Below are 56,499 nucleotides of genomic sequence, written 5' to 3' on the forward strand. Positions count from 1 at the left end.
TGCGGTGGCCCAGGTACTTCGCAAAGCTATCCATCGGCTTCACCTTATGTGATCTCGGTGGGTGGTACCTTGCTCAATACTTCTGGCACAACCTGGGTATCTGAATCGGTATGGTCTTGCACCACGGCGGCAAATTGCCAGGCATCTGCCAGCGGCGGCGCTGGTGGCGGGCCATCCCTGACAGAATCAGCACCTAGCTGGCAAATCAGTTCTGGCGTTTTGGGTTCTGCAACCAAACGCGGCACGCCAGATATCTCGTTCAATGCTGACCCTGCCAGTGGCGCTTTGGTGATCGTCAATGGTTCCAACCAGCAGATCGGTGGTACCAGCCTGGCTGCACCTATCTTCACCGGCTTTTGGGCTCGTGTACAGTCGATGAACAATAACAGCCTGCCCTTCCCTGCTGCTGCGATCTATCAAAAAGCAGCCAGCACACCGGGCATGTTCCACGACGTCACCACCGGCAGCAATGGTGGTTATAGCGCCAAGGCAGGCTGGGATTATGCCAGTGGTTTTGGTAGCCTGAACATGGCTAACTTTGCCGCCGCCATGGGTTCTACACCGCCACCACCAAATGTACTGGTCAAGGATGTACCGATCACAGGCATCAACGTGGCAACAGGTGCCAACCTGGTATATACCTTTGCAGTGCCAGCCGGCGCGACTAACCTGAGCTTCAAAACCACAGGTGGCACAGGCGATGCTGATTTGTATGTACAAGTGGGTTCTGCTCCAACGACCACGACCTACCTGCAAAAATCTGATGGTTCTACCAGCACTGAAACCGTGACAATCGCATCACCAACAGCAGGCACTTACTATGTCCTGCTGAATGGTTATACGACATCCAACGGCGTCAACCTGGTGGCAACTTACCAGACCGGCACACCAGGTAATGTATTGAACAATGGCGTACCAGTCACAGGCATCAGCCTGGCCTCTGGCGCATCATCGGTCTATACCTTCGTGGTACCTGCTGGCCGCCCAACAGTGACATTCAAAACCAGCGGTGGCACTGGCGACGCTGACCTGTATGTCAAACTGGGCTCTGCACCAACGACCTCGTCTTACCTGCAAAAATCTGATGGCGCCAGCAACAATGAAAGCATCACCATCAATTCACCAGCAGGCGGCACTTACTATGTCATGGTCAAGGCCTATAGCGCGATCAGTGGCCTGAGCCTGGTCGCAACGGACTAAGAACCTGTACACAATCTGTAGCGAGTGGGCGTCAGCGAGGAGAAGAGCAACGCAAACAGCGGAATGTCTCGAGTACATGAGCATGTTGAGCAGCACATGAACCTCGATCACGCCCGCGCAGTAAGATCGTGAACAGGGTTAAGGCACGTCCTGATTTGATTGAAGAGTAACGGCATTAAGGCCCCGGGGTAACACCTGGGGCCTTATTTTTTGGTGTTTGGGTGTTTGGGTGTTTGGGTGTCTGGGTGTTTGCGGTGCTTCAAGACCTCGCACCAAATTGGAGAGAAAGCTGTATGCGAACAGACTACGTTACTTAGGCGTTTGGCATGCCACGCGCATTCACTGCATCACCACAGGCGCACAGAAGCACAGAGCAAGGTCGCGCATTAGCTCCTGCATCGCAGAAGATGGACGGGTGTAGGTGGATGGCAATGCGCCGTTCGTCCATTGAATATGCGGTCGCCTGACTCGTTTCTTATCATTCACTTAAAAATACATTATCAAAAACCTCACATGCCGGGCGTCAGTATTTTTTCGGCATCTACATTTCTCATTTGCAGTAACTTTGTCGAGGCGTGCATTTAATATCGCAACAGTTTCTTAAAAAGATGGCGATCTTGTTTACAGAAAGTAACAGAGAAATCGCGTGAATTGACATATTATGGAAACGTTATCAGGCGAATGTGTGTGCGGCTATGTTGGCTTTTAGAGTGCAAATTTGGCAAGAAGTTCTCCGTAATCATCCCAGAGGCCTGGTAGTGAATACGGCTGCAATTCTTGGCGTTGCAGCGATCGTCAACCCATCGGCATCAAATTGGTTTTGGTGGTGGCTGGTTTGGTCCCTTCTTTACTCTGGCTTCCGCGTCAGCTGGTATTTCTACTGCCGCAAGCATGTCAACCAGCACCCCGACTTGCCGGTGCCCGAGCACCAAATCAAAATTCATCATGTTCTCGTCGTGGGCTCGGCAATAGTATGGGTCATCGTCGCATGGATGGGCTTACCTGTTTTTGCAGCCAAGGATAAATTTGCCATTATCATCATCCTTTCGGCACTCTCAGGCGGTGCAACGGGCTCACTTGCCTCCCTGCGAAGAACCGGGAAAATCTACATCGGACTATTAATTATCCCCGCATGTATTCGAATGCTGATGCTGGACGACCCCAGTTTTATCACCATCGCTATTTTGGGTTTTATATTTGCCTGGGTAATGATAAGCAGCCACGAAAATAACTACAGGCTGCTTGAGCGTTCATTATTTTTATCCATGCGCAATGAGGATTTGATACAGCAGTTGTCGGGTAAAAATGCAGAAATTACAAAAATAAATACCGAACTGGAGCAGATCGTAGAAGAGCGGACAAAGAAACTCCAGTACCTTGCCAATTATGACCTATTGACCAACCTGCTAAATCGTCGCGGAATAGCAGAAGATTCGTCCGAATCAGATAGTGCCCTGCAACACCAGCTTGTTTTATTCATTGATCTTGATCGCTTTAAACAGATCAACGATGGATTAGGGCATGACTGGGGCGATCTCTTACTGCAAGCGGTATCCCAACGCCTGGCAGAATTGGTGGATGAATTGGCTTTGGAGTGGGGATCAAAGAGACATGCGGTTTGCCGATGGGGAGGTGACGAATTTGTAGTTACCCTGGTTGGACCAGAAGTCTCGGATGGACGCACATCGGCTGCATGCAAATATCTGCAAACCATGTTGTCCCAGCCCTTTCAGATAAATAGTCGCCAACTCCAGGTAGGGGCTAGCATCGGTGTATTTGAAAGATGCGCCTATTCGCTTGCAAAACTTTCTGAAGCAGTGAGTTACGCGGATATTGCAGCATCAGAGGCCAAGCGTTTGGGACGAGGCCGGGTTGTTTTCTATTCAGAGATACTGTCCGACATACAGCGACGAAAATTGGCACTGACCATCGCCCTGTCGCAAGCGCACATGGACGGCTCACTAAAGCTCGTGTTTCAACCTATCGTATCTGCTTCTTCAGGCGAAGTCGTCGCATTTGAAGCCTTGCTCAGATGGCATTCTTCAGAATTCGGCCCGGTTTCTCCCGTAGAGTTCATACCCTTGGCTGAAGAATCTGGTCACATCTTAAAAATAGGAAATTGGGTACTAACACAGGCCTGCAAAGAGGCGCAGCTATGGCGACAACAGCATCCGTCCGCAATAGCGCCAAAGGTAGCTGTCAATACCTCCATCAAGCAACTGATACAGGCAGATTATGTCAATGAAGTACGAACTGCCTTGAAAAACTCTGGCCTGCCAGAAAATCACCTCGTCATTGAAGTGACCGAGAGTGTATTTGACGAAAGCAATATGGATCAGACATTAACAACACTCTCGGCTTTACATAATCTGGGCGTAGAAATTCATCTGGACGATTTTGGCACTGGCTATTCGTCATTGTCGCGCTTACGTAAGTTCCCTCTGGATGCTATCAAAATAGATAAAAGCTTTGTGATGTTTTCAGACGAAAAATCGATGGCCGTCATTGAAGGCGCACTTTTGATTTCACATAAATTTGGCTTGCGGGTTATCGCCGAAGGAGTAGAAACGCACACGCAATTAGATAAATTGCGCGATTTGGGCGTTGACGAACTTCAAGGCTATTTATTAGGTAAGCCTTCAGAGATGACCCTAACGCATTTCATCAAAGAGGATGAGGTGCGTTCGCCTCATAACATGGGCAGGTAAAGGTAAGACAGAGGCATCGTGCGCTTGCATACAGTGGCGCGGCGTCAAAGCCACTTCTTCGTTTGTTGATGGATTTCCATTCCCGCTTCCTGTGCCAAGGTCATCCCGGTGCAGGCCCGTACCCATCTTAGCAAAAGCCCTAAAGATGAAGTAACAAGCGGTTTGTGGGGTGCGTTATAACGTTCCCTGCAAATATGCAGCACAGCTACACAATACCAAGGTCGTGAATGAGCAACATGAATTTTGCAATCGAGACGAAGTATGAACACGGTGGCGGCTATGGCATCAATGAAGGTGAATTGCTGTACGCGCTCAGGAAAAAGAGCAAATTAACGATGCTCAAGATCGTCATCCACGATGTCTCGCTGTGGTCTGTGCTGGTCAGCTTGTTCTTCTGGGGGCCGCTGCTGTGGAGTCTGATGCTGTATCCAGCTTTTGTGATCCTGGCTCTGGTGCTGCGCAATTTCATCGACATGCCAAATTCAGACATTAATATGTACGCTGTCTCACTGGCCTATGCGACTGGCGTCTGGCTGTCGCTGCGCAAGCAAACCCCGGTGCGTGATTACATGACCAGGAAGCAGCATGCCGCCACCAAGACCCTGCATCTCGATTGCAGCCAGAAGCTGCTGGTGGCAGAAGAAGCCTATCGGTTTTTCCCCGCAAAAAACCGCACAGTGAAAGTGCCGTTTGAGCACATGCACACCTGGGTGACCTGGCAGCAGGCTGATAAAGAACGGGCAGATGATGATAGCTATCTGGATTCCGTCAGCATCTATCTCAGAATCAGACGCAACAGCCGCCTCGACATGGACTGGGCCAACAAAAAAATCGGCGACCCGGTTTTTTATCATCAGTACGATAGCAGTGATGCCACGCAGAGTGCGCAGGCAAAAGCGAAGTTTGATGAAGTCATGGCTTTGTTTGCGGATTGTGGCATAGAGCAGAAATGAAATTGCCAGATTTTTTTGGGTCAGGCCAAATTTATTGTGCCAAAAAAGCACAGAGAACATCCGTTGCCATCAAATGATCCCTGGCTTGTAGGGTAATGAAATGGACGCCCCCCTCCCAAACGGCATCGTGATGTGCCAAAGTAGAGTTTCGACAAACTACTTAACAGAAGGGAAGCGTCATGGAAAAGATTACCGTAATTGGGTTGGATTTGGCAAAGAGTATTTTTCAAGTTCATGGTGCCAATGCCCGAGGCAAGAAGCTCCTGTCGAAGAAACTCAAGCGTAGCGAAGTCATGGGATTCTTTGCATCACAGCCACCGTGCCTGGTAGGGATGGAAGCCTGCGGAGGAGCTCACGAATGGGCGCGGCAGATCCAGTCACTTGGGCATGATGTCAAACTGATGGCACCCCAGTACGTCAAAGGCTTTGTACAAGGAAACAAGACCGATGCCAGAGATGCCGCAGGTATCGCAGAAGCAGCAGTAAGAGAAAGTATCCAGAGAGTGACGATACGCAGCCGTGAAGAACAACAGATACAAGCCCTGCACAGAGTAAGAGAAGCCTGGGTCAAACACCGTACTGCGACCGCCAACCAGATACGGGGCCTGCTCGCTGAGTTTGGTCAGATACTCACTCCCGGCCTGCGCCACCTGCGCCGTGAAGTCGCCCTCTGGCAAGAGCAAAGCCGCGGCATGCTCGGCATACTCAACGGCCTGGTCGATGAGTTACTGCAGTATCTCAGTGAGTTAGAAGAAAGAATTGGTCAAGTAGAGAAACAGATCAAACAAGTACTGCAAAGCAATCCCGCCTGCAAACTGATAGAAACCATCCCCGGCGTAGGCGTCCTCACCGCCACCGCCATCATCGGCAGCTTTGGACGGGCAGAGAACTTTACAGAAGGACGCAAGTTTGCCAATGCCCTGGGGCTGACACCGAGGGAACACAGCAGTGGTGGCAAACAAGTTCTGCTGGGGCTCAGCAAGCGAGGCAATGGTTATGTACGCAAACTCCTCGTCCATGGGGCCAGGTCCGTCTTGCAGGCCAGGATCAACAAACCGGCCTATGCCGAAGACTGGGTCGTAAAACTGGCCAAAAGGCGGGGACACAACATCGCCGTGTGCGCTCTGGCAGCCAAGAATGCCAGGAGGATCTGGGCGATGCTGCAGAGCGGAGAAGTATTCCGTGCTGATCATGCGCAGACCAACGACGTCTGCACATGATCAGCACGGTTTGAAAGAACAGTAGCAACCACAAAGCAGGGGCGAGGCAGGAAGCCAGGTGAAGTAAAAACGTCATGCAGTAGCAGGAAAAATAGCAGCAAAGACAAAGAAACGGAGCACACCACCGATTGTTTGGGCAAACTCAAATGAAGACAGGACAGGTCAGACCGGGATGGTCAATAGCTCGTTCGGCGCACTGTGCGATCAGCACGATAGGGTGATTGAGCGACCATCAGCGTATTTCATCATGCGTCAGCAGTCATCAAGCGGCTGCAATAAAGACCGAATGTATGGCTGCAATCGACTATGTCAGGTTTAATTTGAAAATGCTCTTGCAAATGGGGGGCGTCCATGTATGCGTTTCAACGCACCATCTCGTTAACCATCACGGATGCGATGAATAACGGTGAGTCAAGATGCACTCTACTTTCCGACACCAGAAATCCACCGGGCTCCGTCGATTTCGATAAAAACATCATTTTGTAAAACTTTATTCTCCAAATCGCTTAAAGCAACAATGTAAGCAAGACCAGGACAATGAAAAGTCAACAAATCAATATTCTGTTTGGCGAATTGAAGTGTGCATATCAAGCCTGGCTGTGATCCACTGAATATCACAGCTACATAAGTAAACACCCCCAAACGGGTGCTACTGACAAACAACTCTGTTTCTTCATCACTGACTTCATTCCAAGCTAATTTTTTGGCATTTGGTATATTTTTCCAATCAAGCCTGACTCCAGAAATATGCCAAGGATAATTTGCTTCCACATGAGCGGCAAACTGAGCGCACAAATCTTGCTCAAGTATGCTTGCGGTGCCATTTTCCAGCAGCTCTCGATTTTTGGGTAAATCAACGATTAAAGCGGCCATGACATTTTTTCTCAATCAAGTTTTCAAAGGTATGTTTAATCATTGCCGGCTAGTTCCCGAAAGTGCGATGTTTAACACTACAGCATATTATTGTAGTGCGCGGTAATGAATTTTACCCGGCATGCGACGTTACCATACGGTGCATTACAACGCACCATCTCGTCGATCATCAGTAGCGCGAAGAACGATGGCGCGTCAAGACGCACCCTACTGGCTTGAGTCCTGGTCATACATCGCGACAGGCATGCAAGCACCTCATGCGGCGCATTACAATGCGCCCTGCGTCACGGTCATGCCGTGATGTGCTTATAATTCCCCATCGGGGAAACAAGATACTTACACGCCGCAATCCCTGCTTTAGCCCCTGAAACCCCGGCAAAATCACAATAAACCGCTGCCACCGCCGTTATTCTATGATTAATCTTCAAAATTGATTACACTCATATACTGTCGTTTTTGCCCTATTTCCTTGATTTCCACCTGACCCTGCACCATAACGTGAAGCCCGCCATCAAGCCTGCCCATCAATTTATTGTCTGCCATGAATGCGACCTGGTCTGTGCGGATGTGCCGGTCGCCACGGGTGAGGCGGCGAGTTGTCCGCGTTGCCGGGCTATCTTGTACCGCAATGGCACTGCCAGCATTGACGTGGCGCTGGCGCTGGCGATCACTTCGGTGATCCTGTTATTACTGCTCAACAGCTTCCCGCTGCTGTCGCTGAAGGTACAGCAGGTCACGCGGGATACTACGCTTTTTCATGCGGCGCTGGCGATGTGGGATGATGGCATGCACATTCTCTCGCTGCTGGTGATCATCACCACCATGCTGGCACCGGCCCTGCAAATTTCGGTGGCGGTCTATCTCTTGTATGTGATTCGTTTTGGTGATGCCAGGCTGGCGCTGGGTGCGCCCCTGCGTGCGCTGCAGACCCTGCGGCCCTGGAGCATGGTCGAGATTTTCATGCTGGGCTTGCTGGTGTCGCTGGTCAAGCTGCAGCACATGGCCGACATCGTCATTGGCCCGGCCCTGTGGTCTTGCGCCTCGCTGATCTTTTTTACGGCAGCGCTGACCTCGGTGCTGACGCCGCGCAATATCTGGCTGTGGGCACACGCCGCCAAAGCCAGCAAGGCAGCCACCGGGGTGAGCCATGTCTGAGCAAGAATACCGCCACATCCCCGCTACCGGGCTGGCAGGCCAGACCGGTGCCTCTGCCGGGCTGATCACCTGCGACATTTGCGAAGCCCTGTGCTGCACTCATGACGAGGCCGCTACCCACTGCCCCGTCTGCGGTGCCTCCCTGCATTTGCGCCATAAAGACAGCCTGACCAAATCCCTGGCTTACCTGGTTGCTGCGGCGATACTCTACATCCCCGCCAATCTCTTGCCCGTTATGCAAACCAATACCATCTTTGGTACGCAGGACGACACCATCATGAGCGGCGTGCTGGTCTTGTTATACACCGGCTCATGGCCGCTGGCCTTGCTGGTATTCTTTGCCAGCATCGTCGTGCCTTTGCTCAAGCTGTTTTCCATCAGTCTATTGCTCTACACCTGCTGGAAAAAATCTGCCTGGAACCCCTTGCAGCGCACCCAGCTGTTCCGCATGGTAGAAGCGGTGGGCCGCTGGTCCATGCTGGATGTGTATGTCGTCACAGTGCTGGTGGCGCTGGTGCAGTTTAAATCCCTGGCAGCGGTACACCCCGGCGGCGGTGCGCTGGCCTTTGGTGCGGTGGTGGTGCTGACGATGCTGTCGGCACAAAGCTTTGATTCACGTTTAATCTGGGTAGCAAAGACGCATGAGTGATCCAACTTCAGAACATCCTGGCCCCGGGGCAGGCAAACCCGCCAACGCTGACAGCAGTGATGCCGCTGCCAGCACAGGCAATGCAACAGCAAGCACTATAGAAACCGTCGATGCAGTAGATGCCATCATCCCCGTCGTCAAGGTCAGGCCACGGCGGCGTTTGCCCTCGTTTGTGTGGGCCGTGCCTGTCATTGCCGCCCTCATCGGTATCTGGCTGGTGGTGCAAAGCGTGACCAGCCAGGGGCCGGTCATCACCATCACCTTTAAATCGGCTGAAGGGCTGGAAGCTGGCAAAACCAAATTGCGCTATAAAGATGTAGATGTCGGCCACGTCAAGGCAATTGCCCTCTCGCCTGACCGCAAGCGTGTGCTGATCACGGCGCAACTGATCAAGAGTGCCGCAGACATCCTCGCTACCGATACCCGCTTCTTCATCGTCAAGCCGCGCATCTCTGGCGGCTCGGTGTCTGGCCTCTCTACCCTGCTGTCCGGCAATTACATCAGCGTCGATGTCGGCACCTCATCAGAGACCACCAATGAATTCACCGGCCTTGAAGAACCACCACTGGTCAACCGCGATTCACCAGGCCGTGAATTTGTCTTGCATGGTGCACAGACCGGCTCGGTCAATTATGGCTCACCTATCTTCTTCCGCCACATCAATGCCGGGCACGTCACCAAGTTCCAGCTTGACCGCGACGGCAAGGGCGTGACCATCCGCGTCTTCATCGATGCACCGTATGATCAATACGTGACTGAAGACACCCGCTTCTGGCATGCCAGTGGCGTCGATATGCAGCTCGATGCCAATGGCCTGCGCGTGACCACAGAATCACTGACCTCACTGATAGAAGGCGGCCTCGCCTTCCAGGAACATGATGATGCCCTGCCCGGTGGCAAACCCGCGTTTGAAGGCAGCGTCTTCCCCTTGTTTGAAGACCGCGAACATGCTATGCGCGCGCCGGATACCAAGGTGCGCAGCTTCCTCATGTATTTCCCAGAAAGCCTGCGCGGTTTGTCCAAAGGTGCCCCTGTCGATTTGCGCGGCATCGTCATCGGCGAAGTCAAATCCCTGAATGTGGAATTTGCCGAGAATGGCCGCCTGCCGCGCTTCCCGGTAGAAATCAGCCTCTACCCAGACCGCCTCAAGGCCAGGGTCAGGACAGGCACGCGCCTGCCTGATGACGATACCGAAGCCAAAGAAAGATCGCTGCTCGACCACCTCATCACCCGAGGCCTGCGCGGCCAGCTACGCAGTGGCAACCTGCTGACCGGCCAGTTGTATATCGCCCTTGATTTCTTCCCCGATGCACCGCAGGCAAAAATGGACTGGCGCACCGACTACCCCGTGCTGCCCACCGTCGGTGGCGGCCTGGCCGAAATCCAGGAAACCGTAGGCCGCATCGCCAAGAAAATCGACAAGCTGCCTTTCGATAAAATCTCTGGCGAGCTCGTACAGGCGCTCACCAAACTCAACACCACCCTCGCCAGCACAGAAAAACTCGTCCATCGTCTTGATGTAGAAGTCACGCCCGAGCTGACCTCCACTCTCAAAGAAGCGCGCAGCACCCTGAACAGCGCCAACGCCCTGCTGGCAGAAGACGCACCGCTGCAACAAGACATGCGCGAATCACTGAAGCAAGTCGCCAAGTCCGCCCGCGCCGTCGCCAACCTGGCCGACATGCTGGAACGCCATCCAGACGCCCTGGTGTTTGGCAAACAAAAGGTAAAACCATGATGCGAAGCACACACGTTCTGACGATTTCCCTGGCCAGCCTGGCGACCTTGTTACTGGCCGCCTGCGCCACGCCACCAGTAGAACACCTGTACCGCCTCGACTACCCCGTGGCCAGCAGCAGCCAGGCAGAGGCACAGTATGAACTCGTCGTCGCCACCGTCAAACTGCCAGAGGCAGTGAACCGCCAGCAACTCGTCATCCAAAAATCTGCCACAGAATCCATCGTCAGCGACGAACAACGCTGGCTGGCCCCGCTGGACGAACAACTGACCAACGCCCTCACCGCCCACCTGCGCAAAAACCTGCCCGACGCCTGGCTCTCCTCCGACATCGGCATCAACGCAGGCGTAGCCACGACACCAGGCAACAGCCTGCCCCGCTACCAGGTCAAGGTACAAGTCGATCAGCTACTCATCCAAAGCGGTGATCAGCTCACACTGGAAGCCAGCTGGGTCGTGCTCGACCAAGGCCGCAAACTGCTCAAGCGCGAACACCAAGTGTTTACCGTGCGCCTGAACGGCCCAGCTTATGAAGCCGTAGCTCCGGCATTGTCAGAAGCGGCGCGGCAATTAGCCGAGCAAGTTGGGGCGAGTGTGGCTGGCGTGCGCAAGTAAAGCAAACCTGTCACCGCGTACCTACACAAGCTGTAATATTCGAAGGACTCATCATGCATGAATGGATTAAATTGACAAGCCGTTGGGGCGTGGAAAAGCAGAATCCGGAGCTTACTGATCTAAAGGATGCGCTCAATGAATTATTTGCTGCGCACGATGACGAACATCCAGACGCGTGGCTGGAATGTGGTAGCGAGAACGGCCCTCTGCATGTAGCCTCGATATTTTCAAGTGGCTATGCAATATTCACCAAATATAGCGATGCAGACATGGGAGAGGAATTGCAAAAAACAAAAATGGACAACATCAATCTCGAATCCGGTTTGAGATTGTGGGAAAATCTTATCGCTGAAAATTATGAAGTAATTTCTTGAACATTTCCCAAGCAAAGACCCGTAGGTACGATTAGCGCAGCATAATCGTACGCATGAGATGTCTGAAATAGCTACAGGCCTCAAGCAAATCCCATGATCACCGCCCATCCTTCTTTGCATAAGTGTGATGTATACTTGATTCAACATCATAAAGCAGCCATGCTTTTGAAGCAGCCTAAAAAATTACGGCTGACCATGCGTACGATTACGCTACGCTAATCGTACCTACACGAGCGGACCATCACCAAATCAGCCACACCGATTCGCGGAAAAAAATAACTCAGTATAGAAACTAAGAAGTAATGACCAGTTCAAACCAGACACCGTCGGGCAAGCTCAAGACCTTACGCATTTTAAAAGCCCTGATTGCAGCAGGACTATATGCCGCCATTTTTCTTCCTGTCTTCTTTTTCTCAGTACTCTGCATCATTTTAACGGTTGGCAGCGGCAACGATTTCACCAACGCACTTGTCAATTTGTCGGGTGAAATCATAAAAATCCCTGTAAGAGTGCTGAATATGGACGACGGAGGTAGTATATTCCCGGCCAGTTTTTTTTGGTCGCTGGTATTGTATGCAGTTGTATTTCTACGAGTTTTTTTCTTCACCCGGATAGCCCCCATTGACGAGGATGAAGCCGCCAAGAAATACTACGAAATGAAAACCCCTGCTCTTCTATCTTTGCTGTTCCTGTTGATGTCTTTGGCAGTTTTAGTAAAATGGAAGTAGGCTCGTAGGTACGATTAGCCCGTAGGTACGATTAGCGCAGCGTAATCGTACGCATGATCCCCCGTAAAATCACCTGAGCCCACCAAAAATACACATGCCCAACTACCGCCGCGCATTCGTCCCGGGAGCCACATGGTTTTTCACCGTCAATCTGCTGCAAAGACACGGCAATGATCTGCTGGTACGCAAGATTGGACTCTTGCGGCAGGTGATCAAAAATGTGCGCAGTAAATATCCCTTTCATATAGATGCCTGGGTAGTTTTGCCAGAACACATGCATTGCATCTTCACCCTGCCTGAAGGTGACAGCAATTTCAGCCTGCGCTGGCGGCTCATCAAGAGTGGTTTCTCACGCGCCCTGCCCAAAACAGAATCCCTCTCCGCTGCACGGCTGGCAGCAGGTGAGCGCGGTATCTGGCAGCGCCACTATTGGGAACATCTGATACGCGACGAGCTGGACTTTCAAAGACATGTCGATTACGTACATGCCAATCCATTAAAACACGGCCTGGTCCAACGCGTTTGCGACTGGCCCTATTCCACTTTTCACCACTATGTGCATGACGGCGTGTATCCTGTAGATTGGTGCGGCGACATGGCGGTGGAGATTGGTGGTGGCGATTGATATGTGTGTGCCATGAACGATTAAGCTGCGCCAATCGTACCTACGTATAGTCAAAAAAAGACCGAAAGAAATGATCGATGTACGCATTCAAATTCACCGCCAAAGACAGTCAAGGCCGCATCGTCACAGATCGTGTAGAAGCCAGTTCCATTGAAGCTGCCTACGACAAGCTGGAGAAGCAGGCGTACCGTGATATCCGGGTTATAGACAGCCAAAAAACTGCGGTCAATCTTGACAACATCAACTCTAGACTGCGACTGAGAACAAGTGCCTACCATGAGCTACAGTTGCAAAAACAATCCAGTCTGGTTGTCACACTCGCCATGCTATATGCGAATACTGCGGGCATCTGGGGCCCTTTATTGGCGTGGTGGGTGATCGCCGCTGCGATACTTGGCGGCCATAGTGTAGGGTCACTAATACCCGCGCTGTTGTTTGTCATCCACCTGCTCTGGTTTATCTGGGCGATTACTCCAACGGTTTTATATCATCGTGCACTGGATGCCCACACAATGTTACGCTGGGCAGAGGTCGAGCGTACGATGCATTTTATGGCGCGATGGAAGTCTTGGTTCAAGACACCGATCTCCAATCATGAAATCATTTTTCGCCTGGCATCGGCAGAAGCCGGTCAAGGCCGACTTGATGCGGCCCTGGCCCGTCTTGAGCCATTAAAAGGCGACCACACTCTGGAACCTGGTTTATATGAGAGAAAGCTCGCTTCGGTGTATTTTGTGACAGGTCAATTTCAGCAAGTGGCAATAGCTCAGCATGCTGCCTACAAGCTCAAACCTAACTTGGCCAATACGGTTGATCTCGCCACGACGCTGGTGCGCAGGCTGGACAATACCGAAGGAGCCGCCTTGCTGATGGCAGAGATTGAAGGCGCCAAACAGTCGGATTTGCAGCGCGTCTTCGTGCTGTATTGCCTGGGCTTGATCCGTCTCAAGAATAACAAAGCCAAAGAAGCGCTGAATTTACTCACACTCTCACTGGAGTTGAGCAAAGACTTTGGTTCACCGACCATGAAGTTTATTGCGGTTGAAATCCAGGCCCATCTGGCCCTCGCCTTGTGCGCCTGCCAGCGCCACCAGGAAGCCACCCCGCTTTTCTCAGCGGCACGCCCGTTTATAGAAATATGGAAAGATACAGACTTGCTGCGGCTATGTGATCAGGCGCAAGCTGGTGGGAAATGAATAACTGATTGTGCAACCTACCATGCGTACGATTACGCTGCGCTAATCGTACCTACTTATTACTTGCTGCATCTATCGTCGGTGAACGTGGGCTGTGATTTTGTTTCTTTGCAAGAGATCTCCGCACGCTTATTTCCATACACTGATTTCCCGCGCTGACTGATCCCTGTAATCATACACATCAACTATCCTTGTCAACTCACCAGACCAGCCGCCAAAGTGGCCTTGATGGTTCTTATTAAATCTGGCGATGATGGTCGCGGTTTTTTTATTGAATTTTTCAAGCGCTGCCAGTTTCTTGAAGATTCTCTCCTGATCAGCATCACTGGTAGTGGGGCCAGAATCGATATTGATCCAGACGCAGTCCTTGCTGGACACTTCGACCGGGTAAGGACAGACGACCATCTTTTCCGGGCCAACGAAAATATAGCCTGTGACGTTCACCAGCTTGCCGTGATAGCGCTCTGGCGTTGCAATCAGATTGATCAGCGACAGATCCAGTGCCTGCTCAGGGGTCTTGACCTTGGTTTTAGCCGCAGCAGCAGTCGCAAACAAGGTGATCGTCGCCAGCAGGCATGCGGACAACAGATGGCGCGACAGGTGATAAGGAATTTTCATGCGATGCACTCCATTTTATTCAAATGAGGGATAAAATCAGCACATGATAACAGGGCTTTAGCTTGGCACGATCTGGACGATTTTTTGCTACGCCTGATCTGCACTCTCAAAAAAGCCATCAAAAATAATCGATTAAAAATAAGCGATCAAAACATAAAAAGGGGAGCCGGATGACACGGGTACTGTTGTTATTGATCTGCACCCTGCTGCCGCTTGCAAGCTGGGCAGACACGATTTTGTACGAGCAGAGCCTGCCTGAAAATATCATCCAGCTGATCCGCTCGGCTTTTCCTGAGACGCAGCAATGGCGAGATGCCCGACCATTTGTTGAGCGGTACCGGGGTGAAGGCAAGGTGGCGGGCAATTTTACCCATGCCCTGATTGTCAGCTTCAGGGATGATGAACTGGTTCGTCATTCTGCCCTGGTGGTACTGCAAAACACAGACAAGCGTGCGAAAGACACTGACCTTAACCGGAGGAGCGATATCAGCATCGTGGGCAGGTCAAAGCTTTGGCCAGACCTGTTCGGCGCAAGACAGGGCATCAACAGTTCCAGCACGTATGCGAGGATAGATAATGGCAGTGTGTTTATCGATGCCATCGATTTTCAGGATTGCTGCGAGCAAATCACCTATTCTTACCAATTCAGGAAAAAGGGAGAAAAGCTGATACTCGCCGGCATGAAGGCAAAGCAGATCAGGACTGATGACAAGATAGAGCGCATCCTGCACGAGCTGGCCGGATGCAGTATCAACTATCTCGACAACAGCCAGGTACGCTGGTCATACAATGGCAAGCGCCGTGTGGAAGAAAAGTCTGCCGCTTTTGCGCAACTACCCGCCCCTCTGCCTTTGCATGAATTCACACTTGCCCGCAAGCCGGATGCGTGGCCAAAAGACAGCGCGGCGCAGACCTGCCAGGGCGGGGAGTAAGTGTGATTGCCCCCTAAAAACACTCACGACAGGCATACTCAGGTAGGTACGATTAGCGCAGCGTAATCGTACCCATGAGTACGCATGAATGCCTCAAAATAAATATGCAGCCCTCAAATTAGCGAAGAAAAAACAATCTCAACAACTTTGCACTCCCTTTGCCAAAAACGCTGCATCGTCGCCACTGTGACTTTCAATCCCCTCAGATAGCGACGCTTGACATGCGTACGGTTACGCTGCGCTAACCGTACCTACGTACTAACCGTACCTACGACTACCCCCCTGCGTGCGCATAAAGCTGCCTACGGGTGGCTGTATATTATATGGCCTCCCCATGCCTCAGCACATAGCCAGATGCGCTGAAACCTTCATTGCCTGCGAGCTTGCCATGGGAGTGTTCAACGATAGTAAAACCTTCGCTGAGATAAAGCGCGAGTGCGGCTTCATTGCCTTGCAAGACTTCGGTATCGAGCTGGCCTTCATGGGCGGCGATGGCGTGGCGCAGCAACTGCCTGCCTGTGCCTTGCCTGAAACTGGCTGGATCAACATAGAGCCAGGTCAGCTCGCCTTGGCACCAGGCGGCAAAGCCTTGCACCTCTCCATCTATTTCAGCGACGACGATGTCGCCATCGAAGAGGCCTTCATTCTTGCCGGTTTGTTCCAGGCTCAGGTAGGCGTCTGGCAAACCCGCGGCTTGCAGTTCAAAGACGCGTGCGGCGTCGTGGATGGCACACAGGCGTGGCCAGTCGTTGTTGGTGTAGGTTCTGATGTTCATCGTATGTCGTCTTCTGTAAAGTAGTTGCATCAGGCAGCTTGCATGGGGCATGCCCACGCCTTTGCCAGCCTGCCGTTGCAGGCATTGGCACGCTGCCTGGCTCTTTGCGCAAGCTTGCCGGAGTGGCTCACCCACACTTGGGAACACTGATTTTGACTATACGAACATAAAAAACATTGTTACACCTTTGCTCTATAACGACTTGCGCTATTTTGCCCACTCTATTGAGGTCCGCAGATAAAACTCCAGCTCAACAAAAACCATCTACCCTACCTGGTAGTGCTGTTGGCCCTGCCGTCTTGCCCTGATGCGCCGGGCGCATGTCTTTCACTCTCGATTCCACTGTTGCAGTCCACTAGTCCTGCATACGATTGCGCTGTGCTGATCGTATCTGCTGACTATATATTACCTGACAAAAGTATGACCATAGCTAAACTTGATGATGTAAGCCGCATCTCTTATGTCATTGCCTTTGGAAGTTCCGGTACCTGTGCCGGATGAGGGATCAGGGCGGTAGTCGGGGATGCGGAATTGATCATTCTGTCCACCGTAGCGGTAACCAAGCACTGCAAACAATTCGGGGTAATGGCTAGGCTCAAGCGTGCGTCCATCACAAACCATCCAGCCCAAGAGTTCGATGGGCGAAATATTTCGTGGCTCACCTTCAGGTGAGCTGGTCTCACCTGCATAAATCAGCACTGATCCCACCGGAGCATCGCCAAAGGTAGACCGTATAGGGAATGGATTATTCATGCCATGTACTTCCATCGTGCGTCCTTTTTCTGTTGAGTTTGAATCGGCAAATCTGTCGCCCGGCCAGGTGCCCCATCCACAATTTGCCCATCGCGTCAGGGGAAATGCCTGTTGATTTCTAGTGAATAATAAACTAAAAATTTTACCCAGGACACTTCGCGGCAACAAAAAAAATCGACGTGCGCTCCAAACCGGAGGCACGTCGATTTTTTTAATTGCAACCCTTGCGGCTGTGTTAGCCCACCCGGGTGCAGTCTTAGCGGCTTACTTCGATGCTGCTGGCGTGGATGCTGCTGGTGCAGCTGCCTTGGCATCGTCCGCTTTCTTGTCCGTGTGTTCTTTCTTGTCATGCTTCACATGCTTTGCTTTTTTCTCTACCGCAGGTTTGACTTCTGCTTTGGATTCTGCTGCTGGCGCCGCTGTTGCTGGTGTTGAAGCCATGGCCGATGCCGATGCGACTTTTGCAGCGGGTGCCGGTGTGCTGGCAACAGCAGAAGCAGAGGCTGCCTTGGCTGGTGCAGCAGGCGTTTGTGCAAATGCGCTGCCCATCAAAACAGTAGAAGCGATCAGGGCGGTAATGAGCTTGTTCATGGTGATAATCCTTAATATGTCTGTGAGCGGTTTGTTTTTTGATTCACCGGCAGCGTCTGGCTGCCCGCATGCAATCTGAAGCTATACTTATTTGATGCTTATTTAAGACTTATTTCGATGCTGCGCTGGCTGCGGCAGATGCGCCTGCTGCTTTCACTTCTTTTTTACCATGCTTGACATGTTTTTCATGTTTGGCTGGCTTGGCTTCTGGTGTAGAAGCTGCTGGTTTGCTTTCTGCTGCTGGCGTTGCTGCGCTGGCAGATGCTGTGCTGGCAGATGCTGAAGCTGCGACCACTTTAGCGGCTGGTGCAGATTTAGCGACGCTCGCTGCGGCAGCGGCTGCTGCTGGCTTGGAGGCAGCAGTGGCAGGTGCAGAAGCTGGAGTTTGTGCAAATGCGCTACCCATAACAACTGTGGAAGCGATGATGGCGGTGATCAGTTTGTTCATGATATTTCCCTCTTTATGTTTGGGTTGCTTGCTTGGTTTTGCGTTTCGTATTTCATTTCGTAGTGTCGCTACGTAAGCCAAAAACGCCAGTCGGATACTTTGCGTTGACGCAAAAAACCACAGAATGCGGGGCTTAGTGTTGTTGTTCTAAACGGCATGTCGCCTGTCAACCGATCACCAGGCTCATGCGTTACGCGGGTAGGAATAGCAAAAACGACGCCTGCTTGCTGCATGGCGTCGTTTTTTTGTAGGGTGCGTCTTGACGCACCATATCGCCAACGATCAGGGCAAAAAGCGGCGCGTCAATCATCAGGAGCGGGCAAAGCGAAAGACGGTGCGTCAAGACGCACCCTACTGATTTGCTACCAACTGTAGGGCGCATTGCAATGCGCCGCATGTGATCGCCGCATTCCCAAGCCAAATATCTTTGCCGTGCACGAACTTGACATGCGGCGCAATACATTGCGCCCTACCTTACGGCGTTAATCCTGATATGTGTGTTCGACGTCCGGTAGGGTGCGCCGTGCGCACCGGGTTTTGAATTGGATGCCTGCAAAATATTGCGCATACAGCGGTGCGCATGGCGCACCCTACTTTACGGTTACGTCGGGCTTGGAGTGCTCTATTTTCATGGCCGGGTTTTACAAGACTTGTGTGCGCATTTTTTGATGGCCGGATGGATTTGACAGCAATGCCCACAAGCCAGGGAACAAGCATGGGCAATACGAGCTGGGTATAATAAAACAACCCACACTCAGGGATGAATCAATGAGCACGCACCTCAATACACAAGGCCAAGACCATCAGTATCTGAATTATCCAGAAGAAGACCATGCAGCCTCGCTACAGGCAGACCCTGAGCTGGTCGGGCGCTGGCTCAAGGGCTGGGCGCTGGCGCGGGGCACCGCAACGCCTGTCGCTGAGCATGGTGGCTGGTTTGTCGATGTAGGCTGGCCTGAGCAAAAGGCGCGTTATGTCTTCCCAGCTGTGCTGCCGGGCATTGCAGACCTGGCCCATACCATCAGCGAACCCTGGATTTTTTTGAAGACCTGCGCATCCGCCGCGGCACTCAGGGCCATGCTGCCTGCACACTGGATCATGCAGCGTCCCGGTTACATGATGACACTGGCGTCCAGCATGCCAGAAGTGCCGGATTTGCCAGCTGGATATAAACTCGATGCCACACTGGCGCAGTCCATCTCAACGGTGCGGGTGCTGACGATAGATGATGAAATAGCTGCCTCAGGGCGCATCGTGCTGGTCGATGGCCTCGCCATCTATGACAGCATAGAAACGCAAGCGGCACACCAGCGGCGTGGACTGGGGCGTTTACTGATGAAACAACTGGAGTCCATCGCTGCCGGGCACGGCATCCACGGCGGCGCACTGGTGGCAACACCCCAGGGCCGCACACTGTATGCCAGCCTGGGCTGGGAATTGCATTCACTGTACAGCACAGCCGTCATCCAGGCACCGGCCTGAAACCAACACAGGAACAGGAGGAAAATGACACTGTGCAGACTGCAGTGTGCGGGCATTTGCACCGGATTTTTAATTGGATAGTTGCAAAATATTGCACGGGAAACGGTGCGCATGGCGCACCCTACTGGCGATATGACATCATTTTTGTATGCCATTTTTTTTAAATGCCGTGATGCAGGGCGCAATATAGTGCGCCGCAGGTGAGCCTTGTGCACGGCAATGAATGCGAACACGGAAATACAAATATCTCATGCGGCGCATTGCAATGCGCCCTACCCTGCCTGGCCGATTTTAGGTACCATAGGCTGATGAAAAACCTCATCCGATCCTGCGCAAGCTACCTGCCCGCCGGCCTCATGCTGGCCTGCCTGAGTGCTTGCAGCACTGTTCCACCTAACCCTGTCGTACTGTTCAAGGCAGCGATTTATGATATCCGCCCTGGGCCGCCTTATCCCAAATCGACCAAGCCCAATACGATAGACTTTACCAGCTATTTCTGGGTCGATTTCATGTTGCAGGAGAACCTGATCGGGCATGTCGAAGATACGCGTGGCCCGGCCTTGCTGTGGGCCTGGCACATGCCTTGGGAGGGCCATTGGGACAAGTACGATTTTTACGTACTCGCGCGCCAGGATAAGGAAGGGAAATTGCAAACCGTGTGGTGGAGCTTTGCCATTCATGGCTTTTGCGTGGACCAAGAACTTGCACAGGAGCTGGACATACAAAGTGAAATGCAGGCCCTGTACCAAAGCGGGAAACTGGCCTGCTCCGTTCTCGATAAACTGGGTTATGACCTGCCCACGATGAAGAAGAAAGACTGAACTGTGGCGACAAGGATTCATCGCTGCCGCGCAGGTAGAGGGAGATTGCCGCGCGTGGCCCTACTTTACTGGAGCGGGAGCGGTAACAGTGGCGTCAAGAGTGAAAGGTTTGTGACCAGTTTTGCATGGTGCGTCATGACGCACCATTTCTCCACAATGAAAATATGTTTATTCGGTGACCTGGTGCATTGCAACACAAACATGCGGAAGCCTGCGATGCAAGTCGAGGCTGTTCTTGGTGCTTCAAACACCCCATTCAGCCAAGGTGACTTTAAAGTCAGGGGAGATGTCAAACCCAGGAGCCCAGTCGTCTTCAGGATAAGCATCAAGCCTGACAAAAAAACTGCCCTCCTCGTACAAAATCAAGGAAGATATTTTCGCGTTGAGGAGCCGGTAATTTGGGTGCTTGCTCCTCCACTCTTCAGTTGGTGCGTCTGGCAAATTGGATGAAGCAATGATTTCAGGCAGCAGTGCAATCAACTCTTTAAACCTGCTCATTTGCGCAATGTCTGGTTCATTGCCCTCTGCCGCTATATTGATTGGGTAATCAAGATCGCCAAGAACAGTATCAGCACGCCAGCCACCATGTTTACGGCGCGCATAATTGCCAACGAGAGGGTGTTCATGCAACTCGAAATACAAGGAGGAAGATGGATGATTATTTTGTTCAGTCATTTGATTTTTCCTTGTGATGGACGCCAAGCTGCTTTTTCTGCTAAAAGCCTGTACGTGTATTGCCACCTATTTTTTGATTCAAACACCCCATTCAGCCAAGGTGACTTTAAAGTCGGGGGAAATATCAAACCCAGGGGCCCAGTCGTCTTCAGGATAAGCACCAAGCCTGACAAAAAAACTGCCATCCTCGTACAAAATCAAGGAAGCTATTTTCGCATTGAGGAGTCGGTAATCTGGGTGCTTGCTCCTCCACTCTTCAGTTGGTGCGTCTGGCAAATTGGAAGCAACAATGATTTCTGGGAGCCGCTCTATCAATTCGGCAAATCTGCCCATTTGAGCAATGTCTGGTTCATTGCCTTTTGCTGCTATATTGATTGGGTAATCAAGATCGCCAAGAATAGTATCAGCACTCCAGTCGCCTTGTTTCCAGCGCTCATACCTCCCAACGAGAGGGTGTTCATGCGACTCTGAACTCCAGCGTGAAGACGGCTTATTTTCTAGATCGGACATTTGGTTTCCCCTGTTAAATTAGCGTGTGGATAGTCTTTTGATTTATCTTTTGCGTCAATTTAAAATGCGTGTGTGTGACTTGCTCGTTCAATTCAATAAAAAGACGTAAATGCAGTTGCCATTTTTCGATCTGCAAAATTTTTCAGCGATGTTTCGACTATATCTCAAAATTGACAACTTCATTGTAGCTAGAACTCATTTCATAAATAGGGTGAGATGCGTTTGCCTCATAGCGTGGGCTGGCAAGGCGGACGAGGCAGTCAATAGCTTTGCCTATTGATAACGAGTCCAACGCTGTCCAGCACACGCTATGAGGTAAACCCTCCGGGAACAGACGATTTGGGCGCATTGCGGCGTTGTGGCCCTCGCTAAGGCAGGAGCCTTAGCAGCGGACCACGCCTTGCACTGCATCCCAAATCGTCTTGTTCGCACTCATCCTATTTATGAAATGAGTTCTAACAATAACAAATGGAATTTATATCAGCCGACAAAAATAAAGTGACGCAAAGATTCTCTATTTTTTGGGAGGTATGACTCCCAAATTTTCGTCTCGATAACCAACACCAAAATAGCGATTAACCGAGCCGCAATTACGGCAGGCAGCCCGGATATTACCTGTCGGATCATGGAACTGAGCTGCCCCCATGAAGCCCCAGGGTTGTTCATTATTATTCAACAACTGGGAATACACCTGGGGTTCAGCGCAAACACCACGATATCCTGCGGTATCGGGATGTAAATTGTTTTTGTTGATCAGGTCTTGTACAAAAGAATTTTCCAAATAAGGTAACCCCAAGTCTTTACGAGGATTCTTACTATAACCAAGCGTCACTTTACCTTCTCTGTCAATGAAGGCCGCTGCCATTCCGGTTCGTGCTTCTTTTTGTGCTTCTTTCACCGCCTGTTGTGCCATACCCTCTGCATTGTTCTGGCTGGGGAACATTCTGAATTCATTCAGCTTGTTTGTCCAGTCAGGTGGCAGGGTATCTATTGAATAGGGATGTTTGAATTTAAATAAGCCTTCAGACTGCAACTCGCTTTCTGGCAACATGACATCGTGCGCCACCTCCGGCACGGTGAGTGATTTCTGACTGGCACTGTATTTGGCATCCGTGGCAAACGCGCGCCCTGGCGACAGGTAATCAGGGGCAGTTCTGGGGCCTCTTATTGTGTACGATGCAGCTCTCGGTACATTGAACGCAGCGCTTAATACACCATCGGATGCGAATTGTGCTGCGCCCGTAGCCAGGAAACGCCACATGCGGTAGTCCAGATCCGCGAGATATTCTTTTGTTCCCGGATCATTCTGTACTAAGGGACTACTCCATGGCGTAATCACGGCCGGGGAAATGTAATTGACGCCAGCGCCTGTCATTGGATCTCTGCGTTGATACCCACTTAAAACCGGGTGAATACTTGTACCCGCATAGGTATATCCAGAGTGAAGATTAGGGTCGTAGACAGTAGGTACCACCGAATCGGGCGGCGTAGCAAGGTATTTTGCTCTTGAAGCAGTCAGATTGGATGCTCGGGACGCAATCGCCGACATCTGGCGGTATTCTTCCGCGGCATCTCTTTGATCGCTGTCCTTGAGGGTGGCATATCCGTTGTTGAAGCTTTCTGCATGCGTGCGTAGCTGATCGTTGAGGCGTTCACATTCGTCTATAGTCTTGCAAGCCGCTGCCCGCGCATAGGTTTGCATCGCATAATCATCCAGCCTGCTATTGCTACTTTTTTTTAGGGGAAAGTCAGGTTGGCTTGCGTTAAGAGGTAAAGCGCTTCTACTTTTTTCGTTTGGTCTAGTCGCAGAAGTGGCTTTTCCAAAGGTGTAGTGAGGGTTTGCAACAGTATCACTCATCGGCACGGGAAATCGGGAATTTTCTGACGCATATCTCAAATCCATCTCTGCTGGCATGAAGCGTGTTCTGGTGCCATCCGCTACGTCAAAAATTTGTGGCTTATAGCCGCCCGCATCAAAGTTGTCCTTGCTCTGGTAAATGTCATCCTGCAAAAGACGGATGCTGGTGTCAAGATCAGACAATTGCAAGTCGTCCACCATTTTCCTGTTGTACGCTTGTATGTTGAAATCACTGCTCCCGTCAAATTCGTCAAAATCGGGGATGCGGTAGTACAGGCCATCGCGGCCTAGTATGCTGCTGTTTGGCATATTGTTCCTTATCTGTTATTGAATGGGTGATGCAGGTTTTTGCAGCGCAGGAGAGATGTGATATCGCGCATGACGATGCGCTCTGCAATCGCTTGTTGTAGGGTGCGCCGTGCGCACCAGGTGTTGATTTGGATAGTAAAAATTGGATGGGGACGGATGAAGATATGGGATGGTGCGTTACAACGCATACCCTACTCCATAGCCTATGTGCAGGGTGCGCGTATTTGCCCGAATCTACAAAACCAGCTTGCGTTCTTCGACGATGTAGAGCAATTCGTCGAGTGCGTTCAGGAAGGCTTCTTGCGGATCGAGCTTGGGGTATTTCCAGAAGTTCATGAGGCCGAGATGCTTGCAGATGGCCCAGTAGGTCCAGGGTTGTTCAAGGCGCAGGTCGTTGATGAGGGCGTCAACCTCTTTGACTTTTTTATCCCTTTCTATATCCCAGACGGCGTGGCAATCGTCGGCAGCAACGGAATAATTGCTGAGGGCATTCTTGCCGATGACGCCGCCACCGATGCCGGTGTCGCGGGCTATTTCTGCGTGGTTGTTGTTCATCCACATGGCCCATTGGTCGAGCCAATAGGTCAGCAGGTCTTTTTGCTGCTTTTGTGGGTCATTGTTGTTGGTCACTGTGTGTGCAAAATTCTGACGTGCGTTCATGCTTGCTCCTTGTTGTGCATGGGCTGTAGAGGTGTTGCTTGCGTATTTTTTTAGACTTTAAAACTTTAAGACCTCTCAACACAGAGGCACGGAGACACAGAGGGGCACAGAGGAGGGGTGGGCGTATGTTTATTGCGTAGGTTGGGCCGGGCCTCGCTAGGCTACGGGGTATCAGCCCAACACTCGGCCTTTGATAACCTATAACGTTGTTTTGAAGCCGAGTGTTGGGCTGGTAAAACGTAGCCCAACCTACAAGTACTTCAACACTTCCACTTATCTTCCTCTTCGCTTTTCTCTGTGCCCCCTCTGTGCCTCCGTGTCTCTGTGTCCAATGGTTTTGTTCAATAACTAAACCACCCGCCGGTACGATTCCCAATCAAACACCACGGCCTTGCCGCCGCCTTCGCGTAGCCTGTCCATGGAGCGGGTGCCGATGTAGTGTTCCAGCTCAGCCAGGCCCAGATTGCTGATGAGGATGCTGGGTTTCATGACTTCGTAGCGGCCGTTGATGATGTCGAACAGCAGCATTTTTTCTGTGTCGCTGCCAAACTGGACGCCGACTTCGTCGAGTATCAGCAAGTCTGGCTCTACAAATTCCTGTATCAGTTCCGTCTCGGTATGAGGGCTGTCGCGGCGGTAGCTTTCTTTGATGCGGCGTACTGCTTTCAAAACGGAACTCATGACGGCCTGTTTGCCTGCATCCATGATGTGCCTGGCAATGCCCACCGCCAGATGGGTTTTGCCGGTGCCTACACTGCCGCAAAAAATCAGGCTGCGGCCAGACTTGAGGACAACATCAAACTCTTGCGCATAGGCCTGGCAAGTGCGCAATGCCTGCTCTGCGGCGGCGCAGGTCGGGCGATAATTTTGCAGGCTGCGTTCTGCAAAGCGTGCCGGTATGGCGGCACGGCCCAGGCGTTTTTGCCACAGCGCGGCTTGTTGTGCCTGCCGCTGTTGCCGCATGCTGGACTGGCGTTGTTGCGCATCGCTGGCTTGCTGGCATTGCTGGCAGGCAGACCAGATGCCGCTCTTGTGCGAGTAGGCGGTGTAGCTGCCATGCTGCTGGCAATGCCTTTGCTCGCTACTGAGTATTAGTGGACTGTAACCGTTGAAAACAGAGTGCCTTCCGCTTGCGCAACGATCATGACTGCGTTGCAAATGCTCGCGATAGTTCACTATCGCTGTGCTTTGCGCCTTGCCCTGATCGCCGGGCAAGCGTCTTTCACTTCTGTTTTCACGGTTACAGTCCACTATGCCGCCGACGCGGACAAAACTGCTGGTGTCAGAATGAACCATCCTGGGCTATTCCCTGTGCGTAGTTGGTGTTGGCAAACCCTGCGTGCTTGCTGCTGGCGGGTGGTGCGTGGTGGGCAGGCATGCTCCAGTCGGCCTTGTAGTGCTCGTAGGGGCCAAAGAAGGTGGCAGCATGCTTGACGAATTTGGGGGCTTGCCCGCTGGCGGCGATGTAGGCGGCATAGCGCTTCACGCCATCGACCATGAGGGCGGCATCGACACCATCACGCCGTCGCGCCAGCCAGGCTTGCCAAGCTTCTTTTTTGCTGGCACCGGGTCGGCGTGGATAGGCTTGCCAGGCGGTTTCAAATTCAGCAGGGCATTCGTCGAATTTGCCTGGTTTTTTTGGCTTGGCAGGTTTTGATTCTTCACCATCGATTTCCTGGCAGGGCGAAGTCGTGCCAGGTTTTATAAAATTACAGGAATCAGTAATCAGATTATATGAATCAGCCGGAGCAGCATCCGTTAACTCTGGTGCAGGGTTGGTAGCTTGCACAGTACTTGCACTGTGCTGACCTGGTGCTGGCAGCGCACTGGGAGGTTCATTCCTGTGCGGATGCTGATGGGATTTGAACTTGCATATCTGAATATATCCTATACCATCCACCACATAACGCTCGATAAAACCATGTTTGGCCAATGAGTTCAGCAGGCCATCAATATCGCAATCGTCATAAGACATGATCTCGCTTCGGATTCTTTTATGGCGATCTTCAAGCCGGCCCTCTCTGTCAGCCATAGTCCATAAGCCAGCGAACAGCAAGCGGCCAAGAGGAGGGATTTCAGCCAGCAAGTCATTTTTGAAAAAGCTGTGTTTAATATTTCTTGCGCGGGGCATGTAAAAATTCCTTTTAATACTGGTTGAATCTGGCCACACAGGACCTGCAGGTTGAACCGGGCCTCGCCAGGCTACGAGGTATATGTCCGACACTTCGTTTTCTCTGTGAAACCTATGTGGTGTAGCAGGAAGGTTCATGTGCATGCCACATGCCTGCGTAACGAAGGCTGCCTGCAAGCAGCCTTTCCTTCCTCTGTGTCTCGGTGGTGAGTGGTTTTAAGTCTGGTCCCAGACTTATCTACTACTTCTACCCACCACGACATAATTTGCAATACGTATACACAGGCTGATTCTGCGCATTGCAAAACTGCCGTATTGATCGCATCTGCCCACTCCCATGACGACAGCGCGGGCCTTTGCATAAACGACGCGGTGTGATGGTGTGGGTGGGCGAAATCACCCGGTTGTCCAGGTGCTGCCAGTCGGTGGTTGCGGGTGACTGGCTCAGCATGGGCAGGCCCTTGCTTGTGTTGATACTTGATTTTTTCCGCAGGCGTACCCTATAGGGCATGCGCGTGCAGACACCTGACGCAGGATGTCATTTTGTATTGTCATGTTGTTGTCGTGTGGCTGCGTGGGCAGCTTTATTAATGGTGCGGTTGTATAAAACCGGAAGACCTCTCAACACAGAGATGCAGAGGTGCGCAGAGAAAAAAAGCGGTAGAGAAACGAAATGTTGGCAAGTGCGTAGGTTGGGCTACGGGGTATCAGCCCAACACTCGGCATTGAAATAACGTCATCGCTTATCAAAAGCCCAGTATTGGGCTAATGAACCGTAGCCTAGCGAGGCCCGGCCCAACCTACGAGGGCGCCAACATTCTCGTTTTTCCAAGGATTCGCTTTTCTCTGTACATCTGTATCAAGAGGTCTTCATCGTCAAATTTATGCCCCATGCATACGGGGCTTCGGTCGCCAGAAAGACGACAAAATCATCAGCCGGATAGCCAAAACCACAGGCGGCTGATGGTAACCAGGGAATCCTGGTGGAGTAAGTAGATGGTTAAACAGTATTCGCGCGGTAACAGATCAAGGCAGGCGAACGGCTAGTATGTTTAAGGTTGAAGGATAGGTGGGTTGATAACTTCGCTACATTGCCAGATGCATACCTGATTAAAGTAAGCGAGCGCCTCCCCACAAGTTCAATTATATACATTTTCGTATTACCATCCAAGTTTTTTTCACTAATTCTTGGCATTTTTAATGCGATAACGCATAATGCAGTCATGGACGCTAAAACTAATATCAAATATCTCATGGATAAGTCGGGCATGAACCCGACTTCGTTGGCAACTGCCCTGGAAAAAATGTTCCCTGATGAAGTCAGGGTGCCGCAGGCGACGATATTCCGTATCGTCGAGGGCATCACCAAGGACCCGCGCACCTCGTCGCTGGCGCCGATTGCCAAGTTCTTTAATGTCACCCTGTCTGACTTGCGCAGCAAGGATTTGCGCGGGCATGAGAGCAGCCAGCCTGTCGCTGCCAACGATGAACAGATCAGCATTGCTGCTATTAATTACTATGCGGCCAAGGGCTCTTGCGGCGGCGGCGCGCATAATGAAGATGCCGAACCCAAGGGCCAACTGATTAAAGAGCTGGGCTTTTTCAAGAAATATGGCGTCAAGCCTGAGAACCTGGCTGCCATCTATGCTGATGGCAGCTCGATGGCTGACTTTATCGTCGATGGCGACATGGTCATTATCGACCAGACCAAGACTGAGCCGCAGAGTGGCAAAATCTTTGCCATCCAGCATCCTGATGGCCTGCGCATCAAGCAATTACGCCGCGAAATCGACGGTACCTGGGTGCTGGAAAGCCGCAACCCCGATAAACGCACTTATCCCGATGAGCGCATCACGCCTGAGAATGTAGGCTTGCTGAAAATCATAGGGCGCTTTGTTTACAGACAAGGCGGCTGATTTTTTGTGATGGGTTTGTGATGGGTTTGTGATGGGTTTGTGACGATGCGCAGACCCTGGCATGGCGGCATGCATATCTGTACACCCGCCCATGCCAATTTGCTATGATAGCTGCTTGTCTGCAGGGTGATACGCCCGGCGCCCTGCCCCTGCTCTCTGTAATTCCACCACGATGGATGATCAAGCTTCATGCAAACTGTACTCTCGCAAGCCCTCCACACCCCGCGCCTGATCGTGCGCACCATACAGGAAGACGACCTGCCTGACTTGTTCAAGGTATTTTCTGACGACACCGTCACCCGCTTTTTACCGTATATCACCTGGACAGATACCCTCGCTGCTCATAGCTGGTATGCCCGCGTCAAGGAAATGGCAGCGCAGGCATCCGCCGTGCAATGCGTGATGGTCGATAAAGAAAGCAGCCAGGTCATTGGTTCTTGCCTGCTGTTTCGCTTTGATACTGATAGTGAACGCTGTGAGCTGGGCTATGCCCTGGCGCAATCGCACTGGGGTGGCGGTTACATGGCCGAAGCCCTGCGCGCCCTGCTGACGCACGCCTTTGGCGAGATGGGCATCAACCGCATCGAGGCAGAAGTCGATCCCCGCAACCCCGCCTCTGCCCAGCTCTTGCGCAAACTGGGCTTCACCCAGGAAGGCTTGCTACGCCAGCGCTGGAAGATGAAGGGCGAAATCAAGGACACCTGGATGTTTGGCCTTTTGCGCGATGAATGGCAGGCGGCGAACCGGCCAGGCTGATTTTGCAATTGGCGGACATGACAAACCTGAAATGATGCATGCTAACTCGTGGGGGCGGCTTTCGCCGCGAATAGCCGCCACGGTACGCTGTTCGCGGCTAACGCCGCTCATATGGGATGTCATTTCCAGATTGCAGGGCGCATTGTAATGCGCCGTATGGCATGGTCGCACGCGGCAATTTAATTTACCGGCAATAAGCAATGCCAGACAAGCAGGGGGCGCCGTGCGCAGCATAGCCTGGCAATATGGGTTGCGATATTGCTTGTAATATTGCTTGTAATATTGCTTGTAATATTGCTTGTAATATGGATTGTGATATCGCTTGAGAAGCGCAGCCTGCCATTTGGTGCGCATGGCGCACCCTACTCCCGCAAATTGCTGTAGCCATCATTTACGTCAAATCAAACCGCCTTATACCCATTCCCACACTTTTCTCCGTTTACATATAACCAACAATTCCATACGAAATCATACCTTTTAATGCATTTTCGTATTGACTCGATCAATACAAAAGCGTATAGTTCTACTCATGGTCAGACAAACAAAGAAAGCGACACATGAGCACGCAAACTTATTTTGGATTACCCAAAACCTATTATGCCCAACCGGCCACTGCATCCACTGCGGTGCTGATCAACGGGCAAAACCTGATCGACGCCTTTGCTGAATGCAGCATGGAACAATGCAACAAAATGGCCAGCCTGCTGGACCAGGGGCGGTATGAAAACTTTGGCAGGATGATGGCGAAAGTCATGCAAGACTGGCAGCAATAAATAGGGGCCGACGAAAAACCGCCCCAGCTGCGTTGCAGCTCCTAGCCGTACTAAAGTACTGTCTTCGTCGCTGACGCCTTGCTGGAACGATTTTGCGTCAGCCCCTTAGAACCTAAGCATGTAAGCGCATAGCACGCAAAAAAGAATACGCTGGTGAAATCGGTTCGCGGCCCATTTCACACTTGCCGGAGTAGCGTCCGGCACCTTGTCTGCGCTGGCCTTGCACCTTCTGCTGCCGCGTTCACCCGCGGCGGGCAAGGCCAGCGCATCACATTGTCACCTGTTTTTTTCCGGCATCAACAGCCAGCCGCAATGGCGAGCTAAAGCAGCACAGCATGAGCAGTACAGCATCAACGATGAAGTATCACCCGGCATCACCAGGTATCACCCTCGAGCATCACCCTTACAGTATCACCCTTACAGCATCACCCAAAAACTACATTGATTAACACGAGAACGAGTGCGTTTTTCTGTGCGTATGCGCTCGCCCAAAATTTTGTGAGGACTAGTATGAAAACATCCCTGACAGACTGGCTGGTCACTGCCCTGGCGTATATCGTCATCTGCACTGTGCTCAGCATCATCAATAATGAAGAAGACAAAATACCAGGCGCCGAGCAGCTTGAGCAGCCTGAAAAACAGGCGGCACCCGCCAGCCGGGCGGCGGCGAGACTGCATGCCTCAGTGGCTGCCTCAGTGACTGCATCTGCGAGCACATCAATCAATACACAGCTTGCAAAAAAAATGCCTGAGCAAGGCACTGCGCGTAGCGAGCTGAGCCAGCTGGCGCAAGAAGCAGAACGCATGACCGGCTTTGGCGCGAGGGTGCAATGAAGCATAGCCGCCAGTTACATGCCGTGGGCAATGCCCTGTTCGATACACGCAGCAGCCAATGCATGGCGATCGCTTACGGCTGGCAGGCCGAGGCGCATTACGATGCCAGCGGCAAGATCTGCAACCCCGATGCCCTGCAACCGTCTGATGAAGCCATTGCCAACGCCCGCCTGTGGGCCAAGGCACCCGAGCTGCTGGACAAGGCGCAGGCCCTGGCAGCCAGGCTGCCACAAGATGATCACTGGTTTGCTGCCCATGAAGCACAAGCCCTGCGCGAACTTTGCCTGTCTTTAGAGAAAGCCACAACATGAACGATACACATGCTCTCATCAACCACCTGCACATGCGTGTGCGCATCAAGTGCGCCGTATATCGCATGATACGCGACCTTGGTTACAGCCGCCTGGCGGCATGCAAGACTGCGTTGCAACATTGATTTTTGAAATTTTTAAAAATTTTCACACAAGGCGATAACACGAATGGCATCCGTCAATAAAGTGATCCTCGTTGGCAACCTGGGCCGCGACCCTGAAACCCGCTACGCCCCCAGTGGCGAAGCCGTCAGCAACATCACCATTGCCACCACCGACAACTGGAAAGACAGAACAACTGGTGAACGCAAGGAGCGCAGTGAATGGCACCGCATCAGCTTCTTTGGCCGCCTGGCAGAAGTGGTCGCCATGCACCTCAAGAAAGGCGCGACCGTCTATGTAGAAGGCAGCCTGCGCACCCGCAAATACACAGACAAAGATGGTCAGGAAAAATTCATCACTGAAGTACGCGGCGACACCATGCAGATGCTCAGCAGCAGATCAGCAGCCCAGGCAGACGGCGCGGATGGCACACCGGCAAAACCCCGCCAGCCCGCCCGCGCACCTGAGACCTGGGACAACATGGATGATGATTTACCGTTTTGAGTGACAGTCAACACCGCACGCGAAACAAGACAACAAGGTAGCAATCAACAAGAGAGCAATTTCGTCTCCTTCAAGTATCAAGGAGAGCGCTTACAACCACACCGCCGAAAGGACACAACATGAGAAACGACATCGCCGTACGCTATGCCCAGGTGGCGCAAATCCTGAGTGACAAATTCCTGTTCATCGAAGACATCATGCGCGAGCTGCGCACTTCGGAAAATTATGCGCGCAAGCTCATCAGTGACCTGTGCTTCTCAGGCCACGTCGTACAACGCGCCACGCCCACGCCCCGTGGCCGCAGCAAGCTGCAGTTTGGCTGGCACAGCGGCAAGCCCGCACCGACCATCTACACACGCCAGATCAAACCACCAACAGACAAGATACGCCGCACTGATCCGCTGATGATTGCCTTGTATGGTGAGGCCTGAGCATCGTTCATCGCACGCATGGTCTTGCGGTGCAAGCAGTAACTGCACCGTAGGAGCGGCTTTAGCCGCGAATGGTCGCCACGACCTGCTGGGTCGCGGCTAAAGCCGCTCCTACAGAGAAAAAATGCCCGTCAGCAGGGTGCGCCCAAACATACCTGGAAGAAGTAGCAAAAACACCGCCCCAAAAAAACACCACAGGAACATCATGCCAATGAAACGCATCACAGGCCCGGACGGCCTGCCCTACCTCATCGAGACACAAGAAGACGACGAGCAATCGAATAACTGGGCCACCCCCGATTTTCAGCCAGCCATGGAGGATACAAGCAGTTTGCCCTCATTTTCTGGCATACCCCGTAACAGCGAGAAGCTCGACAATCTCATGAGATACTTTCCGGTTGCAATGGACGGGGCCACAGACTGGGCCACAAACAGAGAAGACAATGAACAGTTTATTGATCATCTGGTGCACAAGTTCCCTTCTGACATGCAAAAGCTGGCACCGTCTGAGTTACTCCCTTATCTGCACAGGGGTTGGTCCCGGGGTGCAGACAGCAAGAACGCTGAGCAGTTCTTGCCAGCTTTCATCAACAGGGCTGCACCAGGAGAAGAAGGCCTGACGCCATCTGAGCTGCTCCCTTATCTGCGCAGGGACTGGCCCCGCACAGACAATAAGGGCTTGGCCCAGTTCCTTCCCGATACCATCAACATGGCCGCACCGGGAGCAGACGACGCACAAATTCAAGACCAGGACTTTCTCTCACGTCTGCCTGACATGCAGGGTTTGACACCATTAGATTTGCGTCCCTCTATGTATAAAGAGCTAAGCCTCGAAGATGCACGCAAATATATACGCTTGTTACCAGGCACGATGAGCGGCGACGTAGATCCATTTGCCGGGCTCCAATTTTCCAGAAGGCCAAACCCGGATTATGAGCAAAAGCTGGCCGCGCTAGAGGGCAGTGGAGATGGTATGCAAGCGGCCCCACCGACGAGAGGCTTGCTCCTGCGTGCCATGGCGGCTAATGATGATATTGGTCCAGATGAAAATCTGACTGGGCAAAGCCGCCGTGCAGATGATGACATGTCACCTGGCTCCGGCGCACAGGGTACCATCGGCAATCAATTAGGCTTATTGAACAAGTTCAGTTTTCCTCAGTCAAGCGCGGTCAAATCTGTACCAGCCTCGTTCATCCGGCAATCTGAACTTTATGCACGCACGCACTCAGCCCTGCCATTGTTCGATGAGGATGTAGATATCAATCCCTCGCGCTTTCCGCACGATCCTTACATGCCCTCTGATATGCGCCTTGAAAATGATGTTGGTGGCCGTGCTATATCGGGAGATGCAATCAATCAGGGACAAGAAAAGGCATGGGATGAAGGCTTAAGACTCTACGATGATCCTGCCACTGACAATAAGGTGAGCGATGAAGAAGGCGAAAGGCGCACAGCCAAACTCTTGCGCTCGAGACTATTACAGGCACGTGAAGACAGCGACAAAGCACTGACTCCCATAGGGGCGCGCGTAACAAACAGCCCCGAAGCAATCGCCGTTGCGATGGGACAGGATGTCGTCCGCATGAAGAAGGGAATGACCGGCAAGGATATGAAGGCCGACCGTGCCACGTTCAATAAAAATACCGTGGACGAACTACACGAACTGGATGCAATAGCAGATCGTGAAGGCTATAGCGCGGCGAACAGAGCCATGTTGAAGAACACTTATGCGCTGGCACGTTACGGCGCATTAAACAAAGACAATCCAGACTTCATGTGGACAAAATTAGGCATCTTTGCGGCCAATACTGTTCGCCACGGCCTGGTGCAATCCCATAATTCTGCAGATGCCCTTGACGGACTTGGACCCATCCTCCCATTGATGTCCGGCGCATCGGGAATACTGGGCGGCATGAGCGTCATTGAGGCCGCAAAATTAACGCGTGCCATGGCAGACGAAACCCTGAAAGGCCAGATCGATGTACTCAAAGATGTCGGCGGCTTATCGGTCATGCACAAGATGTACGGATCTGCCGCCATGCAGGATGCTGCTTTTGAAAGCATGTCTGATGCCGCCAGAGATTCTTTTAAACTGCAAAGGCAAGCTGAAGAGGCGCGTGATCGTGGCGACATGCAAGGTTTTTACCGGCTGCAGACCGATGCAGCCATAGAGATGGGGCGTCACGAACAAAGCAATTTGCAAACAATGTGGGACAAACCATCCATGGCAGCATTTTCAAAATTAAATGCTATGTTATTGAAAGAAACGGGCATGGCACTGGTTCACCCAGATATCTACATAGGAACCAATCGTGATACCGACAAAACAAACAGCAAGAATATTACCGTTCCACAAGGCAGTGAAGACCTGACCTCGCTTGAGAACCGTGTTAACATCGCACGTAATGGTTTTAATACAATTAATGAAATGCGGCAGACGCCTGAGGGAAATAATTTACTCAACTTCCACCAGCGGCAATTGGGCAGTGGCAGCAGGCTGATAAAACCTTTCTTTAAACCCGACTGGTGGAAATTCAATACATAAAACACGTCACAGGATAATCATGAAAATCATCAAATTGTGTGCATGCCTGATTTTGCTTCATTTTTCCGTTGCCTGCGCTGACCAGGCAAAGCCTGTCCTGCCTGTCATACAGTTACGCATGGACGCACCCGTCAGTGAAGTGCAAGCCAAATCAAGTTACCAATTTGATCAAAAATTCCTGAAGGGCGTACCCGGTAAAGAATATATCACCACGCCGCATGTACTTTTCTACAAAGATGCGGACCTGGAATTTCGCGTAGAAAAAAAGGGGGATATCCGCAGCCTGGCGACATATCTGGGTTATGAAATACGTCATTTTGAAGGTGCCCCCGAATCACTCATTTCACATTTCTCGTTTTTCCCCATTGATGACTACGTCGATGCGCGCACCGCCGTTGAACAGATAAAAAAATTCAGGGATGATTTTATTTCTCAAGGCTTTATATCAACAGATAAACCATGGCTAGACTCTTATGTCATCAGTAGTGAGCAACCGCAGAAGTATTTGACGTCATTGGAAGGACTGGAATCACTTTTCCTCAATTCTCAATCCTACGTCAAAGAAATCAGGGCAGTTGTATTAAAAAAGAATAGCATCGAGATCAAAATAGATATTGTCAACCTCAGGAGAAAATATGGGAGCCGTACCGACGCAGATGATGATCGTCATGCACGCATCGAAGACAGGATTGCCCGCGAAATCAGAAGCCTGACGCCAGCAGAGTTAAAAACCGAACCTTCTTACTCGGTACAAATCATATTTTCACCAACGCGGGAACGGTCTAATCAACGATCAGAAGAAATTGACATATTCAGGCGAGCTGCATCATTGAATGAGCGCAAAGAAAAGTAATAGCCGATATCGCTTGATTTTTATCATGTTCATCATTGTATGGCAGGGACATTGACTGGCTCGCTAATAATCCATCGGTTCCATCTCGTTGGAATACGATCCAATTTTCATTCCACGGAAGGCAGGCAATGAAATGAATCCCGTTGTAAAAATCGATCGCAGTAAAATGCCAAAAGCTAACGACTCTCAAAAATAAAGTATGAATCCCACCCTCAAAAAAATAGCGGGCATTCTTGTTTTAATCTTCCTCGCCGTACTCCCGCTGCTTGTATTTATTTTCTTTCTGGGGCATGAGTCAGGGGAAGAGGTGCGTGAAATTTATTCGTTTGAAGATCAAAAAACACGGGGTGGACAGCTTGTAACTATCTCCAAAGACGGGACACACAATCTTAGATATAGCAGCGAAACTGAGCGCTATGTATTGAATGTTTCATTTTCCCGAAGAGAGATCAGCCTTGACATTTCATTGTTCAACCACGATGAAGATATCATTTCTTATTTAAGGAAATGCAAGGTCATTGAAACAAACGAAGGCCTTACTTTTTTGCAGCCCTCAGGCTATTCGACTTTCATACCACGGTCAGAGCTTCCATGACACTTTGCCTGAGCGTAGCGGCTGACCGGCCTGGTAATGCACCACATGTGGAGTGTGCATACGCAATCAATGTGCAGGATAATGCGAGTATCCATCTCAGTATACTGCTCAGGATATTGTAATAGCAGATATGACCAATAATTCGCAGACCAGCAAACCCGGCGAGACTTCGGCCTCCCCGGCTTCGCCCTATGATGCCAGGAAGCACCCTATCAACGCATTTGACGATAATCAAATACTGAACGGCAAAGAGAACCCTTTGCCTTATTCTTCTGCCAGCATTGACGATAAAAATAAGGTCATCAACGTCAAAGTACGCATGAACTATGACACGCCCTCATTTTTTACGCGCATGATAGGCCTCACCAGCAAACCCAGTGATGAGCAGTTTGAAAAATATGCCAGGCTGGCCGATGACGGTATTGCAAAATACTGGAGCAGAACTGTCAAACTCAATGGGGATGACTGGACTGTCAACGTAACACCAGAAAGATCAACAGAAGGTATGCCACTGACCCTGGCGAACCCAGGCAGCACCATACTTGGTGATTTGAGCAGACGCTCCCGAAATCCGCATCCAGTGTTTACCGGCACTTTATATTATGATACAGATACACTGGATCCTGAGCGCTCTTATGGAATGACTGCGGCACATGAATTTGGCCATCCATTTTTAACACATGCATATGGCATGAAATACTCTTGGGGACATGAAGGTACATCGTCGATGCTGGGTAGCAAACACGATGATGCGCCAGAATATCCCGCGCAAGGCGAGATTAACCTCATGCCTTATCACAGAGATAATTCCAACACCAGAGTTGGACATGACGACATTTTTAAAAGGAGCATTGCGAGTGAAAACGACGTTAAAACGCTTATTCATATTTCTGGTCGTCACAAGTAATTTCTTTATCGGTTTGCCAGAGGCTAAGGCATTGGTACAAAAATTTGATCTCAAGATTGCCGTCCTCAACTCGACAAGTCATGCCATTGAATTTTGTTTTGACGAGCAATCTTGCAAACTGCTTGAAGCGAATAAACAAACTTTTGTAGACGCCTACCAAACTGATAACCAGCCACAAAGATTTGTAGATAAAGTGATTCCGGGATCATTCTTCAAACTATGCGATAAAACGATACCAGCAAAGCAAATGCTGACAGAAGCAGTCCTGGAAAAAGCCTGGTGGAGAAATTACACTTATAAAATGACGATATCCGAAATGGACTATCGTCTTGCTTGCGGTGACGTCAAGCAGTAACCACCGATCAGTTTTTGGTTCGTCTGAAGCCAAGTGGGCAGGGTACATCGTCACGCGCCGGATGAATGGTCGGTAACACAGACCACTCTTTAAAAAGCAATCATGGTACATGTACACAGCCCCACTGCGCAAAAGTGTTGCAAAGGCGCAGGCAGCCCTCGGCTATAATCTGCGTTTTGAAACGCACTTTACATCATGCAAGACCAGCTCACCGCCCTGCTACTGGCACATACGGCCAGCGACGCCACAGAAGCCATGCATTTGACAACCGCGCTGGACTTTGTGCGTACCACCGCCGACTGCGCCAGCCGTGCCACCCTGGCCGGACATGTCACAGCATCCGCCTGGATACTGCACCCCGATGGCCAGTCTGCCCTGCTGACACATCACAAGAAACTCAACCGCTGGCTGCAACTCGGCGGGCATGCCGACGATGCCGACACCAGCATACAGGCCGCTGCCTCCCGCGAAGCGCGGGAAGAAAGCGGCATGGCAGACTTGCGCCTGTTGAGCGATGCGCTGTTTGACGTTGATGTACACCCCATCCCCGCCCGAGGCAGCGAGCCCGCACACTATCATTACGACGTGCGATTTTTATTCCAGGCACAGCATGTGGATTTTAATGTCAGCGAAGAGTCACATGCCCTGGCCTGGGTGCCGTTGGCTATGCTGGCGGCAGAAGATGGCAATGCGTCGGTTGCCAGGATGGCGAGGAAGAGTTTGGGGGTGTCAGGGTTTGCGCAAGTAGCGGCGGCCACATAACAGGCGATGGTAAAACATAGAGGTGTGCAGGTTGCGTTGCTACGCAACATACCCGTTAGTTAAAAATTCTAGCATACCCATTTTACGTAGCGGCCCCATCCCGTCATGCCGGACTTGATCCGGCATCCAGCGGCGTTGTTTGTACACTGATAGCGCACACTCACCGCGCCGCAATACGCCGCCCTGCCGCTGTCCTCGCAGATAAACACCGTACGGCTTGAAGACTAACGACACTGGATGCCGGATCAAGTCCGGCATGACGGGTGGTGGTTTATGCGCGTTGCCAACTTTGTGCGGTATTGTCTTGTACTGCAATTCAAAATAAGATGCTGACAGTGGCTTGTGAATTCTGAGAAGACTGATACGTGCGGTGCGCACGGCGCACCCTACTTTACTGCTGCCCAACCACACAAATCTCAATCCGCCACACATGCCCGTTTCGCCTTGTCGGTACGCAAAAAGCTGGCGCCATTCGCAAAACTGGCGCGGGCACCGCAGTGTGAACTGCATCCATCACCCGTGGCTGACAAGACGAGCTGGTGTTGTTTGACGGTCAGCTTGATCTGGCAGTTGTGGATATCGTTTTCGCCTTTGCCTGGCAGGTAGCTATACACATTGCCAGCCAGCGCGAACTTGCCATTGAGGCTGCAATTGTGCCCATTCGATTGCACGAGTATGGTATTCACCTGTGCCTGGGCATTGCCTGTGCTTTTGATAGTCAGGCAGTCTTGCACTGTCGAGTGGGTGCCATTGGCAAATTCCATGTCATGGCTGAACTCGTAGTTACCATCAAGCTTGCCGTCTATCTTGCTGTTTGCTGTTTCGTCTTCATTCCATTGCACAAGAAATGCAATGCGCCCGACATAGGCATTCTCCAGGCACCGCACAGTCTTGCAGGCATCGCGGGTAGTGCGCAACCAGCGTTGCTGGCTGGATTTGAGTAGCTCGCTGGTATCGGTACCTGTGGCCGGGCTGGCCGCTTTCATCATGGCCTTGTAGGCACCGGCAAGCTGTTCATCGAGATTAGAGAGATTGCTTGTCTCACATATCATGCGTTCCACCGGTTTGGCGGCCTTGCTGCAATCAAAGCTGGCGCCTTGCGTGGTGCTGGCCAGGGTGGTGAATAAAGCGATGAGGGTAAAGGTATAGAGTGTGCGCATAAGTGTTATATCCAGGTGGATTGTGCGGATGCGCATGGCGCAGTTCATTGATGATGTTGAAGCGTTATATATTCAAGCCTTCAAACACATCGGGCATTCATTCTTGCAGCGATGTCAGTCAATGCATGGCCGTAGGGCGCTTTATAATGCGCCGCATATGTGCGTCGTTCACGGCGATGTTTGCCATTGCGTAGGGTAATGAAATGGACGCCCCCCTCCCAAACGGCATCGTGATGTGCCAAAGTAGAGTTTCGACAAACTACTTAACAGAAGGGAAGCGTCATGGAAAAGATTACCGTAATTGGGCTGGATTTGGCAAAGAGTATTTTTCAAGTTCATGGTGCCAATGCCCGAGGCAAGAAGCTGCTGTCGAAGAAACTCAAGCGTAGCGAAGTCATGGGATTCTTTGCATCACAGCCACCGTGCCTGGTAGGGATGGAAGCCTGCGGAGGAGCTCACGAATGGGCGCGGCAGATCCAGTCACTTGGGCATGATGTCAAACTGATGGCACCCCAGTACGTCAAAGGCTTTGTACAAGGAAACAAGACCGATGCCAGAGATGCCGCAGGTATCGCAGAAGCAGCAGTAAGAGAAAGTATCCAGAGAGTGACGATACGCAGCCGTGAAGAACAACAGATACAAGCCCTGCACAGAGTAAGAGAAGCCTGGGTCAAACACCGTACTGCGACCGCCAACCAGATACGGGGCCTGCTCGCTGAGTTTGGTCAGATACTCACTCCCGGCCTGCGCCACCTGCGCCGTGAAGTCGCCCTCTGGCAAGAGCAAAGCCGCGGCATGCTCGGCATACTCAACGGCCTGGTCGATGAGTTACTGCAGTATCTCAGTGAGTTAGAAGAAAGAATTGGTCAAGTAGAGAAACAGATCAAACAAGTACTGCAAAGCAATCCCGCCTGCAAACTGATAGAAACCATCCCCGGCGTAGGCGTCCTCACCGCCACCGCCATCATCGGCAGCTTTGGACGGGCAGAGAACTTTACAGAAGGACGCAAGTTTGCCAATGCCCTGGGGCTGACACCGAGGGAACACAGCAGTGGTGGCAAACAAGTTCTGCTGGGGCTCAGCAAGCGAGGCAATGGTTATGTACGCAAACTCCTCGTCCATGGGGCCAGGTCCGTCTTGCAGGCCAGGATCAACAAACCGGCCTATGCCGAAGACTGGGTCGTAAAACTGGCCAAAAGGCGGGGACACAACATCGCCGTGTGCGCTCTGGCAGCCAAGAATGCCAGGAGGATCTGGGCGATGCTGCAGAGCGGAGAAGTATTCCGTGCTGATCATGCGCAGACCAACGACGTCTGCACATGATCAGCACGGTTTGAAAGAACAGTAGCAACCACAAAGCAGGGGCGAGGCAGGAAGCCAGGTGAAGTAAAAACGTCATGCAGTAGCAGGAAAAATAGCAGCAAAGACAAAGAAACGGAGCACACCACCGATTGTTTGGGCAAACTCAAATGAAGACAGGACAGGTCAGACCGGGATGGTCAATAGCTCGTTCGGCGCACTGTGCGATCAGCACGATAGGGTGATTGAGCGACCATCAGCGTATTTCATCATGCGTCAGCAGTCATCAAGCGGCTGCAATAAAGACCGAATGTATGGCTGCAATCGACTATGTCAGGTTTAATTTGAAAATGCTCTTGCAAATGGGGGGCGTCCATGTATGCGCCGTGCGCACCAACTTTGAATGACGAAAGTGCTTGCGTGATGAAAGCCGGTGCGCATGGCGCCCCCCGCGAAGTAGTACAGCCATTGTTTACATCACCGCAATCAGCCGCACTTGTACTGCGTTTTCTTCTGCCTCTTTGCAACGGTGGCCGATGATCTGCAATTCTTCGAGTACTTCGTTGTTGTCGCCTGATTCGCTCAGCGCCGCTTCGAGTGCGCGTACGCAGATCAGCAGCTCGGTGGGGCTGACCCATTTGGCGTTTTCGGCTGGCCAGTTTTCATCGAGGTCTTCTTCGCTGATGTTGTATTCAACGTCAGAATAATCGACAAATTCGCTCAAGGCCTGCACGCCCAGTTCTTCACATTGGGCGTCGATGTCTTCGAGCTCGTCGAGCAAATAACCGAGATCGTCTGGTGCAACATCGTCGCTGTCGCTTTCAAGCTGTATCCACAAGACCATGCTCATGATTTGGTTTCCGTTTCTGAGAGGGCTTATCTGTTTTGATCAAGACAGCATGCCGCCGTTGACCACACTGACCGAAGTCAACCCGTAGCGCTGGGTTAATGCCAGCACTGTCATCACTTGCTGGTAGGTGGTAGTGCGGCTGGCGCGAAGATGCACGTCGTGACGACTATCCTTGTCCTTGGTCAGGCCTTGAAAATAATCTTCCAGTTGTGCCGTTGTCACTGCCTTGCCATTCCATTGCAGGCTGCCGTCGAAATCAATGTCAACATAGCTTACGTCTGTCGTCCGGCCAAAACTGAGCGTACAGCCACCTTGGCCATATTCAACCAGATGCCTTGCTGGCGGCACAGCCATGACCAGCATGGCGATCAGCGCCAGCAAGATACCTATCATGGGTGTGCTGTCCATAGTCAGCAAGACCTCATCTTCTCTTTGCCTGCCCTGGGCTGCCCGTGCGTGCATCATGTCTTTGTCCTCGTTGTTACTGCGGGATTACTGCTGGAACAGTTGCCGCAGTCATATTACACATTTTATAAAGCTGTTGCAAAGCGGGCAAGCTCAAGTGAAGAGAACAGCTAGACTGGCTGCCAGGACCAATGACTATTGTACCTATCGGGCAATAAAGCTGCCCATGCCTGTCCGTTTTTAGCATCAGCCCGGCAGGCAAAAGAAATTCATCTTGATGTTCTAAGACAAGTTCTGGGGACTGTGGCATTATATTTTAGAAGTAATTGAGAAGTAGACTAAAACCACAGCATAAGTAGCCCTGAAGTAAATAAGCCAGTCTCACACCTGTAAAGGCGCGAAGCATGAAAATCTATTCGGAAATCATCGTTCTGTATGACCACGTCGCCATGCCTGGCGAAGATGATTTTTGTCCGGCGTTCTGGCAGGCAGAAGAGTTTGATTCAGATGGCGATTTTTATGGCGATGATGAATCGAAGGAATGGACCACGCTAAAGCTGACCAAGCACTATGCGAATGGCCGCAATAGTGACTTTCAATTGTATGTACATCGCGAAAAAAGTGGCGATGCCGCGCATGAGCTGGCCCGCTATTTTCAATACCGCAATGATGGCCAGTACAAAGAAAAAAAGAATGTGCAGGAAGCCAAAAACCTGTGCGTAGCCTCGCTTGAAATCAAGGCCGCCTCGCTGGAAGACTACCGCGAATTTTTACGCACCGTGCTTTTTTTCCTCGAACACACCGGCGGCATCGCTGCCAATGTGGGCGGTTTTGATGCGTGGGATTTCAAGACGGAGTTTGTGGATTGATGCTGGGGGCGTTGTAACGCACCCCACATGACTTAATATTCTTTTGGAGTGCCACATACCATTTACCAAGTCTCCTCAACGCGTCATCGACAATTCGGTAAAGAGTCGAAAAAATGAAAAAATTATTGTTGCTTTGTACCTTCCTGGCGGGATGTTCAGCGCAAGTGCAAATGATGCCCAGGGATTCTGGAAAAATATATACTGGTCAGGTCACTGGCAACGGTATGGGTGCAGCCAATATAACGATCACCATCGAAGGTGAGGTTTATGTGGGCACGGTGATACGCACATCGTCAAATGATGGCTTCGGCTTAATACAGCAGTTTGGCAGAAATGGCTCCAGCTTTTCCACGGTCGTCACCAGTGGTGGTTCGTCGAACTTGAAGGCTATCTTGTCATCCCAAAACAGCCGGGGTTTGCGTTGCGACTTGATTTCGAATGGTAATAACGGTGGCGGCGGCGTTTGCATAGATGATCAATCGCGAATTTTCGACGTGATCGTCACCAGGTAATATTTAACAAAATCTGAGCGACATTGTGCGTCGTTACCGGTCTGGAGTCTGGCGATAGGCATTCTTCGGTGCGCATGGCGCACCCTGCAAATCAGCAAATCAGCAAATCAGCAAATCAGCAAATCAGCAAATGATAATGCCTGCATGATAACGCGCACGAAATCACATCCCCAAATAAAAAACCGCCACGGAGGGGGAATTCCGTGGCGGCAAAATACCTAAGGAGACACAACAATCATAGAATATCGGATTAATGTTACACAAGTATGACGACGATATTTTACAATTGCTTACAAGCATGTAATTAACGCCTATTTGTGTCTGCTGCTCAATGCATCTCTGCTGCAAGGCCGCGCAAGGCCATCTCAGCCAACCCGCATCTTGCCGGGATGCGGTATGCCAAGCTCCCTGAGTTTTTCTTCATGGATGCGGAAAGGGCAAGTGCCCAGCCACATGTCTTCTTCCGGGTGGGGGAATTTGCTGGCGACGAAATCGACAAAGCGCCTGACCTTGGCCGACAACTGGCGGCGGCTGGGATAGACCATGGAAATCGACACCGCACCAAAGCAGTGTTCAGGAAACAGCCTGACCAGCCTGCCCTGCGCCAGGTCATCATCAATCTGGAAAGACGTGCGCAAGACCAGGCCCATGCCCGCCAGGGCGCAGGCGCGCAGCACGTCGGCATTATTGCTGATGACCTTGCTCTGGATAGGGATGTTGCGGTAAGAGTCGCGGCCTACGCGTTTGTCAAAGGCCATCCAGTTATCGCGCAAAAAATCATAATTGAAATTGAGGCAGCGGTGGCCAGAGATATCCTCAGGCGTGGTGGGCGTGCCATGTTCCTTGAGGTAGCTGGGCGAGGCACACAGCAGCACTTCAGACGTGGCCAGCTTGCGCGAGATCATGCTGCCGTCTATCTTTTGCAGGTCCAGGTAAAAGCCGACATCAATACCCTCCTCGACCAGATCAACCTGGTGGTCAGTGATTTTGATATCGAGCATGACGTCGGGATAATCCCTGGCAAATTCGGGTAAAAGCTGCGCCAGTTGCGCTTTGCCGAAATGCGGCACAGAATAGATGCGCAAGGTGCCGCTGGGTTTTTTGGCCGCATATGAGGCGATGGCATCGGCATCGTCAATATCGCTCAGGATGGCACGCACCCTGTCCAGATACACCAGACCCGTCTCTGTCAGCGACAATTTACGGGTAGAGCGGTTCAACAATCGCGTGCCCAGATGGCTCTCCAGATCCGCGATATAACGGGTGACAACGGCGTTAGACATGTCCAGGGCCGTAGCTGCCTTGGCAAAATTGCCCAGCTCTACAACCTTGGCAAAAGTACGCATTGATTGCAATCTGTCCATTTTCAAGCCCCTTATTGTTCCTGATTCAGCAATAGTATATTCCCATTTTCATACTTTATTGTTGAATCCGAAAAGTCTACACTTCTCTCCATCGGTGCAGTGCAACATAAATCAAGCTCTACACCGCGCCGCTGGCGACGACTTGTTTCAGTTGTTATCGGAAGTGAAATTTCACTTCTCATGACAATTGAGCAAGATCACCGAGGCGGCTATCTCTGAAAACTTACTTATTGATAGGAACGATCATGAATGCGAAACAACTCTTTTTGGCAACCAGCCTGACATTTTTGACAGCAACTTCTGTTTTTGCTGCTGACAACAACGCTGAAAGCACTGCACCAAAAACCCGCGCCCAAGTTTTGGCAGAACTGCAAGAATCCCGCGCCAACGGCGAAGAAATCGGCATGGAAGGCTACTCCTGGTACCCAGCCCAAAAAGCTGCCCTGGTCAAAGCCAATGAAACACGTCTGGCAGCAGAAAAAGCCAATGCTGAAAAAGTAGCGACTTCCAAAGCACAAAAATCGGCACAGAACTAATTTGACGGTTCGGCTGGCCAGGTCATTAACTGGCTGGTCTTTGGAATGATGAAACCCGGTGATCAGTGATCAGCCGGGTTTTGTTTTTTTGATGTTACGGTTCTTTTGGAAGACCTCTCAACACAGAGGCACAGAGTCACAGAGGGGGCACAGAGAAAACCTAAGATGCCATGCAAACTCCTGTAGGAGCGGCTTCAGCCGCGAACATTTACACCGTATCGACCATTCGCAGCTGGAGCCGCTCCTGCAATTACTCTGCCCTTTTCTAGGTCAAGCCAGACTTGATCTGGCATCCAGTGGTTCTGCAATCATGCAAAAACGCTTAGTCTGATCGTCCAGAAGTTTGCACTTTGTAGTAGGACTCGATATCTTCTAGTGCCATTCCCTCCAAAGGTTCATCTATATCGTGTTCGCGCGCAAAAAATACGAAACTCCGGGCAACAGTCTCAAACTGCAGAATAGCGCAGCCTAAATCCATAAAATACAGCGATCCACCCTGAGCCTGCCCATAGTCAGCGCTGTGGCCAGCAACATAGAGCGCAGCTTGAAGCTTACCCATTTGGAGGACATCTTCTCCAGAAAAAAATAGATGTTTTAAGTCATCTGGATAAAGCTCAATCGCGCTAAGTTTTCCTTCCTCATAGTCGCATGATCCAATGCCATCCATCGTCGTTTGAATAAGTTCTACTTCCGATTCCGACATGCCAAATTTCAGCGCCCCTACTCCAACGAAAGGTTCAAAAACAAGATCCATCATTAACATTCCTTACCATTTCCTGAGCACACTAGCTCGCTTTTTTTCAGACCATCTAACTTCAAACAGGGTGAAAAAAATCCGTTTAAACTGGCTATGCAATTTGCTTTTTAATACTGAATTGTAAAGCATCTCAGAATATACTGCATTTGCATTCAGAAAACAGAGTCAGGTTTTATATACACACATTTCTTTTACGTAGTTATGTTTGAGCTGCCCGCGTTTTCCCCAACCGAAACCGCAAAAGCAGTTGAATGCCAGCAGCAAGACACCCTGACCGTGCATGACCAACGCCGCTGGATGCCGGATCAAGTCCGGCATGACGGGTTCAGAGGTGCTGCTTAAAAAAACCTTTGCCTGTTTGCACAGCACCGTGATGCAGCTGTAACGGCAGATACATTGCAATGCGCCGCATGAATTCTGCCTACTGCCTGCTTCATTTTCCCTGCCATACAAAATCCGACCCCGTAGGAGCGGCTTTAGCCGCGAACAAATGCGTAGTGGTGGCGATACACGGCCAAAGCCACTCATGCAAACCTTGCACCACCGCCCGATGCATGAGTTGTTTTTTGCATGGAGGAATGCATTCGACATTGCAAATATCATTATATTAAATAACAATATACGAAGACTGATTTGAAGATAGGAACAAGAGCCGATCAGTTGCCTTGCTTCGTCGCATGCAGCGAAGCGGTCTGGGCGTTTTGCTGTTCTGTTCCTGAATCCAAGCCTGGTTTTGCCAAACTCAAGGAGAAGTCCATGGATGTCTTGTCCACCGCTGTCACCACCTCAGCCGCTACCTCAGTCCCTACCCCCGCCCGCCGCCGTTTCTTGCAGACATCCACCGCCCTTGCCACAGCCAGCATGCTGGGTATGTCGGGCGAGGCCAATGCTGCACCGGCACTGCACAGCAAACACAACCTGGCGGCGCTGGCACGCAGTATGGCCGGGCGCCTGATTTTGCCGGGTGAGCTGGGTTATATGATGGCCGCAGCGCCGAATAACCAGCGCTATGCCGACATCCTGCCCATCGCCGTTGCCATGTGCGCCAATGACAGAGATGTGCAGTTGTGCCTACGCTGGGCCATCGACAACCGCAAGCCCTTTGCAGTGCGCTCTGGTGGTCACAATTACGCAGGCTTTTCTACTACCAGGGGTTTGCTGATTGATGTGAAGGCCATGAATGGCATCAGGCTGGATGAAAAAGAGAATACCTGCACCATCGCCGCCGGTGTCAGTAACCAGGATATGGCCAACTTTTTTAGCGGCAGCAGCCTGGCTGTGCCGTCTGGCCGTTGCCCGACCGTGGGTGCGGCGGGTCTGGTGCTGGGTGGTGGCTGGGGGTTTTCTGCGACCCATGCAGGCCTGACTTGCGACAGCCTGAAATCTTCAGAAATTGTTTTACCCAGCCAGCAACTGGTAGTGGCCGAAGACAAGGGCAGCTATCAGGATTTATTTTGGGGACTGCGCGGCGGTGGTGGCGGCAATTTTGGGGTGAATACCTCGTTCACCTTTAACCTGGTCGACGTCTCGCACAACGTCACGATTTTCAATATCCTCTGGCCTGCCCAGCTGCAGCTGGAATTATTTTCTGCCTTGCAGGACCTGCAGCAAAATAATCCCACCACGATTTCTACCCGCAGCAAAATCGTGCCGCGCCGTGCTGGTACCAACTACACCATGGCAGATTTGCAGGTCACGACCCTGGGCCAGTTCTTTGGTGGTAAAGAAGCCGCGCTCAAGGCTTTGGAACCGGTATTGAAAATGCTCACGCCTGCCAAGGCTGACATTCGTGAAATGACTTACTGGCAGGCGCGTGATTACCTGATCACCGATGACCCCAATGGCATGTATGACCTGCGCTCATCCTATGTGGGCGAAAAAATGTCACCAGAGGGCATGGAAATGATGCTGCGCTGGATGCTGAAATGGCCTGGCGGTTCACTTGTGCCAGAAAACATGGGCATCCTGTTTGCGATTGGTGGCAAGGTGCGTGAAGTGCCAGTCAATGCCACCGCCTACCCCCATCGCAATGCCAATTATATTTTTGAAATGGAAGCCGCCTGGGGGCCGATAGACAAGCTGGACGTAGTGCAGAGACAGCAACAATGGCTGCGCGATTACTTTACTGCCATGAGCCCTTTTGTACTGCCGCAAGCCTATGTCAATTTCCCGAACCGCGAGCAACCAAATTGGGCAAGGGCTTATTATGGCCCTAACCTGGATCGTTTAAAGCTCGTCAAACACAAATTCGATCCGCACGATTATTTCAAGTTTGAGCAGAGTATTCCGCAGAAGTGAGCAGGTTTGCAGTGCATGCAAAGATCGATATTTTGTTGCAGGAAAGGCTTTAGCGATGATTTGCCAATGCAAGTTGATTTTGAAAGTGATGGATGATGTCCAGTAAAAGTCTCAATTCACGTATACCAGCTTATAAAGCCGCATTCTCCGATGGAGAACTGCAAAAGACATACCAGGATTTAGTGGGGATTGTGCAAAATCTTAGAACAGAATTCACCAAGAAGTACAAAGGTGAATACTCGGTTGCGGGTGTATTACATGGATATGTCGATTTCACCTATTTCTACCTGCAAAATGACTACCTCAAGCAGAAAAAGCTAAAGCTCGCGCTGGTCTTCAACCACAAAAATGTCAATTTCGAACTATGGCTTCTTGGGCAAACAAAAGATGTGCAGATTCTTTATTGGAGAAAATTAAGAGATGTGAAATGGGTAAATAAAGAGGCCATGCCAGAGTATTCGATCTTCGAAGTCCCGCTGCTGCTGGAACCGGACTTTGATAGCCCGACAAGGCTATCGGAGTCCGTTCACAGTCAATTTAAAACGCTGTCCCAGGAAATTTTCAACACGCTGGCGGCTTATGAGCAAGCGTAGGTACGATTAGCGTGAGCGTAATCGTACGCATGTCAGCCGTCATCATCATTTTTCTTGAAAAAATAGTGCCCCCGATATTCCGGCTATCTACCGTCATTTCAGACTTATCATGCGTACGATTGCGCTGCGCTAATCGTACCTACGCGGGCTTGCACAAGCAATGGCGCTGGATGCCGGATCAAGTCCGGCATGACGGGTTTGAGAGCGCGCATATAAATCACGCAATACGAACTCGCAAGCCTTTTTGTTCTGTTGCCGGATGCACGGTCACATCCACCGCCAGCAATTAACCCCAACATTGTCATTCCAGACTTGATCTGGCATCCAGTGTCGTTACAGGCTGCCGTGCTGCCTATAATGTCGATAGTCTCTGTAAACTTGTGGAGATAGGCACTTTATGAAAAACTGCTACTGCCATGATCAACAAACCCCACGAAACCTATCTGCGCGAACTAAGGGAGACTGACTCCCCTTACCTGCTCGCCTGGCAGCTGGTGTCATTCTTAGCACTAGCCCCGGAAGACCAGCATGCTGCGACGGGACCATGCGAGTCTTGGTTTGTCAAAGAAGACAGCAGCAATGCCGGTGCCAACTATTTCACTGGCATGCTGCTTTTATTATGCCAGACAGGTCATGGCCATCATTTTGATGACTGGGCACATGCAGAAGCAGATGAGATGGAAAAAACTCTGACGCGTATACATCGCAATCTGCATTTCTACAACTGGTCAGCCGCACAATTGCAGCAAGATCAGGACTGGATATATCTACGCGCCCTAGCCAATGCCATGCTGGAGAAAGCGGGAATCTGGATCAATCCCCCAAAAAACCTCTATGGTTTCCGGATCATATGGAAATTGATTGAGTGTTCTTATGCGGCGCCTACGCGGTCAGCCATCTCCATCATCAAGCATTAGCCCCAAAGCCGTCATACCAATGCTATATTCTGCCATCAATAAACATGCAGAAACCAGGCTCCACAAACATGCAGATCAGCACCCTCTCCAACGCCGCTGACATCAAACCTAACGAAGACCTGGCCTGCCACTTCACACACGCTGACGGCACCCTCGATGTGCTGATGTTTGACGGTGCCAGTTCGGTATCGGACCAGCATTATCTTGATACCGAGCTAGGTGACCCGGCCTGGTTTGTGCAGCAATTTGCGCTGGCGCTGCAACAAACCGCCACCCCGGCACACACCCAGGCAGATTGCATCGTACTGGCCCTGCAAACCTTGCGCACACAGCACAGCAGCCTGTTGCAAACCGCTGCCATGCCCGCCTATGCCTGGCCGATTGCAGCCCTGAGCTGGCTGCGCATGCCAGCGGATGGTGAAGAGTGCAGCCTGTATGCCCTGGGCGATTGCAAGAGTTTTTTGCTTGATGCGCAGGGTGCAGCCATTGATCTTGACCCGTATGACAACCCGCAGGAAGGCATACTCAAGACGGCGATAGAAGAATTAAAACAGCAAGGCCTTGATGAACAGACACGCTGGGCCAGACTCTTGCCCATGCTGCGCGAGCGCCGCGTGGCACAGAACAACAGCCCGCAGCCATCGATACTCTGCCTGCACCCACAGGGCCGTTTTGTGGCGCGTGAATACAGGTTCAGTCTGGCAGCCGATGAGCGCCTGTTCCTGATGACGGATGGTTTTTACCGGCTGGTCGATAGCTACCATCTCTACGACGACCAAAGCCTGATGCAGGCTTGCGCAACACGTGGGATGGAGGCGATGATGCAGGAATTGCGCATGCATGAAATGGGAAAAGAGGGCAAGGCAGGTGGCATGACAGTGAAGAAGGCGGATGATGCGACGGTAACGATGTTGAGCCCGGGTGAGTGAAGATGCAGCTACGAACAAACATCGCGTGAAGTAGGGTGCGCCGTGCGCACCGCCTGGCGTGCTCAAATCGGTGCGCACGGCGCACCCTACTAACACATACACAATGACCACCACCAAACTACGCATCGCCGCCTTCCAGCGCTACCCTGTGTTTGACGACCTGCAAACGGTGCTGACGCAATTGCATACTGACCTGTGCTGGTGCCAGGAACAAGGCGTTGAACTCGCCCTCTTCCCTGAATGCTATCTGCTGGGTTATTCGTCCGATGCACAGGTGGTTGCACGACGTGCCATCGCCACCGACAGCCCGTTTTTCAAACAAGTACTACAGCAATTATCCGCCGTCAACACCGACGTCATCCTGGGATTTTTTGAGCAGCGAGTGGCAGGCATCTACAATTCTGCCGCCGTGCTAAGGCAAGGCCTGCTCATGGGTGTATATGCAAAGCAGTACCCCAATGAGCGCGGCATAATGGCTGGCACGGCCTCGCCGGTATTTGAAAAATCTGGATACACTTACGGCATCAATATCTGCAACGACGCCAATTACCCGGATTGCGCGGCAGAGCTCTGCCAGCAAGGTGCGCGCCTGCTGTGCTACCCACTGAACAATATGCTGGCACCCGTTACGGCGGAAAAATGGCGCAGCAAGAGTGTTGATAACCTGCGCCAACGTGCCATCGAAACTGGCTGCTGGGTGGCATCTGCCGATGTGGTCGGTAAGCATGAGGGCAAAATCAGCCACGGTTGCACCTGCATTGTTGCGCCGGATGGTCGTGTCGTTGCCCGTGTGACAGAAGGGCAAGCTGGAGTTGCGGTATTCGATATAGGCTGAATGCAGTCACTAAATTTTGCGCGCGCTTATATTTCATACAAAGGTATTGCCCATCAACCAAATTGCCTTTTCATCGCCTTCAGCAATTCTATTCTGTCTTCTTCAGCTCCAATGATGGCAGTTTGAATCGGCATTTTAGGTGCTGGAGCAGGCAAACTGGGCAAGCTGACTTGCTCATACCTTGCTGCCAGGGCCAATGCATTTTTACAGTTCACATCTTGCAAGGCGGCCCACACTGTCTGAATGATCTGGCCTGTGAGCTTACGCGAAAAATAGGGTTCTCCTAAATCACGCCCCGTTTGTACGACAAGCTCTCCATTTTTTATCAGAATGGATTCGACTGACATCCCGTCTATAGCTATGCCTGAGGCGTCGGCACTCTTGCCAGAGACAATTGCACTTTTTACCCATTCCTGAAAACACGCGATGGGTAACTCACACTGATCCCTATACGTCATCATGGGAGCCATTTCAAACAGGTGCCATATCATCCATCGGGCAGCGACTACCCTTGCCTCAACACACTGCCCATCACTGATGATGGTGATGCAGATTTCTGGATCAAAAGAGGGTTTCAGTAATAAGCGCAATGCCTCTCCAGCGGATTGCAGGACAGGGTCCACAGCAAAACCTGGCATACCCATGGCCTGGCAAATATGATGGGCGGTATAGTCGTCTGAGCGCATGCCTGGTCTTTCGAAAAAAATCCTTGTCTGGAGAAGTTTCATTGTACCAAATGCCCAACACGGACAACATGGATCCAGAGACAATCATGACCTGCTATTTACTATTGCCTTGGAAAAATATTTCACATCTCCACAACACCTCTTGTCACATTCATCAGTTACACTCGGCAAACGTGTGCCGTTCCTTGGGCACGCACATTCCCTGTAATACCCTACAAACTTAAAACTTGCCTGCCAAAAACGGGCAAGACAATGGATTCAGCATGAAATTCTCAGCCAAGATCGTCCTCTGCTCTGCCATCCCGGCCGTCCTGTTTACCATAGGCCTGGCCACTGCCATCACCTCGTTGATGGCGACCCGCAGCCAGTTTGATAACTATATTTCAACTGAGCAGGCGCTGGAACGCAGTATTTCTGAGATGTATGCCCAGGGTTTGCAGATGGGGCAGGCTTTGCGCAATGTCGTACTGGACCCGTCGAACAAAAAGGGTGTGGATAATTTTTTAGCGGCACAAACTGCCTATGAAAAAGCCTATGAAGAGGCCAAGAAAATATCGGCCAGCAATAACACCTCGCAAAGCCTGGCTGAGCTGCCCAAGCTGCGTGCCGCCCATGCCCAGGCGCAGGAAAAAATAGTCGCCATCCTCAAAGAAAAAGGCGATGCTGCCCCGGTCTTGAATGCAGAAGAAACCCCGGCCTGGCGCAACCTGCGGGCTGAATTATTAAAGCAGCGTGATGAGGCGGGCAAGCGCTCGGCGCAGGAACATGCGAATGTCAACAGCAAGGTCAGCTTCACTATCACGCTCTCGCTATGTCTCGCTGTTCTGGCGGGGCTGGTCGCTGTGTTTTTGAATTTCTTTTGCCAGAAAACCCTGCACAAAGAACTCGGTGGTGACCCGTCGCAAGCCAGGAATGCGCTGTCGAATATCGCCAGGGGCAACCTCGCGCAAAACATAGACAATAATGCTGGTGACGACAGCCTCATGGGCGTGCTGCAAGAGATGCAGATGTCACTGGAATCGCTCGTCAATGGCGTGCGCGGTTCGGCCAGCGGCATAGCCCAGGCCACCAATGAAATTGCCTCTGGCAGCATGGACCTGAGTAACCGCACCGAGAGCCAGGCCAGCTCGCTGGAAGAAACTTCGGCGGCGATGGATGAACTCAATTCCACCGTCAACCATAATGCCGACAGCGCCAAAATGGCCAACCAGCTGGCCGCCCAGGCGTCTGAAGTCGCCAGCCGTGGCGGCGACGTCGTCGAGCAAGTCGTGGGCACCATGCGCGGCATTAATGAATCATCCAAAAAAATCCAGGACATTATCGGCGTCATTGATGGCATCGCCTTCCAGACCAATATCCTGGCACTGAATGCCGCAGTCGAAGCCGCACGCGCCGGTGAACAAGGGCGTGGCTTTGCCGTGGTCGCCAGCGAAGTGCGCTCACTGGCTGGCCGCAGCGCCGAGGCCGCCAAGGAGATCAAGGCCTTGATAGGCAGCAGCGTAGAAGCCGTAGGCAAAGGCACGCAACAAGTCGATCTGGCAGGCAGCACCATGGCTGAAGTGGTCAGCTCTATCCGCAAGGTCAGCGAAATCGTCGCCCAGATCAGCGCATCCAGTGCCGAACAATCGACAGGCGTAGGCCAGGTCGGCCAGGCCGTGACCCTGATGGACCAGACCACCCAGCAAAACGCCGCCCTGGTAGAACAAATGGCCGCCGCAGCAGCCAGCCTCAATGACCAGTCGGGTGAATTGATGAATGCGGTGTCGGTGTTCAGGACCAGGCAGAGTGGCGGTGCTGTACGGGCAGCTTGATGGCTTTGCAGGACCGATCAGGCCAATCAAAGCAGCACATTAAATCACCAGCACGGCAAGCAATACAGGCAAGCACAAAAAGCCTCCCAGCATGATCCCCGCCCGCACCCGCGGGCTGGCCGCCGCAGCTTGCCTGCGCAGCAGGATAAGGCGGGTAATAGCGCCAGAAATCAGACCTGCGCAGACCAAAGCAAGACTCCAAAACAATATGACTACCCCGAATGACGAAGCATGATGGTCTGGATCAATCATCTCTCTGAATGTATAAATAATGATGGCGATAGCAGGAAAAATCAGGGCCAAAACCGCTATCGTCAGTGAGCGGCGGGTATGCATTGATGCCGTTATTAGAAACGGAACTGCATACAACGAGACGCATAAGAAAAGGAAAAATTTCATCAAAGATGTACTCTGGAAAAAGTTCAAGTACGAGGCCAGATAAACCAGTACACCATGGCAGGGTAAGGTAACAGGCATAACCAGAAAATCGCACAGCGTAGTTTGGGCAAGCCCATCCAGCCCTTTTTGCGGAGAAACAGCAACCGGGCAAAAGCACCTGCCAGAAAACCTGGCATCGTATAGACCAGCGGCAAAACTGCGTAAACCAGCACGAATGAATTGCCCTGGGTATCATTGAGTGCACTCAGGGTTACGCAGGCAAGCAAGGTCAGGATGCTGGTGTTGATGATGAGGGTACGGCGGCTGCACATCAAGGTGATGATGAACAGCATCACATAAATAAATCCCCCAAAAAACAGATAAGGTCCCATGTGGACTGATACTCCAGAATTGTTGTATTGTGCCTGCAGCTTAGATCGCAATCATGACAAGCAATACAGGCAGGCACAAAAAGCCTCCCAGCATGATCCCCGCCCGCACCCGCGGGCTGGCCGCCACAGCTTGCCTGCGCAGCAGGATAAGGCGGGTAATGGCACCCGCAGCCAAAGCCGTGCTCACCAAAGCGACACTACACATAAGTATGGCGACCCCAAATGACGAAGCATTATTGTCCGGGTTACTCACCTCCCTGAATGCGAAGATGGTGAATGCGATAATGGGTAAGCCAAGAACAAAGCCTGCAATGGCCAGTGCACGGCGGCTGGGCATGAATGCCATGATGCAGAAGGGTAAAGTGTAAAAGGGCAAGAATACAGAAAATAAAAAGCTCATGAGAAATGTCATACCTGAATTCAGCAATGATGGTGGCCCACGGGATCAAGCCTTATGCAAGCCCGCGCCGCCATTGAGTACACAGCATGTCATGTCCAGTTGAAGGGAGTGTGTGGTGGGTGTGAAGAATGGAAATATTCTTGATGGGCGCTAGTCCGAGAACACACTTGTACGTTGCAGCTACCGTAGCGTCAAGCATGGCCGTCATGTAGGGCGCATTGCGATGCGCCGCATGGGTTGCTCACATTCAGTACAGGTATTTTTTCCAGTAGGGTGCGCCATGCGCACCGGGGTTTTGGCTTGCTCACTGATTGCCACTAACTCAGGACGGTGCGCACGGCGCACCCTACAGAATTAATCGACGTTTGGCGTGTGTAGGTACGATTAGCGCGAGCGTAATCGTACGCATGAGGTGCCGCAAACCGGGGCAATATCTGCACGGCATGCAACATCCCCATGCGGCGCATTGCAATGCGCCCTACGCTTATCCTGTTATCACTATTGCCGTGATTTTACGGCTTGCGCTACTGCGCCGCGCCTGCCACATCCGCCAGCGGGAAGCGTAATGACGAGCGCAGTAGCTGGCTCATCGGCAGTTGCAGTTTGATGTTATGTGGCGGGATGGCTTGCATGAACCATTTGTCGTACATGCGGTAGATGTCGCCATCGAGCATGATGCGGCTGAGTTCCTGGTTCAGCAGGTGTTTGAAGGCGGCATCGTTTTTGCGGAAGATGATGGCATAGGGTTCGGTCGATAGCGAATCACCGACTACCTGAAAATCTGCCGGATGTGCAGCGGCAGCGCGCAGGCCGTAGAGCAGCACATCATCCATCGCAAAGGCGGCGGCCTTGCCTTGTGCAACCATGGCAAAACCTTCTGCATGGTCTTTGCTCTCGATCAGGTTCAAATTCAATGAGCGTACCTGGCCACGGTCTGCCAGGGTTTGCGCATTGGTCGTGCCCTTGGTGGTGACCACGGTCTTGCCGCGCAGGTCACCCCAGTTGCGTATGCCAGAATCGCTGCGCACCAGCATCTTTGCACCGGCGATGAAATAGGCGATGCTGAAATCAACTTGCTTGCGTCTTTCTGAGGTATTGGTGGTGGAGCCGCATTCAAGATCAGCCTGGCCATCAGCTATGGTTTGCAGACGGTTGGCCGGGGTCACGGGCAGGTATTTGACTTGCAGCGCGGGCAGCTTGAGTTCACGTTTGACGGCATCGACGATTTTGAGGCAGATATCCAGCGCATAACCAACCGGGCGCTGTTG

General features: G+C 51.6%; 63 protein-coding genes (2 of these 63 only partly in view). 40 read left to right on the forward strand and 23 right to left on the reverse strand.

Features of this window, described 5'->3' with window-relative positions; translation table 11 throughout:
- From UNDKW_RS21100 to UNDKW_RS21115, 4 genes are all read left to right on the forward strand, one after another.
- On the forward strand, positions 1–1,200 hold the 3' portion of the coding sequence (locus UNDKW_RS21100) for a pre-peptidase C-terminal domain-containing protein (RefSeq protein WP_162060321.1). It extends 1,092 nt beyond the left edge of the window; 1,200 of the gene's 2,292 nt are visible here — the last part of the coding sequence; its start codon lies off the left edge, out of view; the stop codon is at positions 1,198–1,200.
- A 758-nt stretch (positions 1,201–1,958) separates the two neighbouring features.
- Complete coding sequence (locus tag UNDKW_RS21105) at positions 1,959–3,908, forward strand: bifunctional diguanylate cyclase/phosphodiesterase (protein WP_162060322.1); 1,950 nt, start codon at positions 1,959–1,961, stop codon at positions 3,906–3,908.
- 236 nt (positions 3,909–4,144) lie between these two features.
- Positions 4,145–4,861, forward strand: coding sequence for a hypothetical protein (locus tag UNDKW_RS21110; RefSeq protein WP_162060323.1), 717 nt, complete (start codon positions 4,145–4,147; stop codon positions 4,859–4,861).
- Positions 4,862–5,040: 179 nt separating this feature from the next.
- Positions 5,041–6,081 carry an IS110 family transposase gene (locus UNDKW_RS21115; RefSeq protein WP_162058097.1) on the forward strand — a complete coding sequence of 347 codons (1,041 nt, stop codon included), beginning with the start codon at positions 5,041–5,043 and terminating at the stop codon, positions 6,079–6,081.
- Positions 6,082–6,504: 423 nt separating this feature from the next.
- On the opposite strand, the gene UNDKW_RS21120 is transcribed toward UNDKW_RS21115, so the two are convergent.
- Complete coding sequence (locus tag UNDKW_RS21120; RefSeq protein WP_162060324.1) at positions 6,505–6,954, reverse strand: hypothetical protein; 450 nt, start codon at positions 6,952–6,954, stop codon at positions 6,505–6,507.
- 498 nt (positions 6,955–7,452) lie between these two features.
- Here UNDKW_RS21120 and UNDKW_RS21125 point away from each other — a divergent pair, with 498 nt between their 5' ends.
- From UNDKW_RS21125 to UNDKW_RS21160, 8 genes are all read left to right on the forward strand, one after another.
- The gene (locus UNDKW_RS21125) at positions 7,453–8,109 is read left to right on the forward strand and encodes a paraquat-inducible protein A (RefSeq protein ID WP_162060325.1); all 657 of its coding nucleotides are present in this window, start codon (positions 7,453–7,455) and stop codon (positions 8,107–8,109) included.
- Positions 8,102–8,758, forward strand: a complete 657-nt coding sequence (locus UNDKW_RS21130) for a paraquat-inducible protein A (protein WP_162060326.1) — start codon at positions 8,102–8,104, stop codon at positions 8,756–8,758. Before UNDKW_RS21125 ends, UNDKW_RS21130 begins: the two co-directional genes overlap by 8 nt.
- Positions 8,751–10,496, forward strand: coding sequence for an intermembrane transport protein PqiB (locus tag UNDKW_RS21135; RefSeq protein ID WP_162060327.1), 1,746 nt, complete (start codon positions 8,751–8,753; stop codon positions 10,494–10,496). Before UNDKW_RS21130 ends, UNDKW_RS21135 begins: the two co-directional genes overlap by 8 nt.
- Positions 10,493–11,110, forward strand: a complete 618-nt coding sequence (locus UNDKW_RS21140; protein WP_162060328.1) for a membrane integrity-associated transporter subunit PqiC — start codon at positions 10,493–10,495, stop codon at positions 11,108–11,110. Before UNDKW_RS21135 ends, UNDKW_RS21140 begins: the two co-directional genes overlap by 4 nt.
- A gap of 53 nt (positions 11,111–11,163) precedes the next feature.
- Positions 11,164–11,484 carry a hypothetical protein gene (locus UNDKW_RS21145; protein ID WP_162060329.1) on the forward strand — a complete coding sequence of 107 codons (321 nt, stop codon included), beginning with the start codon at positions 11,164–11,166 and terminating at the stop codon, positions 11,482–11,484.
- A 302-nt stretch (positions 11,485–11,786) separates the two neighbouring features.
- On the forward strand, positions 11,787–12,212 hold the full coding sequence (locus UNDKW_RS21150) for a hypothetical protein (RefSeq protein WP_162060330.1): 426 nt from the start codon (positions 11,787–11,789) through the stop codon (positions 12,210–12,212).
- Between the two features lie 94 nt (positions 12,213–12,306).
- Entirely contained in the window at positions 12,307–12,837 is a 531-nt protein-coding gene (locus UNDKW_RS21155) for a transposase (protein WP_162060331.1), read from the forward strand.
- Between the two features lie 77 nt (positions 12,838–12,914).
- The gene (locus UNDKW_RS21160) at positions 12,915–14,033 is read left to right on the forward strand and encodes a hypothetical protein (RefSeq protein WP_162060332.1); all 1,119 of its coding nucleotides are present in this window, start codon (positions 12,915–12,917) and stop codon (positions 14,031–14,033) included.
- 129 nt (positions 14,034–14,162) lie between these two features.
- Here the strand turns inward: UNDKW_RS21160 and UNDKW_RS21165 are convergent, their stop codons facing one another.
- A complete protein-coding gene (locus UNDKW_RS21165; RefSeq protein ID WP_162060333.1) occupies positions 14,163–14,651 on the reverse strand; it encodes a hypothetical protein in 489 nt (162 codons plus the stop codon).
- Between the two features lie 170 nt (positions 14,652–14,821).
- Between UNDKW_RS21165 and UNDKW_RS21170 the strand changes: the two genes are divergently transcribed.
- Entirely contained in the window at positions 14,822–15,583 is a 762-nt protein-coding gene (locus UNDKW_RS21170) for a hypothetical protein (protein ID WP_162060334.1), read from the forward strand.
- A 319-nt stretch (positions 15,584–15,902) separates the two neighbouring features.
- Here UNDKW_RS21170 and UNDKW_RS21175 read toward each other — a convergent pair whose 3' ends face one another.
- From UNDKW_RS21175 to UNDKW_RS21190, 4 genes are all read right to left on the reverse strand, one after another.
- The gene (locus tag UNDKW_RS21175; protein WP_162060335.1) at positions 15,903–16,358 is read right to left on the reverse strand and encodes a GNAT family N-acetyltransferase; all 456 of its coding nucleotides are present in this window, start codon (positions 16,356–16,358) and stop codon (positions 15,903–15,905) included.
- A 405-nt stretch (positions 16,359–16,763) separates the two neighbouring features.
- Positions 16,764–17,126: a phage tail protein gene (locus UNDKW_RS21180; RefSeq protein WP_162060336.1), complete on the reverse strand. Its 363-nt coding sequence runs from the start codon at positions 17,124–17,126 to the stop codon at positions 16,764–16,766.
- Between the two features lie 249 nt (positions 17,127–17,375).
- On the reverse strand, positions 17,376–17,702 hold the full coding sequence (locus UNDKW_RS21185) for a hypothetical protein (protein WP_197892963.1): 327 nt from the start codon (positions 17,700–17,702) through the stop codon (positions 17,376–17,378).
- Between the two features lie 109 nt (positions 17,703–17,811).
- On the reverse strand, positions 17,812–18,150 hold the full coding sequence (locus UNDKW_RS21190) for a hypothetical protein (RefSeq protein ID WP_162060337.1): 339 nt from the start codon (positions 18,148–18,150) through the stop codon (positions 17,812–17,814).
- A 768-nt stretch (positions 18,151–18,918) separates the two neighbouring features.
- Between UNDKW_RS21190 and UNDKW_RS21195 the strand changes: the two genes are divergently transcribed.
- Together UNDKW_RS21195 and UNDKW_RS21200 are read left to right on the forward strand one after the other, a co-directional pair.
- Positions 18,919–19,632: a GNAT family N-acetyltransferase gene (locus tag UNDKW_RS21195; protein WP_162060338.1), complete on the forward strand. Its 714-nt coding sequence runs from the start codon at positions 18,919–18,921 to the stop codon at positions 19,630–19,632.
- A 308-nt stretch (positions 19,633–19,940) separates the two neighbouring features.
- Entirely contained in the window at positions 19,941–20,453 is a 513-nt protein-coding gene (locus UNDKW_RS21200) for a hypothetical protein (protein ID WP_162060339.1), read from the forward strand.
- A 243-nt stretch (positions 20,454–20,696) separates the two neighbouring features.
- Here the strand turns inward: UNDKW_RS21200 and UNDKW_RS21205 are convergent, their stop codons facing one another.
- The 6 genes from UNDKW_RS21205 to UNDKW_RS21230 all read right to left on the reverse strand — a co-directional run bounded on the left by UNDKW_RS21205 (position 20,697) and on the right by UNDKW_RS21230 (position 26,440).
- On the reverse strand, positions 20,697–21,128 hold the full coding sequence (locus tag UNDKW_RS21205; protein ID WP_162060340.1) for a hypothetical protein: 432 nt from the start codon (positions 21,126–21,128) through the stop codon (positions 20,697–20,699).
- Positions 21,129–21,206: 78 nt separating this feature from the next.
- Positions 21,207–21,638, reverse strand: a complete 432-nt coding sequence (locus UNDKW_RS21210; protein WP_162060341.1) for a hypothetical protein — start codon at positions 21,636–21,638, stop codon at positions 21,207–21,209.
- Between the two features lie 514 nt (positions 21,639–22,152).
- A complete protein-coding gene (locus UNDKW_RS21215) occupies positions 22,153–23,805 on the reverse strand; it encodes a hypothetical protein (protein ID WP_162060342.1) in 1,653 nt (550 codons plus the stop codon).
- A 234-nt stretch (positions 23,806–24,039) separates the two neighbouring features.
- Positions 24,040–24,465, reverse strand: coding sequence for a hypothetical protein (locus UNDKW_RS21220; protein ID WP_162060343.1), 426 nt, complete (start codon positions 24,463–24,465; stop codon positions 24,040–24,042).
- 348 nt (positions 24,466–24,813) lie between these two features.
- Positions 24,814–25,761 (reverse strand): ATP-binding protein, encoded by a 948-nt coding sequence (locus UNDKW_RS21225; RefSeq protein WP_162060344.1) that lies wholly within the window; start codon positions 25,759–25,761, stop codon positions 24,814–24,816.
- A complete protein-coding gene (locus UNDKW_RS21230; protein WP_162060345.1) occupies positions 25,748–26,440 on the reverse strand; it encodes a hypothetical protein in 693 nt (230 codons plus the stop codon). The genes UNDKW_RS21225 and UNDKW_RS21230 overlap by 14 nt, the downstream gene beginning before the upstream one ends.
- 1,379 nt (positions 26,441–27,819) lie before the next feature.
- Between UNDKW_RS21230 and UNDKW_RS21235 the strand changes: the two genes are divergently transcribed.
- The gene (locus UNDKW_RS21235; protein WP_162042812.1) at positions 27,820–28,512 is read left to right on the forward strand and encodes a LexA family transcriptional regulator; all 693 of its coding nucleotides are present in this window, start codon (positions 27,820–27,822) and stop codon (positions 28,510–28,512) included.
- Between the two features lie 189 nt (positions 28,513–28,701).
- Positions 28,702–29,268 (forward strand): GNAT family N-acetyltransferase, encoded by a 567-nt coding sequence (locus UNDKW_RS21240; RefSeq protein ID WP_162060346.1) that lies wholly within the window; start codon positions 28,702–28,704, stop codon positions 29,266–29,268.
- Here UNDKW_RS21240 and UNDKW_RS21245 read toward each other — a convergent pair.
- A complete protein-coding gene (locus UNDKW_RS21245; RefSeq protein ID WP_162060347.1) occupies positions 29,173–29,622 on the reverse strand; it encodes a hypothetical protein in 450 nt (149 codons plus the stop codon). The genes UNDKW_RS21240 and UNDKW_RS21245 overlap by 96 nt on opposite strands.
- Positions 29,623–29,825: 203 nt before the next feature.
- Between UNDKW_RS21245 and UNDKW_RS21250 the strand changes: the two genes are divergently transcribed.
- From UNDKW_RS21250 to UNDKW_RS21305, 13 genes are all read left to right on the forward strand, one after another.
- Positions 29,826–30,041, forward strand: coding sequence for a hypothetical protein (locus UNDKW_RS21250; protein ID WP_162042814.1), 216 nt, complete (start codon positions 29,826–29,828; stop codon positions 30,039–30,041).
- Between the two features lie 220 nt (positions 30,042–30,261).
- Complete coding sequence (locus UNDKW_RS21255) at positions 30,262–30,486, forward strand: hypothetical protein (RefSeq protein WP_162060348.1); 225 nt, start codon at positions 30,262–30,264, stop codon at positions 30,484–30,486.
- Between the two features lie 65 nt (positions 30,487–30,551).
- On the forward strand, positions 30,552–30,875 hold the full coding sequence (locus UNDKW_RS21260) for a hypothetical protein (protein WP_162060349.1): 324 nt from the start codon (positions 30,552–30,554) through the stop codon (positions 30,873–30,875).
- A complete protein-coding gene (locus tag UNDKW_RS21265; protein WP_162060350.1) occupies positions 30,872–31,186 on the forward strand; it encodes a hypothetical protein in 315 nt (104 codons plus the stop codon). Before UNDKW_RS21260 ends, UNDKW_RS21265 begins: the two co-directional genes overlap by 4 nt.
- Positions 31,183–31,311 (forward strand): hypothetical protein, encoded by a 129-nt coding sequence (locus UNDKW_RS30875; protein ID WP_255431517.1) that lies wholly within the window; start codon positions 31,183–31,185, stop codon positions 31,309–31,311. The genes UNDKW_RS21265 and UNDKW_RS30875 overlap by 4 nt, the downstream gene beginning before the upstream one ends.
- Before the next feature lie 43 nt (positions 31,312–31,354).
- Positions 31,355–31,792, forward strand: a complete 438-nt coding sequence (gene ssb, locus UNDKW_RS21270; protein ID WP_162060351.1) for a single-stranded DNA-binding protein — start codon at positions 31,355–31,357, stop codon at positions 31,790–31,792.
- 119 nt (positions 31,793–31,911) lie between these two features.
- Positions 31,912–32,223: a hypothetical protein gene (locus tag UNDKW_RS21275; protein WP_162042819.1), complete on the forward strand. Its 312-nt coding sequence runs from the start codon at positions 31,912–31,914 to the stop codon at positions 32,221–32,223.
- A 205-nt stretch (positions 32,224–32,428) separates the two neighbouring features.
- Positions 32,429–34,768, forward strand: coding sequence for a hypothetical protein (locus UNDKW_RS21280; RefSeq protein WP_162060352.1), 2,340 nt, complete (start codon positions 32,429–32,431; stop codon positions 34,766–34,768).
- Between the two features lie 19 nt (positions 34,769–34,787).
- Complete coding sequence (locus UNDKW_RS21285) at positions 34,788–35,621, forward strand: hypothetical protein (RefSeq protein WP_162060353.1); 834 nt, start codon at positions 34,788–34,790, stop codon at positions 35,619–35,621.
- A gap of 199 nt (positions 35,622–35,820) precedes the next feature.
- Positions 35,821–36,216, forward strand: a complete 396-nt coding sequence (locus UNDKW_RS21290) for a hypothetical protein (RefSeq protein ID WP_162060354.1) — start codon at positions 35,821–35,823, stop codon at positions 36,214–36,216.
- Positions 36,217–36,346: 130 nt separating this feature from the next.
- Complete coding sequence (locus tag UNDKW_RS21295; RefSeq protein WP_162060355.1) at positions 36,347–37,123, forward strand: hypothetical protein; 777 nt, start codon at positions 36,347–36,349, stop codon at positions 37,121–37,123.
- Positions 37,074–37,478 (forward strand): hypothetical protein, encoded by a 405-nt coding sequence (locus UNDKW_RS21300; protein WP_162060356.1) that lies wholly within the window; start codon positions 37,074–37,076, stop codon positions 37,476–37,478. The genes UNDKW_RS21295 and UNDKW_RS21300 overlap by 50 nt, the downstream gene beginning before the upstream one ends.
- A gap of 195 nt (positions 37,479–37,673) precedes the next feature.
- Positions 37,674–38,240, forward strand: a complete 567-nt coding sequence (locus tag UNDKW_RS21305; RefSeq protein ID WP_162060357.1) for an NUDIX hydrolase — start codon at positions 37,674–37,676, stop codon at positions 38,238–38,240.
- 416 nt (positions 38,241–38,656) lie between these two features.
- Here the strand turns inward: UNDKW_RS21305 and UNDKW_RS21310 are convergent, their stop codons facing one another.
- Positions 38,657–39,400, reverse strand: a complete 744-nt coding sequence (locus UNDKW_RS21310; protein ID WP_162060358.1) for a lysozyme inhibitor LprI family protein — start codon at positions 39,398–39,400, stop codon at positions 38,657–38,659.
- A gap of 282 nt (positions 39,401–39,682) precedes the next feature.
- Here UNDKW_RS21310 and UNDKW_RS21315 point away from each other — a divergent pair, with 282 nt between their 5' ends.
- Positions 39,683–40,723, forward strand: a complete 1,041-nt coding sequence (locus UNDKW_RS21315) for an IS110 family transposase (RefSeq protein ID WP_162058097.1) — start codon at positions 39,683–39,685, stop codon at positions 40,721–40,723.
- A gap of 448 nt (positions 40,724–41,171) precedes the next feature.
- Here UNDKW_RS21315 and UNDKW_RS21320 read toward each other — a convergent pair whose 3' ends face one another.
- Both UNDKW_RS21320 and UNDKW_RS21325 read right to left on the reverse strand, forming a co-directional pair.
- Positions 41,172–41,549 carry a hypothetical protein gene (locus UNDKW_RS21320; protein ID WP_162060359.1) on the reverse strand — a complete coding sequence of 126 codons (378 nt, stop codon included), beginning with the start codon at positions 41,547–41,549 and terminating at the stop codon, positions 41,172–41,174.
- Positions 41,550–41,588: 39 nt separating this feature from the next.
- Positions 41,589–42,014, reverse strand: coding sequence for a biopolymer transporter ExbD (locus tag UNDKW_RS21325; protein ID WP_162060360.1), 426 nt, complete (start codon positions 42,012–42,014; stop codon positions 41,589–41,591).
- 344 nt (positions 42,015–42,358) lie between these two features.
- Here UNDKW_RS21325 and UNDKW_RS21330 point away from each other — a divergent pair, with 344 nt between their 5' ends.
- Positions 42,359–42,823 (forward strand): hypothetical protein, encoded by a 465-nt coding sequence (locus UNDKW_RS21330; protein WP_162060361.1) that lies wholly within the window; start codon positions 42,359–42,361, stop codon positions 42,821–42,823.
- A gap of 113 nt (positions 42,824–42,936) precedes the next feature.
- The gene (locus UNDKW_RS21335; protein WP_162060362.1) at positions 42,937–43,335 is read left to right on the forward strand and encodes a hypothetical protein; all 399 of its coding nucleotides are present in this window, start codon (positions 42,937–42,939) and stop codon (positions 43,333–43,335) included.
- A 365-nt stretch (positions 43,336–43,700) separates the two neighbouring features.
- Here the strand turns inward: UNDKW_RS21335 and UNDKW_RS21340 are convergent, their stop codons facing one another.
- The gene (locus UNDKW_RS21340; protein ID WP_162060363.1) at positions 43,701–44,699 is read right to left on the reverse strand and encodes a LysR family transcriptional regulator; all 999 of its coding nucleotides are present in this window, start codon (positions 44,697–44,699) and stop codon (positions 43,701–43,703) included.
- A 245-nt stretch (positions 44,700–44,944) separates the two neighbouring features.
- Here UNDKW_RS21340 and UNDKW_RS21345 point away from each other — a divergent pair, with 245 nt between their 5' ends.
- Positions 44,945–45,235, forward strand: coding sequence for a DUF4148 domain-containing protein (locus UNDKW_RS21345; RefSeq protein ID WP_162060364.1), 291 nt, complete (start codon positions 44,945–44,947; stop codon positions 45,233–45,235).
- A 322-nt stretch (positions 45,236–45,557) separates the two neighbouring features.
- On the opposite strand, the gene UNDKW_RS21350 is transcribed toward UNDKW_RS21345, so the two are convergent.
- Positions 45,558–45,992 (reverse strand): hypothetical protein, encoded by a 435-nt coding sequence (locus tag UNDKW_RS21350; RefSeq protein WP_197892965.1) that lies wholly within the window; start codon positions 45,990–45,992, stop codon positions 45,558–45,560.
- 633 nt (positions 45,993–46,625) lie between these two features.
- Here UNDKW_RS21350 and UNDKW_RS21355 point away from each other — a divergent pair.
- The 5 genes from UNDKW_RS21355 (at position 46,626) to UNDKW_RS21375 (ending at position 51,564) form a co-directional block, all read left to right on the forward strand.
- A complete protein-coding gene (locus tag UNDKW_RS21355) occupies positions 46,626–48,290 on the forward strand; it encodes an FAD-binding oxidoreductase (protein WP_232063073.1) in 1,665 nt (554 codons plus the stop codon).
- A 95-nt stretch (positions 48,291–48,385) separates the two neighbouring features.
- Positions 48,386–48,883, forward strand: a complete 498-nt coding sequence (locus UNDKW_RS21360; protein WP_162060365.1) for a hypothetical protein — start codon at positions 48,386–48,388, stop codon at positions 48,881–48,883.
- Positions 48,884–49,299: 416 nt separating this feature from the next.
- Entirely contained in the window at positions 49,300–49,800 is a 501-nt protein-coding gene (locus tag UNDKW_RS21365; RefSeq protein ID WP_162060366.1) for a hypothetical protein, read from the forward strand.
- A 68-nt stretch (positions 49,801–49,868) separates the two neighbouring features.
- A complete protein-coding gene (locus UNDKW_RS21370) occupies positions 49,869–50,729 on the forward strand; it encodes a SpoIIE family protein phosphatase (protein WP_162060367.1) in 861 nt (286 codons plus the stop codon).
- A 103-nt stretch (positions 50,730–50,832) separates the two neighbouring features.
- The gene (locus UNDKW_RS21375) at positions 50,833–51,564 is read left to right on the forward strand and encodes a carbon-nitrogen hydrolase family protein (RefSeq protein ID WP_162060368.1); all 732 of its coding nucleotides are present in this window, start codon (positions 50,833–50,835) and stop codon (positions 51,562–51,564) included.
- A gap of 53 nt (positions 51,565–51,617) precedes the next feature.
- On the opposite strand, the gene UNDKW_RS21380 is transcribed toward UNDKW_RS21375, so the two are convergent.
- Positions 51,618–52,334 (reverse strand): hypothetical protein, encoded by a 717-nt coding sequence (locus tag UNDKW_RS21380; protein ID WP_162060369.1) that lies wholly within the window; start codon positions 52,332–52,334, stop codon positions 51,618–51,620.
- Between the two features lie 179 nt (positions 52,335–52,513).
- Here UNDKW_RS21380 and UNDKW_RS21385 point away from each other — a divergent pair, with 179 nt between their 5' ends.
- Positions 52,514–54,061 carry a methyl-accepting chemotaxis protein gene (locus UNDKW_RS21385; RefSeq protein ID WP_162060370.1) on the forward strand — a complete coding sequence of 516 codons (1,548 nt, stop codon included), beginning with the start codon at positions 52,514–52,516 and terminating at the stop codon, positions 54,059–54,061.
- 39 nt (positions 54,062–54,100) lie between these two features.
- Here UNDKW_RS21385 and UNDKW_RS21390 read toward each other — a convergent pair whose 3' ends face one another.
- The 4 genes from UNDKW_RS21390 to UNDKW_RS21405 all read right to left on the reverse strand — a co-directional run.
- The gene (locus UNDKW_RS21390) at positions 54,101–54,463 is read right to left on the reverse strand and encodes a hypothetical protein (protein ID WP_162060371.1); all 363 of its coding nucleotides are present in this window, start codon (positions 54,461–54,463) and stop codon (positions 54,101–54,103) included.
- Positions 54,464–54,483: 20 nt separating this feature from the next.
- Complete coding sequence (locus UNDKW_RS21395; protein WP_162060372.1) at positions 54,484–54,831, reverse strand: hypothetical protein; 348 nt, start codon at positions 54,829–54,831, stop codon at positions 54,484–54,486.
- A gap of 40 nt (positions 54,832–54,871) precedes the next feature.
- Entirely contained in the window at positions 54,872–55,177 is a 306-nt protein-coding gene (locus tag UNDKW_RS21400; RefSeq protein ID WP_162060373.1) for a hypothetical protein, read from the reverse strand.
- A gap of 578 nt (positions 55,178–55,755) precedes the next feature.
- On the reverse strand, positions 55,756–56,499 hold the 3' portion of the coding sequence (locus UNDKW_RS21405; protein ID WP_232063074.1) for an amino acid ABC transporter substrate-binding protein. The gene runs 144 nt beyond the window's last position; 744 of the gene's 888 nt are visible here — the last part of the coding sequence; its start codon lies beyond the right edge, outside the window; it ends in the stop codon at positions 55,756–55,758.

It is taken from the genome of Undibacterium sp. KW1 (assembly GCF_009937955.1).
GTDB lineage: Bacteria > Pseudomonadota > Gammaproteobacteria > Burkholderiales > Burkholderiaceae_D > Undibacterium.

Coding starts and splice junctions, on each gene's coding strand:
- UNDKW_RS21335 (WP_162060362.1), top strand. CDS start 42,937: ATGAAAAAATTATTGTTGCTTTGTACCTTCCTGGCGGGATGTTCAGCG.
- UNDKW_RS21395 (WP_162060372.1), bottom strand. CDS start 54,831: ATGGGACCTTATCTGTTTTTTGGGGGATTTATTTATGTGATGCTGTTC.
- UNDKW_RS21180 (WP_162060336.1), bottom strand. CDS start 17,126: ATGGAAGTACATGGCATGAATAATCCATTCCCTATACGGTCTACCTTT.
- UNDKW_RS21375 (WP_162060368.1), top strand. CDS start 50,833: ATGACCACCACCAAACTACGCATCGCCGCCTTCCAGCGCTACCCTGTG.
- UNDKW_RS21385 (WP_162060370.1), top strand. CDS start 52,514: ATGAAATTCTCAGCCAAGATCGTCCTCTGCTCTGCCATCCCGGCCGTC.
- UNDKW_RS21245 (WP_162060347.1), bottom strand. CDS start 29,622: ATGCGCACCAAATGGCAGGCTGCGCTTCTCAAGCGATATCACAATCCA.
- UNDKW_RS21265 (WP_162060350.1), top strand. CDS start 30,872: ATGAAGCATAGCCGCCAGTTACATGCCGTGGGCAATGCCCTGTTCGAT.
- UNDKW_RS21275 (WP_162042819.1), top strand. CDS start 31,912: ATGAGAAACGACATCGCCGTACGCTATGCCCAGGTGGCGCAAATCCTG.
- UNDKW_RS21320 (WP_162060359.1), bottom strand. CDS start 41,549: ATGAGCATGGTCTTGTGGATACAGCTTGAAAGCGACAGCGACGATGTT.
- UNDKW_RS21325 (WP_162060360.1), bottom strand. CDS start 42,014: ATGATGCACGCACGGGCAGCCCAGGGCAGGCAAAGAGAAGATGAGGTC.
- ssb (WP_162060351.1), top strand. CDS start 31,355: ATGGCATCCGTCAATAAAGTGATCCTCGTTGGCAACCTGGGCCGCGAC.
- UNDKW_RS21230 (WP_162060345.1), bottom strand. CDS start 26,440: ATGTCTTATGACGATTGCGATATTGATGGCCTGCTGAACTCATTGGCC.
- UNDKW_RS21225 (WP_162060344.1), bottom strand. CDS start 25,761: ATGGTTCATTCTGACACCAGCAGTTTTGTCCGCGTCGGCGGCATAGTG.
- UNDKW_RS21305 (WP_162060357.1), top strand. CDS start 37,674: ATGCAAGACCAGCTCACCGCCCTGCTACTGGCACATACGGCCAGCGAC.
- UNDKW_RS21165 (WP_162060333.1), bottom strand. CDS start 14,651: ATGAAAATTCCTTATCACCTGTCGCGCCATCTGTTGTCCGCATGCCTG.
- UNDKW_RS21400 (WP_162060373.1), bottom strand. CDS start 55,177: ATGGCATTCATGCCCAGCCGCCGTGCACTGGCCATTGCAGGCTTTGTT.
- UNDKW_RS21210 (WP_162060341.1), bottom strand. CDS start 21,638: ATGTCCGATCTAGAAAATAAGCCGTCTTCACGCTGGAGTTCAGAGTCG.
- UNDKW_RS21340 (WP_162060363.1), bottom strand. CDS start 44,699: ATGGACAGATTGCAATCAATGCGTACTTTTGCCAAGGTTGTAGAGCTG.
- UNDKW_RS21120 (WP_162060324.1), bottom strand. CDS start 6,954: ATGGCCGCTTTAATCGTTGATTTACCCAAAAATCGAGAGCTGCTGGAA.
- UNDKW_RS21195 (WP_162060338.1), top strand. CDS start 18,919: ATGAGCACGCACCTCAATACACAAGGCCAAGACCATCAGTATCTGAAT.
- UNDKW_RS21175 (WP_162060335.1), bottom strand. CDS start 16,358: ATGAACATCAGAACCTACACCAACAACGACTGGCCACGCCTGTGTGCC.
- UNDKW_RS21160 (WP_162060332.1), top strand. CDS start 12,915: ATGTACGCATTCAAATTCACCGCCAAAGACAGTCAAGGCCGCATCGTC.
- UNDKW_RS21240 (WP_162060346.1), top strand. CDS start 28,702: ATGCAAACTGTACTCTCGCAAGCCCTCCACACCCCGCGCCTGATCGTG.
- UNDKW_RS21365 (WP_162060366.1), top strand. CDS start 49,300: ATGATCAACAAACCCCACGAAACCTATCTGCGCGAACTAAGGGAGACT.
- UNDKW_RS21315 (WP_162058097.1), top strand. CDS start 39,683: ATGGAAAAGATTACCGTAATTGGGCTGGATTTGGCAAAGAGTATTTTT.
- UNDKW_RS21345 (WP_162060364.1), top strand. CDS start 44,945: ATGAATGCGAAACAACTCTTTTTGGCAACCAGCCTGACATTTTTGACA.
- UNDKW_RS21280 (WP_162060352.1), top strand. CDS start 32,429: ATGCCAATGAAACGCATCACAGGCCCGGACGGCCTGCCCTACCTCATC.
- UNDKW_RS21215 (WP_162060342.1), bottom strand. CDS start 23,805: ATGCCAAACAGCAGCATACTAGGCCGCGATGGCCTGTACTACCGCATC.
- UNDKW_RS21190 (WP_162060337.1), bottom strand. CDS start 18,150: ATGAACAAACTGATCACCGCCATCATCGCTTCCACAGTTGTTATGGGT.
- UNDKW_RS21360 (WP_162060365.1), top strand. CDS start 48,386: ATGTCCAGTAAAAGTCTCAATTCACGTATACCAGCTTATAAAGCCGCA.
- UNDKW_RS21145 (WP_162060329.1), top strand. CDS start 11,164: ATGCATGAATGGATTAAATTGACAAGCCGTTGGGGCGTGGAAAAGCAG.
- UNDKW_RS21235 (WP_162042812.1), top strand. CDS start 27,820: ATGGACGCTAAAACTAATATCAAATATCTCATGGATAAGTCGGGCATG.
- UNDKW_RS21115 (WP_162058097.1), top strand. CDS start 5,041: ATGGAAAAGATTACCGTAATTGGGTTGGATTTGGCAAAGAGTATTTTT.
- UNDKW_RS30875 (WP_255431517.1), top strand. CDS start 31,183: ATGAACGATACACATGCTCTCATCAACCACCTGCACATGCGTGTGCGC.
- UNDKW_RS21295 (WP_162060355.1), top strand. CDS start 36,347: ATGACCAATAATTCGCAGACCAGCAAACCCGGCGAGACTTCGGCCTCC.
- UNDKW_RS21260 (WP_162060349.1), top strand. CDS start 30,552: ATGAAAACATCCCTGACAGACTGGCTGGTCACTGCCCTGGCGTATATC.
- UNDKW_RS21330 (WP_162060361.1), top strand. CDS start 42,359: ATGAAAATCTATTCGGAAATCATCGTTCTGTATGACCACGTCGCCATG.
- UNDKW_RS21185 (WP_197892963.1), bottom strand. CDS start 17,702: ATGAACAAGCTCATTACCGCCCTGATCGCTTCTACTGTTTTGATGGGC.
- UNDKW_RS21350 (WP_197892965.1), bottom strand. CDS start 45,992: ATGATGGATCTTGTTTTTGAACCTTTCGTTGGAGTAGGGGCGCTGAAA.
- UNDKW_RS21285 (WP_162060353.1), top strand. CDS start 34,788: ATGAAAATCATCAAATTGTGTGCATGCCTGATTTTGCTTCATTTTTCC.
- UNDKW_RS21205 (WP_162060340.1), bottom strand. CDS start 21,128: ATGACTGAACAAAATAATCATCCATCTTCCTCCTTGTATTTCGAGTTG.
- UNDKW_RS21150 (WP_162060330.1), top strand. CDS start 11,787: ATGACCAGTTCAAACCAGACACCGTCGGGCAAGCTCAAGACCTTACGC.
- UNDKW_RS21130 (WP_162060326.1), top strand. CDS start 8,102: ATGTCTGAGCAAGAATACCGCCACATCCCCGCTACCGGGCTGGCAGGC.
- UNDKW_RS21220 (WP_162060343.1), bottom strand. CDS start 24,465: ATGAACGCACGTCAGAATTTTGCACACACAGTGACCAACAACAATGAC.
- UNDKW_RS21370 (WP_162060367.1), top strand. CDS start 49,869: ATGCAGATCAGCACCCTCTCCAACGCCGCTGACATCAAACCTAACGAA.
- UNDKW_RS21155 (WP_162060331.1), top strand. CDS start 12,307: ATGCCCAACTACCGCCGCGCATTCGTCCCGGGAGCCACATGGTTTTTC.
- UNDKW_RS21140 (WP_162060328.1), top strand. CDS start 10,493: ATGATGCGAAGCACACACGTTCTGACGATTTCCCTGGCCAGCCTGGCG.
- UNDKW_RS21200 (WP_162060339.1), top strand. CDS start 19,941: ATGAAAAACCTCATCCGATCCTGCGCAAGCTACCTGCCCGCCGGCCTC.
- UNDKW_RS21170 (WP_162060334.1), top strand. CDS start 14,822: ATGACACGGGTACTGTTGTTATTGATCTGCACCCTGCTGCCGCTTGCA.
- UNDKW_RS21250 (WP_162042814.1), top strand. CDS start 29,826: ATGAGCACGCAAACTTATTTTGGATTACCCAAAACCTATTATGCCCAA.
- UNDKW_RS21110 (WP_162060323.1), top strand. CDS start 4,145: ATGAATTTTGCAATCGAGACGAAGTATGAACACGGTGGCGGCTATGGC.
- UNDKW_RS21135 (WP_162060327.1), top strand. CDS start 8,751: ATGAGTGATCCAACTTCAGAACATCCTGGCCCCGGGGCAGGCAAACCC.
- UNDKW_RS21290 (WP_162060354.1), top strand. CDS start 35,821: ATGAATCCCACCCTCAAAAAAATAGCGGGCATTCTTGTTTTAATCTTC.
- UNDKW_RS21310 (WP_162060358.1), bottom strand. CDS start 39,400: ATGCGCACACTCTATACCTTTACCCTCATCGCTTTATTCACCACCCTG.